Origin of the sequence: Alkalilacustris brevis, assembly GCF_003350345.1 — a bacterium.
Lineage (GTDB): Bacteria > Pseudomonadota > Alphaproteobacteria > Rhodobacterales > Rhodobacteraceae > Alkalilacustris > Alkalilacustris brevis.
Map to the genome: position 1 here is coordinate 1 of NZ_QNVJ01000008.1, position 46308 is coordinate 46308.

Here is a 46308-nt window from a genome sequence, read left to right on the forward strand (position 1 = left end):
CGGTGAAGCGGTATCTACGACCACCAATCAAAACACGCAAGACCCAGAACTAAAGAAAATTCAAAAAAGTTCCCGGGGCGCGGGTGCCCTCGCGTCACCCCTGCCCCAGGCCACAAGAAGATTGACTCTTACGGGAGACCTGTTTTGCTTCTTCACAGGCGCTTTTGGCAGGTTCTGCTGAGGGCGCGCACCAAGAGAACGAGAAATCACGAAACAGGAGGATATTCCCATGAACACAAGGATCTTGAGCACCGTGGCCGTGCTTGGTCTTGTCGCGGGAGGCGCGGCTTTCGCCCAGCAGCAGACATTCATCTCGATCGGCACCGGGGGCGTGACCGGCGTCTACTACCCCGCCGGCGGCGCAATCTGCCGTCTGGTCAATGCCGGGCGTTCCGAACACGGGATTCGCTGCGGCGTCGAATCGACCGCAGGGTCGGTTTTCAACCTCAACTCGATTCGCGCCCAGGAGCTTGAATTCGGCGTGGCCCAGTCCGACTGGCAGTTCCACATGTATAACGGCTCGTCGCAGTTCGAGGCCGATGGCGCCTATGAGGATCTGCGCGCCGTCTTCTCGCTGCACCCCGAGCCGTTCACCGTGGTTGCCCGCGCCGATGCCGGGATCAGCAGCTTCGAGGATCTGGAAGGCAAGCGCGTGAATATCGGCAACCCCGGCTCCGGGCAGCGTGGCACCATGGAAGTGGTGATGGACGCCATGGGCTGGGACATGAGCACCTTCTCGGTGGTGTCCGAGCTGCAGGCCGGTGAACAGGCCCAGGCGCTGTGCGACAACAACATCGATGCGATGGTCTACACTGTCGGCCACCCCTCGGGCGCGATTCAGGAGGCGACCACCGCCTGCGACACCGTGCTGGTGAACGTGGACAACGATGTGATCCGCGCCCTGGTGGATGATCGCGACTACTATCGCATGGCCACCATCCCCGGCGGCATGTATCGCGGCACCGACGCGGACGTCACCACCTTCGGTGTGGGCGCGACCTTTGTCAGCGCGGCCTGGGTTGACGATGATGTCGTCTATGAACTGACCAAGGCTATCTTCGAGGGGCTGGACACCTTCAAGGGCCTGCACCCGGCATTCGAGATCCTGAACGCCGAGGAAATGGTCAGCGACGGCCTTTCCGCCCCGCTGCACGCCGGCGCCGAGCGCTACTATCGCGAGGCCGGGCTGATCGACTGATCGCCAAACCACGCAACGGTGCGGGCCGGGCCATCGGCCCGCACCACCTGGCAGGGCGGCAGGCCGACAGGCGAATCGGCGACCGTCACTGCATTCCACGGGATTTAAGAACTCAAACTTCACGGAAATCCGGGGGCGGTCGATGGCTGAGAAAAAGCGCAGTTTCAGCGACGAGGAACTTCAGGACCTGGTTTCAAGCACCGATTCGGGCGCCCGGGCGCCCCGGAACCGGTATGTCGCCCTTCTGATTTCGGGCATTGCACTGCTGTGGTCGCTTTTTCAGCTCTGGATCGCCGAGCCGCAGTTCTGGTTCGCCGGCACCGCCGATTTCATGCGCATCATCGGGTCGGACCAGACCCGGCCGATGCACCTGACATTCGCGTTGCTGCTCGCGTTTCTTGCCTATCCGGCGTTCAAGTCATCGCCCCGCCACTATGTGCCCGTGTTCGACTGGATCCTGGCGATCACCGCCGCGGCCAGCGCCTTTTATGTCTTCTGGTTCGCGCGCGAGATTTCCAACACCGCCCGCCGGGCGCGGCTTATCCAGTGGGAGGTGGACTGGAACATCCTCGGCTGGCAGATCGACACGATCTATCCGCAGGTCATCGTCGGCTGCGTGGGGCTTGTGCTGCTGCTCGAGGCCTCGCGCCGCGCATTGGGCCCGGCGCTGACCATCGTCGGCGGGGCCTTTCTGGCCTACAGCTATTTCGGCACCGGCTGGCTGATCCCCGAGTTGATCGAGCATTCGGGCCGGTCATTCAGCGGCATCATCAACACGCAGTGGTACGATACCAATGTGGGTGTCTTCGGCATCCCGCTGGGGGTTTCGACGGCCTTCGTGTTCCTGTTCGTGCTGTTCGGCTCGCTGCTCGACAAGGCGGGGGCGGGCAACTATTTCATCAAGCTTGCATTCGCGGGGCTGGGGCATCTGCGTGGCGGCCCGGCCAAGGCGGCGGTTGTCGGCTCGGGCATGACGGGGCTGATCTCGGGCTCGTCGATCGCCAATGTCGTCACCACCGGCACCTTCACCATCCCGCTGATGAAGCGCGTCGGCTTCACATCCGAAAAGGCCGGCGCGGTCGAGGTGGCAAGCTCGGTGAACGGGCAGATCATGCCGCCGGTGATGGGGGCCGCGGCCTTCCTGATGGTGGAGTTCGTGGGGATCTCGTATCTCGAGGTCATCAAGCACGCCTTCATCCCGGCGGTGATCTCCTACATCGCGCTGATCTACATTGTGCATCTCGAAGCACTCAAGAACGACATGCCCGCGCTTGGCGCCTCGCGCAGCCTGCTGCAGATGTTCCTCAAGATCTTTGCGGGCTTCGCGGTTGCCGGCGTTGTCTTCTGGGGCGTCATCGCGGGCGTCGGCCTGCTGCGCGATGTGGCGCCCGCAATCTCGGAGCCGGTGCTGCTGGTGGTGGTGCTGGCCCTCTACCTGGCCGCGATCTGGGTTTCCGCCGGGCGGGACGACCTGGAAATGGACGACCCCAAGAGCAAGGACATCAAGCTGCCGGTGATGAACGAGGTTTTCCCGACCGGCCTGCATTTTCTGCTGCCGATCCTCATCCTGGTGTGGTTCCTGATGGTCGAGCGGCAATCGCCGGCGAAATCGGCCTTCTATGCGGTCTCCATGATGCTGTTCATCATCGTGACCCAGCGCCCGCTCAAGGCGATGTTCCGCCAGGGCGGCGCCATTCTCGACGAGACCAAGGCAGGTTTCCGCGACCTGATCGAGGGGTTGATCGCCGGGGCGCGCAACATGATCGGCATCGGCGTGGCCACGGCCGCCGCCGGGATCATCGTGGGCACCGTCACCCGCACCCCCATCGGCACCGAACTGGCCGGCCTGGTCGAACAGCTTTCGTTCGGCCACCTGTTCCTGATGCTGGTGTTGGTGGGCGTGTTTTCGCTGATCCTGGGGCTGGGGCTGCCGACCACGGCGAATTATATCGTGGTGTCGTCGCTGATGGCCTCGGTAGTGGTCAGCCTGGGCGCGCAGGAGGGGCTGATCGTGCCGCTGATCGCTGCACACCTGTTCGTCTTCTACTTCGGGATCATGGCCGATGTGACGCCGCCTGTGGGGCTTGCCAGTTTCGCCGCAGCGGCCGTGTCGGGGGGCGACCCCATCCGAACCGGTTTCACCGCCTTTTTCTACAGCCTGCGAACGGTCGCCCTGCCCTTCCTGTTCATCTACAACCCCGCGCTGATCCTCTACGGGATCGACCTGGGCACGACCGAAGGGTTGTTACAGGCGGGCTTTGTCTTCGTCACGGCGACATTTGCGATGCTACTGTTCGCGGCGGCCACGCAGGGCTATTTCCTGGCGCCCTCCTATCGGCTGGAATCGGCGGCGCTGCTGCTGGTGGCCTTCACCTTCTTCGTGCCGAACTTCTGGCTCGACCGGGTGCAGCCCGCTTTCGAAAGCCACCCGCCGACCAGTTTCGAGCAGGTGCTGGAGCGCGCCGATCCGGGCGATGAGATCCGCCTCGTGCTGCGCGGTCCCGATTTCACCACCGGCGCGGAACGATCGCTGCACATCGCCCATATCATCGAAGGTGACGGAACCGGCGCCGAACGGCTCGAGGCCACCGGGCTGCTGCTGATCCCCGAGGGCGACCGGATGCTGATGGAAGAGCCGATGTTCGGCAGCCCCTTCGATTCAGAAATGCAGGGCTTCGACTTCTACGATTTCGACACCCCGGTGGAGCTTGTCTCGGTCCAGTCCGAGGCCGACCGCCTGCCCGCACAGCTCTTCTATATCCCGGCGCTGCTGCTTCTGGCCCTGGTGGTGGTGCTGCAACGTCGCCGGCAAACCAAGCCCGCCTTCTGAGAGGGGGAAAGACAATGGTGAAAAGCATTCTGCTACCCATCGACATGTCGGATGAAAACAGCTGGCGAAAGGCGCTCGATGTCGCGCTTGAACAGGTGCGCCTGCACAAGGCCGCGCTTCATGTGGTCAGCGTGCTGCCCGATTTCGGCATGTCCATGGTCGGCGGCTATTTCAAGGCCGGGTTCGAGCGCGACGCGCTCAAGGCCTTCGGCAAGGCGCTGACCGACTGGGTTGATGAACATGTCCCCGACGATGTCGACGTGCATCCGCATGTGCTGCATGGCTCGATCTATGACGAGATCCTGCGCGCGGCACAGAATGTCGATGCCGACCTGATCGTCATCGGCTCGCACCGCCCCAAGTTCAAGGACTACCTCCTTGGCCCTAACGCCGCCCGGGTGGTGCGCCATGCGCGCCAGTCGGTCTATGTCGTTCGCAACTGAACCGGAACATCATGCCTGATCATATCTTCGGCCGCTCCACCCGCAGCCATCCGCCCATCGCCGCCCGTGGCGAGGGCTGCTACATCATCGACAGCAACGGCAAACGATACCTCGATGGCTCGGGCGGCGCGGCCGTCTCGTGCCTGGGCCATTCGGACCCGGAGGTCATCGCCGCGATCAAGGACCAGCTCGACAAGCTGGCCTTTGCGCATACAGGCTTCTTCTCGTCCGAGCCGGCCGAGGCGCTGGCCGATGAACTGATCGCCCATGCGCCCAAGGGGATAGAGCGTGTCTACCTCGTCTCGGGCGGGTCCGAGGCGGTGGAAGCCGCGCTCAAGCTCGCGCGGCAGTATTACATGGAGAACGGCCAGCCAAAGCGTCACCGCGTGATCGCCCGGCGGCAGAGCTATCACGGCAACACCCTGGGCGCGCTGGCGGCAGGCGGCAATGAATGGCGGCGGGCGCAGTTTTCGCCGCTGCTGGTCGAAACCTCGCATATCGCGCCCTGCTACGAATACCGCGACCGTCACGCCGGCGAGAGCCTCGAGGATTACGGCCGTCGTGTCGCCGACGAGCTGGAGGCCGAAATTCAACGCCTCGGCCCCGAAACCGTGATGGCCTTCATCGCCGAGCCGGTGGTGGGCGCCACGGCGGGCGCGGTGCCCTCAGTGCCCGGCTATTACAAGCGCATCCGCGAGATCTGCGACCGCCACGGCGTGCTGCTGATCCTCGACGAGGTGATGTGCGGCATGGGGCGCACCGGCACCCTGTTCGCCTGCGAACAAGACGGCATCAGCCCCGACATCCTGACCATCGCCAAGGGGCTGGGCGCGGGTTATCAGCCGATCGGGGCGATGCTGTGCTCGGGCGCGATCTATGCCGCGATCGACAGGGGCACCGGGTTCTTCCAGCACGGCCACACCTATATGGGCCACCCTGTCGCGACCGCCGGCGCGCGGGCGGTGCTGGGCGCGATCACCGGGCGCGGCCTGCTGGGGCGGGTGCGCGAACAGGGCGACAAGCTGGAGGCGATGCTGCATGACCGCTTCGGGCAGCATCCGCATATCGGCGACATTCGCGGGCGCGGGCTGTTCCGGGGGCTGGAACTGGTGGCCGACCGCTACAGCAAGGCGCCCTTCGACCCATCCGAGAAGCGCCATGCCCGCGTCAAGGCGGCCGCCTTTGAGGCCGGGCTGGTCTGCTATCCGATGGGGGGCACCATCGACGGGGTGCGCGGCGATCACGTGCTGCTCGCGCCGCCCTTCATCATAAGCGACGACCAGTTGCACGAGCTTGTCGACAAGCTTTCGGGCGCGATCGAGGCGGCAACCGCCTGAGATTGGCGCAGATCGCGCTTGATCAGTTTGCCTTCACACACCGGGGCCGTCCGCGGCCCGGGCATGCGCCCTCCCCGTCCCACCGGAGGCGTGCGGCACGAAGGCGGGCGCATCCGCGCGCGCCTTCGGACAGGCGCATGCGCTGCTGTTCGGAATTGGATGAAACCGATCAAACCGGATACGCCGTGACCCCTGCCCCGCCTCAGGCGTCGGGCGGGCCGCGGCGGATGTCGCCCACATCGAGCACCGGCGAGGCATCGATTTCGCTGGCATCCATCATGTCGGCCACGCGCTCCAGCGCGGCGACGATCATCGCCTGCTCCCAGTCGGCCAGGGCCTCGAATCGGGTGACGAACTGTTCCTGAAGCGGGTCGGGCGCGTCGTCGATCGCGGACACCCCCTGCTGACTGAGCGTGATGTTGGTCTGGCGCCTGTCCTGGGCGGAGCGTTCGCGCAGAATCATCCGCTTGGTCTCCAGCCGGTCGAGCAGCGCCGTCACCGTCGCCTGTGACACCCGCAATTGCGAGGCCAGCGTCTTGGGCGTACTCCGCCCGTCGGCCTGCAACAGCTTGAGCACCCGCATCTGCACTGGCGTCAGCCCCGAGGCCGCGGCCAGCGCACGGCCGTGCTGTTCGGTCGCGCGCAGGATGCGCCGCAACGCGATCAGGCTGATTTCCGAGCGTTTCATCGTGTGCATCCTACTCTCGCCCCCGGCGAACACAGGCAGCCGTCGAATTAGCCAATAGCGCTACATATGAGCAAAGGAAATAGGCAGTCTCTGCCCCGGATTCGCTGTAAACCATTTGTCTTTCTAACCTTTTCTGTCAAGAGGAAACCGCTAAACCGCAGTATTACCTCAATTTTTTCCGCGCGCACCTTGATAAAGATGCTTTGTTAGGCTATCTAAACGCCCTGAACGAGGAATGAGGCCTGAAGAATGACCCGGAACACTACCAATGTCGCCCAGATGACCAAGCCGAAGCCGGTGCTGCGCAAGCCGACACCGGAAGATGGCGCGGCTGTCTGGGAGCTGATCTCAGCCTGCAAGCCGCTCGACGAGAACTCCATGTACTTCAACCTGATCCAGTGCGATCATTTTGCCGATACCTGCGTTCTGGCCGAACTGGATGGCAAGGTGCTGGGCTGGGTTTCGGGCCATGTGCCCCCCTCCGACCCGACGACCATCTTCGTCTGGCAGGTCGCCGTCTCGAAAGAGGCGCGCGGCATGGGCCTTGGCTTCAAGATGCTCAACGAACTCATCGCGCGCGAGGAGTGCGCCGAAGTGACCGACCTGCAGACCACCATCACCAGCGACAATGACGCCTCCTGGGCGCTGTTTCGCAAGTTTGCCCGCCGCATGGGTGCGCCGCTGTCTTCGGCGCCGCACTTCAAGGAAGAAGAGCACTTCAACGGGGCGCACGCTACCGAATACATGGTGACGATCCGCATGGTCGAGCAAATGCGCAAGGCGGCCTGACCGCCGCGCGGGCTCCCGCGCGCCGAATTTCCCGATACATCGAGGTATCCCCATGTCTGCTGAGAAAACAGCCGAAACCAACATCTTTGCCCGCCGCGAATCGGTGGTGCGCAGCTATTGCCGCTCGTTCGATGCGGTCTTCAAAAGCGCGAAGGGCAGCATCCTGACCGATCAGGACGGCCGCGACTACATCGACTTCCTGGCCGGGTGCTCTTCGCTCAACTACGGGCACAACGACCCCGACATGCAGAAGGCGCTGGTCGATCATATCATGGCCGACGGCATCACCCATGGCCTGGACATGTACACCACCACCAAGGCCGAGTTCCTTGAAGCGTTCGAGCGCATCATCCTGCGCCCGCGCGGCATGGACCACAAGGTGATGATGACCGGCCCGACCGGCACCAACGCGGTCGAGGCCGCGATGAAGTTGGCGCGCAAGGTCACGGGCCGCGAAACCGTCATCGCCTTCACCAATGGCTTTCACGGCATGACCATGGGCGCGCTGGCCGCGACCGGCAATGCCGGCAAGCGTGGCGGCGGCGGCATGGCGCTGCATGGCGTGGCGCGTATGCCCTACGAGGGCGCCTTCGGCCCCGATGTCGATACGCTGGCCCAGATCGAGGCCATGCTCGACAACCCGTCGAGCGGGATCGACGCACCCGCCGCCTTCCTGGTGGAGCCGGTGCAGGGCGAGGGCGGGCTGAACGCCGCCTCGGCCGACTGGCTGCGCGGCATCGCGCGGATCGCCAAGAAGCACGGCGCGCTGCTGATCCTGGATGACATCCAGGCGGGTATCGGCCGCACCGGCACCTTCTTCAGCTACGAGGCAATGGGCATCGAGCCCGACCTTGTGCCGATGGCCAAATCGCTTTCGGGCATGGGCCTGCCCTTTGCCATGCTGCTGGTGAAGCCCGAGCATGACATCTGGAAGCCCGCCGAGCATAACGGCACCTTCCGCGGCAACACCCATGCCTTTGTCACCGCGCGCGTGGCGCTTGAAAAATTCTGGGCCGATGACACGTTCCAGAAAGAGGTGCAGGCCAAGGGCGCCCTGCTGGGCGAACGGCTGCGCGGCATCGCCAAGGCCGTCGATCTTGACCCGGCAACCGCGCTCAAGGGCCGCGGAATGATGCAGGGCATTGATGTCGGCACGGGTGAGCTTGCCAGCGCGATCTGCGCCGAGGCCTACCGCAACGGGCTGATCATCGAAACGTCCGGCGCCCATGACGAGGTGGTGAAGGTGCTCGCACCACTCACCACGCCGACCGAGGTGCTTGAACAGGGGCTCGACATTCTGGCCGCCGCCGTGGCCAAATGCGGCCGCAACAACAACATTGCAGCGGAGTAACCAGTATGATCGTACGCGATTTTCACGACCTCAAGAACAGCCCCCGCGCGGTATCGGATGCGCGCTGGACCAGCGTGCGGATGCTGCTGGCCGACGACAAGATGGGGTTTTCGTTCCACATCACCACGCTCGAAGCGGGATCGGAACATACGTTCCACTACAAGAACCACTTCGAAAGCGTCTATTGCATCTCGGGTGAGGGATCGATTACAGATCTGGCTACCGGCGAGACGCACGAGATCCGCCCCGGCGTGATGTATGCGCTCGACAAGCACGACAAGCATACCGTTCGCGCCGGCAAGGAAGATCTCGTGTTGGCCTGTTGCTTCAACCCGCCGGTTACGGGAACCGAAGTGCATCAGGCCGACGGCTCTTATGCTGCGCCGGAAACGGCCGCCTGAGGCCTGCGCGAACAGGCCTCTCGCGCGTGCCATCTTCACACGTTTCGTCAGAAAAACGAGGAGGATAAGCACATGACGATTCATTTGGAGCAGACCGATCTCGATACGCGCGACGCATACCCGACGCGGTTTGCCGACGGTGAAAGGGTGATCGAACGCAGCGATCCGGTGCTGTGGAGCAGCTGGAGCGAAGACGCGCCGATCACCCGCGAGCAGGCAGAGGCCTATGATCGCGATGGCTATCTGGTGATGAAGAACGTCTTCAGCGCCAACGAGGTCCGCGCGCTGATCGACGCCTCGGCCGAATTGCGCCGCTCGGGCGAAGAGCTGCGCCGCGAAGATGTCGTGACCGAGCCGGGTTCGGACGCCGTGCGCACCATCTTCCGGCTAGACGAGCACTCGGAAATGTTCCGCCGGCTGGCCCATGACACGCGGCTTGCCGGTGTCGCGCGCTTCCTGCTGGGCGATGAGGTCTACATCCACCAGTCGCGGCTGAACTACAAGCCGGGCTTCACCGGGAAGGAGTTCTACTGGCACTCCGATTTCGAGACCTGGCATGCCGAAGACGGAATGCCGCGGATGCGCGCCGTGTCGGCCTCGGTACTGCTGACGGATAACGATGCGCTGAACGGGCCGCTGATGCTGATGCCCGGCTCGCAACGCACGTTCATCGGCTGCCGCGGCAAGACGCCCGAGCACAACCACGAAACCTCGCTGCGCAAGCAGGAGATCGGCGTGCCCTCGCATGATGCGCTGTTCACCCTGGCCGAGCGCCACGGGATCGACCATGCCAGCGGCCCGGCCGGCACGCTGATCTTCTTCGACAGCAACACCATGCACGGCTCGAACGGGAACATCACGCCCTTCCCGCGCTCGAACGCGTTCTTCGTGTTCAATGCCATATCCAACCGGCTGGAGGCGCCCTTTGCCGCGCCCGCGCCGCGCCCGGCCTTCCTGGCCAATCGCGGCACGCCGCAGCCGATCACGCCCGTCGAGGGCTCTCTCGCTTAAGGGGCGCGGGCCCGGCCGCCGCCGGGCCCCACCCGACCGCAATCACGAAAGGTGATCAAAGTGACCCACCAGCCAGACCGAAGCACCCATACCGTCGAAAAAATCGGCGGTACATCCATGAGCCGCTCGCGCGAGTTGCGCGACACGATCTTCATCGGGGACCGCGAGAACGGGGCCATCTACGGCCGAATCTTTGTCGTTTCGGCCTATGGCGGCATTACCGACCTGCTGCTGGAGCACAAGAAATCCGGAACCCCCGGCGTTTACGGCCTGTTCAACAACGCCGATAACGACCAGGGCTGGTCGGACGCGCTGACCAAGGTGGCCGAAGCCATGTGCGAACGCCACGCCGAGGTGCTGGACGATGCCGGCGACCGCGAGGCCGCCGACCAGTTCGTGCGCGAGCGCATCGCCGGCGCGCGTTCCTGCCTGATCGACCTTCAGCGGCTGTGCTCCTACGGGCATTTCCGGCTCGACCAGCACATGATGACCATTCGCGAGCTGCTTTCGGGGCTGGGCGAGGCGCATTCGGCCTTCGTCACGGTGCTGATGCTGCAACGCGCCGGGGTCAACGCCCGCTTCGTCGACCTCAGCGGCTGGCGCGACGAGGAAACCTACAAGCTCGATGACCGCATCGCCAAGGCTTTCGAGGGCGTCGATCTGACCAGCGAACTGCCGATCGTCACCGGCTACGCGCAATGCGAGGAAGGCCTCATGCGGGCCTTTGATCGCGGCTACTCCGAGGTGACATTCTCGCGCATCGCGGTGATTACCGGCGCGGCCGAGGCGATCATCCACAAGGAATTCCACCTCTCCAGCGCCGACCCCAAGGTGGTCGGGCTGGACGCGGTGCAAAAGATCGGACGCACCAATTACGACGTGGCAGACCAGCTTTCCAACATGGGGATGGAGGCGATCCATCCCAAGGCCGCGAAGCACCTGCGTCAGGCCGGCATCCCGCTGCGCGTGACGAACGCCTTCGAGCCGCACGACCCCGGCACGCTGATCGACGACGAGAAGGCCGAGGAACCGCGGGTCGAGATCGTCACCGGCCTCGGGGTCTATGCGCTCGAACTCTTTGAACAGGACATGGTCGGGGTGAAAGGCTATGACAGCGCGGTGCTCGATGTGCTGACCCGCCACAAGGTGCGCATCGTCTCCAAGACATCGAACGCCAACACCATCACGCATTATCTGGATGCGCCGCTGAAATCGGTGCGCCGGGTCGAGCGCGACCTCGAAAAGCTCTACCCCTCGGCGTCGCTCTCGGCGCGCAATCTGGCGGTGGTTTCGGTCATCGGGCGCAGCCTGGCAGGGCTGGGCGTGCTTTCGCGCGGGCTGGCCGCCCTGGAAGGCGCAGGGATCGAACCCGTCGGCCTGCAGAAGACGACGCGCGACGTGGATGTGCAGTTCATCGTCCCGCGCGACCGCATGAACGACACCATCAAGGCCCTGCACGAATCGCTGGTTGCCGCAAAGGGCGGCGATAGCAAACCTTCGGCGGCGCTCGTGGCTTGAGCCGGGCGCCGCCGGCTGCTCCCCCCCCCCCGCACCGGCAGAACAACGGCACGCGGTGCGCAACTTGCGCCCGCGACATGCCCCGAAATCGCCGCAATGGATTAAGCCTGCCTTCAAACCCTTTGCCTACACCGGATGACGGGTGAATGAAGGGTGATGGGATGAACCGGCAGGCCAATGCTGCGCCGACTATCATCAGACGGAAGAAACGAAAGACCGGCGGCGCGCCCCATCATGGCGGCGCCTGGAAGGTCGCCTATGCCGATTTCGTGACGGCCATGATGGCCTTCTTCCTGATGATGTGGCTGATCAACGCGACGACAGAGGCCCAGCGCAAGGGCCTCGCCGATTACTTCAGCCCCTCGATTCCGATCAGCCGGGTTTCGGGCGGGGGTGACGGCGCCTTTGGCGGACAGAACCTTTTTGCTGACGAGGATTTCGCCAGCGGCACATCGGGCATCGACGAGGCCCGCCTGCTCGAAGACCTGGAAGACGCCCTGCAGCTTGCCGGCGGCGAAAGCCTGGTCGCCGAACAGGCCATGCGCCACGTCATCACCCGGCTGACCGACCGGGGGCTGATCGTCGAGATATTCGATCTGCCCGATGCCTCGCTGTTCGACGCGGACAGCGACAGGCCGATGCCGGTGCTCGCCGTGCTTGCCGAATTGCTGGCTGAGGTTTTCGCCCTTGCGCAGAACGGCATCGCGATCGACGGCCACACCCGCACCTACCCTGTCGTACGGGTCGAAAACCCGGTCTGGGAGCTTTCCGCCGCGCGCGCCCAGCGGATGCGCCACATTCTGCAAGAGGCCGGGCTTGCCCCCGAAAGGATGCGCCGCGTCACCGGCCATGCCGACAACGCCCCCGCCACCGATCAGAACCACGCGCCGCGCAACAACCGGCTCGAGATCATCCTGCTGCGCGGGGCGGACTGAACGCCAGGCGCTCGGGCCGGGCCGGGCCGGTCAGGACAGGGTGCGCGAAGAGGAAATCAGGTGAATTTTACAGGTTAGCACCATCTTAAGGCCGCGCCCGCATGATCGCGACAAGGAGCAATGCTGCAGAAAGGCGCACCATGACACTCTCCTCCTCATTCGGCGCAGGCGTCGCGGGCCTCAACACCAATGCCACGCGCCTTGCCACCATTTCCGACAATATCGCCAACTCGTCGACCTTCGGCTACAAGCGTGCGCAGGCCGATTTCCGCACGATGGTCATCAACAGCGGTGAAGGCACCTATTCCGCCGGCGGCGTCAAGGCGCAGACGATGCGCCTGGTCGATGAACGCGGCCCGCTCATCAGCACCGCCAACCCGACCGATCTTGCCGTGAACGGGCGTGGGATGCTGCCCGTCGCCTCGGGCGTTGCCGTCGATAACGGGGCGCTAAATCCTCCGGCCATGCTGACAACCACCGGTTCGTTCCGGCCGGACGCCAACGGCTACCTGCGCAGCGAGGCCAATCAGGTTCTCATGGGCATCCCGGCCAATGCCGATGGCTCGATTCCGGCCTTCGCACGCGATTCCACAGCCTCGCTGCGCCCGGTGAATGTCAATCTCAACCAGTTTGTCGGCAACCCCACGACCCGGATGCTGATGGAGCTGAACCTGCCCGCGACCGATACGCGCGCAGGCGCCACGGGAGAGCCCTATGACTTCACGGTCGAGTATTTCAACAACCTGGGCATGGCGCAGGATCTCTCGATCTCCTTCACGCCGACAGTGCCCGCCACCGGCGAAAGCAACGAATGGGCACTCACGGTGACCGACCCCGAAAATGGCGGCGCGACGCTTGCCAGCTTCACCCTGCAATTCGCCGATGGCCCGACCGATGGCGGCACCCTGCAGGGCGTGCTGCCCGCCGGCAGTTTCGATCCGGCCACGGGGGCCGTGCAACTGCCCGTGGATGGCAAACTGATCGACCTGGTCATTGGCGGCGCGGGCGGGCGCAGCGGCATCACCCAGCTTTCCGACAGGTTCACGCTCGTCTCGACCGAACGCAACGGATCGGCGGCGGGCAATCTCGTCTCGGTCGAGGTCGATGCCCAAGGCATGGTCAACGCGCTTTACGACAACGCCCAGATCCGCACAATCTATCAGATTCCGGTGATCGACGTGCCCAATCCGAATGGCCTGACCGCGCTGGATGACCAGGCCTTCCGGGTGTCGGGCGACAGCGGCCCGATGTTCCTGTGGGATGCCGGCACTGGGCCGACCGGCTCGATCGCAGGCTATGCGCGCGAGGAATCCACCACCGACGTCGCCGCCGAACTGACGCAAATGATCCAGACCCAGCGCGCCTATTCCACCAATGCCAAGGTCATTCAGGCGGTGGACGAAATGGTGCAGGAAACCACCAACATCAAGCGCTGATACCCGCGCGCCGGCGGCAGAACGCCGCCACACCCCTTGACGCTGCCGCAACGAAGGAGGTTGCATGAGTCTCGGCACATCGCTCAGCGCGGCGCTTTCAGGCCTGGCAGCCGCATCGAAAACCACCGAGGTGATCTCCTCCAACATCGCCAACGCGGCCACCGGGGGCTATGCACCGCGCCAGATCTCGCTTGCCGCGCGGGGCAACGGCATGTCCGGGGTCAGCGTGGACGGCGTGCAACGCCTGGTCGATCTGGCCGTTCTGAGCGAGGCGCGGATCGCCAATGCCGGGCGCGATGACACCGGCACCCGTGCCGAGGCGCTGCAACGGCTCGACGCGGCCTTCGGTATGCCGGGGGAAGGCCAGTCGCTCACCGGGCTGATCGACCGCCTCGAGGCCAGCCTGATCGAGGCCGCCAGCCGCCCCGATTCCGAAACCAGGCTCGACGCTGCCCTGTTTGCCGCACGGGAGCTCGCCAGCGGTGTGAACCGCATCGCCGGCGAGGTGCAGACCCTGCGCAGCGAAGCCGAGCAGCAGATCGCCGCCGACGCAGAGCACCTGAACACGACACTTGCGCGAATCCACGATCTCAACCAGCAGATCGCCCGCCATGCCATGCCGGGAAATGCCCCCAACACCCTGCTCGACCAGCGAAGCGCCCTGATCGACTCGATCTCGGGCCTCGTGCCCCTGCGCCAGGTCGCGCGCCCACATGGCGGTGTCGCGCTCGTCACCCAGGGGGGCGCCGTGCTGCTCGATCACAAGCCTGCCGAGATCGGCTTTGCCGCGGTCCCGGCCATCACGCCCGAGATGAGCCTCGGCAATGGCGCGCTTTCGGCGCTCACACTCAATGGCCGCCCCGTCAGCACCGACACCGGCGGCCAGATGGGCGGCGGGCGGATCGAGGCGCTCTTTGCCGTGCGCGATGAAATCGCCCCGGGCGCGCAGCAGGGACTCGACGCACTGGCCCGCGACCTCGTCGCCCGTTTCGAGGCCGCCGATGCGGCCTCGCCCGCGCCGCTGGGGCTGGGGCTCTTTACCGATGCCGGTGCCGCGCTCGACCCCGCGCAGGAACCGGGGCTGGCCCAGCGCCTGGCCCTCAACCCGGTCACGAATGATGCCGCCTGGCGGCTTCGCTCGGGCCTTGGCGCCGCCCTGCCCGGCCCGGCTGGCGACACCGCCACGCTCTCGCTTCTGGCGCAGGCGCTTTCCGGCCCGCCCGTGCCCGCCTCGGGCGGCGCGTTTGCGGGCAATGGCGGCGTCTCGGCCGCAGCCGGCCAAGTACACAGCCAGATCGGCACCGCCCGGCAAGCCGCCGATGAGCGCGCCGCCTTCTCCGCCGCGCGGGCCGACAGCCTGCACGAGATGCAACTCGAGAAAAGTGTCGATACCGACGCCGAGCTACAGAAACTGCTGATCGTCGAACGCAGCTATGCCGCCAATGCCCGCGTGCTGCGGGCAGTCGACGAAATGCTGCAAACCCTTGTGAAGATCTGACCATGAGCTTCCTGTCCATCGGCGACCTCGCCCAAAGTTTCCAGACCCGCCGCCAGGCCGCCCAGCTCAAGGCGCAGATGGCCCGGCTCGACAAGGAGCTGACCAGCGGCCGCGTAGCCGACCCGGCGCGCAGCCTGGCCGGCGATTACACTGCGCTCGCCGGCATCGAGCGCGGCCTCACACGGCTTGACGCGTTCAGCACCGCCACCCGCGAGGCCGCGCTGCACACCGCAGGGATGCAGGCACGCCTGGACGCCCTGCTTGACGACGGCACCCGCATGGCCGAGCAACTCAACACCGTCTCGGGCGGAAGCCGCGCGGGGCTGTCGGGCGCGATCGCCGCCTCCGCGCGCGACAGCTTCAACGCGGCCGTCTCGGCGCTCAACGCCCAGGTGGGCGGGCGCACACTTTTCGCGGGAACCGCCGGCGACATGCCCGCACTGGCCCCGGCCGGGGATATCCTTGCGCAGCTTGTCGCCGACACCGCCGGCATCGCCGACCCCGCCGTGCTTGAGGCGGCCATGGCCGACTGGTTCGAAACCCCTGGTGCGGGGTTCGACCAGCACGCCTATCTTGGGCTGGGCACGGGGTTGCCTGCGCTGCAGATCGGCCCCGACGACGAAATCGCCGTTCCCGGCGGCGCGGCAAGCCCGGAAATCCGCGCGCATCTCGCCGGGCTCGCCCTTGCCGCGCTGGTCGATACGGGGGCCCCTGCAGGCAATGATGACGCCAGGCGCGCCGAGACCCTGCGCCGTGCCGGCAACCGCATCGCCGAGGCCCGGCCCGGCCTCGTCGGCCTCGCCGCCCGCATCGGCGCCGTCGAGGCACGCATCGACCGGGCCGCCACACGCAACACCGCCGAGATTGCCGGGCTGGAGTTCGCCCGGCAGGACCTGATCGCAGCCGACCCGTATGAAGCCGCCATCCGGCTCGAGGAAACCCGCGCCCGGCTCGAAACCTTCTTCGCGGTCACCGCGCGGCTTTCCCGGCTCAGCCTGACGGAGTTTCTCAGATGATCCGCTGCCGCCTTGCCCTTGCCGCCGTGCTGGCCCTGCTGCTGCCCGCGCTGGCAGCCGCCGCGCCCATCCGCATCAAGGACCTGGTCGAGTTCGACGGCGTGCGCGGCAACGATCTGGTCGGCTATGGCCTTGTCGTCGGTCTGAACGGCAGCGGCGACGGGCTGCGCAACGCGCCCTTCACCGAGGATATCATGGCCAGCATCCTCGAACGTCTCGGGGTCAACGTCACCGGCGAACAATTCCGCCCGCGCAACGTGGCGGCGGTGCTGGTGACGGCGACGCTACCGCCCTTCGCGCGCGCCGGCGGGCAGGTGGATGTTACGGTCTCGGCCATCGGCGATGCGCGCAGCCTGCTGGGCGGCACCCTGATCATGACGCCGCTCAATGGCGCCGATGGCCAGATCTATGCCGTGGCGCAAGGCTCGGTGATCGCCGGCGGCTTCGTCGCCGAGGGCGAGGCCGCCTCGGTCGTGCAGGGCGTGCCCACGGCCGGCGCCATCCCCGCCGGCGCGCGCATCGAACGCGAGGTGGAGTTCGATTTCTCACGCCTCGATACCCTGCGGCTTGCGCTGCGCCGCCCCGATTTCACCACCGCCAGCCGTATCGAGGCCGCCATAAACGGCAATTTCGGGCGCAGTGTCGCACGGATGCTCGATGCCGGCACGGTGATCCTGGACATCGGGGCAACCGGCATGGCGTCGCCCGCCCATGCGCTGGGGCGGATCGAGAATATCGGCGTCACCCCCGCCGCGCGCGCGCGGGTCGTCGTCGATCACCGCTCGGGCACCATCGTCATGGGCGACGAGGTGCGCATCAGCCGGGTTGCCGTGGCGCAAGGCAGCCTGACCCTGCGGATCGAGGAAGCGCCCCTTGTCAGCCAGCCTAACCCCTTTGCCGAGGGCGAGACAGTCATGGTGCCCCGCACCAGCGTCGGCGCCGAAGAAGAGACCCGCACCGGCCTTGCCGAACTTTCCGGCGGCACCTCGCTTTCCGAAGTGGTGGCGGGGCTTAACGCCCTGGGGGTCTCCCCGCGCGAGATGATCGACATACTGACCAGCATCAGCGCCGCCGGGGCATTGCATGCCGAGCTTCTTGTGCGCTGACCTCGAGCACCGCGGGCGTGGCGCCGCCTGAAACCGGGTATGGATATTTATGGCCAAGAAGAAGGAACAAGCGCACGCGGGAAAGCCCGCGGCCCGCCTGTTGCCGGCGTCAGCCCCTTCACTGTGAGAAAAATATCCTCGCCGAAGGCATCCGGCGTGGGCAACTGGCCCCGCCCCTTCGCCTGCGGGTGCAAAAGCGGCAAATGCCGCGCGCTCGGCAAACGCGCCGAGCCTCACCCCTCGGGTTCGAGCGCCAGCTCGCCCGGCGGCGATTTCAGGTCGGCAACCGAGAGCGGCCCCTGCGGCCGCGCCAGCCGGTAACGCGTGACCCAGAACAGCCGCTTTTCCGCCCGGGTGATCGCGACATAGGCCAGCCGCTTCCACAAGGGCACGCCCGCCTCGATCCGGCCCGAGCGCGCGGCGGCCCAGAGATCGGGCGCGAACACTTGCACATCGGGCCATTGCGACCCTTGCGCCTTGTGGATCGTCACCGCGGCGCCATGCAGGAAGGCCGCGCCCATCCGTGCCGCCGAGGGGATGAAAGGCTCGGCCTCCTGATCGAGCTGTTCGATCTTGATGATCGAGGCGGCGGAAAGCTGCGGCTCTTCAGCGCCAATCACGTGAAGCCGCGCGAAACCCGGCTTGCGCCCTGGCCCCAGATAGATCGCCTGCGCGCCCTTGATCAGCCCGCGCGCCTCGAGGTCGATACGCCGCTTGCGATGCTTCAGCGGCAGTTCCAGCCCGTCGCAGATCAGCGGCTCGCCGGGCAGCAGGTCGTCGGCGGGCGCCTCGAACGCCGCGCGGAAGGCATGGATCAGCCGGATGCGTGTGGCATTGCGCCAGACCAGAACCGGCGAGCGCGCCATCAGGTCCGCCTCGACACGGCGCGCGAGCACCACCCTGTCATCCTCGCGCGCGGCGGCCTCGACCATCCGCTCGAAAGCGTCAAAAGTCAGCGCCGGATCGGCCAGCGCGTGGGCCAGATCGAGGATCGGGTTGCCCTCGGCCTGCCGGTGAATGCGTTGCAGCTCCAGCTTCTGCGCCGGCGCCAGGGTGTCGAACACCATCTCGCCCGATTGCCCCACGGGCGCGAGCTGCGCCGGGTCGCCGAACAGGACGAGGCTGGGAAAGATGTCCTGCAGGTCGGCGAACTGCCTTTCATCGAGCATCGAGGCCTCATCAATCAGCCCGATGTCGAGCGGGTCGTCGCGCCGTTTCCAGCCCCGGATGAAATCGGACCCCCGCAGCCCGGCCGCAGCCAGGGCACCAGGGATGGATTTGACGCTATCGTAGAAGGCGCGGGCGCGGTCGAGCGCGCTGTCGCCCAGCCCCTCGATCTCGGGCCTGGTGCCGTTTCCGGCCAGCCATTCGGCGATGCGCTCGTATTCCGGGTCATAGACCGGCGTATAGAGGATGCGGTGAATGGTCGTCGCCGGCACCCCGCGGTTGCGCAGCACGCTGGCGGCCTTGTTGGTGGGCGCGAGAATCGCCACCGTGCGCCGGTCGCGGCGGCGGCGGCCCTCGTAATCGGCCGACACGATCTCGACCCCGGCATCGACAAGCGCCTGGGTCAGCGCCGCCAGCAGCATCGTCTTGCCCGACCCGGCGCGCCCGAGCACCGCCAGCACCTGGCTGCCCGGCTCCGCCCCGCCGGGCGGGGCAAGCGCGCCCGCCTCGATATCCACGCCGGCCTGCCGCAGCATCTCGGCAAGGCGGTCATGCGCCTCGGCCTGGTCTTCGGAAAACTGTGGTGCAGGGGTCACTTGCATGGCGCCACCATAGCGGCAGGCCAGACAGGCCACCAGTGTCGATCACGGCGCAGCTGACCGGCGGGCGGCGATGATGCCGCTCAGTTCCGGCGCGAAGGTTCGCCACGCGCCCCCGGGCGGCCGGGCTGGTCGTCGGTGCCGGTTTCGCCGTCGTCGCCCTGCTCGGCCGCGATCTCGGCCCGCGCGACGGCGAGCGCCTCCTCCGCCTTTGCCGCCAGCGCGACAAGCCCGTGCCTGTCGGCATAGGCTTTCACGTCTGAAAGCACCTCGAAAATCCAGTCATGGCCCATGCGACAGCCCCGGCCTGCCAGCGTCACCCTGTCATTGGTAACACGGAGTCTGCCGCGCGATTACCCCTGCTTGGGGGGACAATCCGTATCAATACGAAAAACAACCATAGCGCGAATACGTGGCCACGTTCAGCCGCCGCGAGCCGCCTCCAGCGTGTCCTCGAAGGTGCGCAGCCCGCTGCGCGGCGCCTGCACCAGCACCGCCATGTTGCCCGGTTTGTGTTCATTGCGGCGCATCTTCATGTGTGCCGCCGGGATCTCGGCCCAGGGGAACACTTCCGACATGCAGGGGTCGAGCCGGCGCTCGATCATCAGCTGGTTGGCCGCGGCGGCCTGCGCGAGATGCGCGAAATGGCTGCCCTGCAGGCGCTTCTGGTGCATCCACATGTAGCGCACATCGAAGGTGCAGTTATAGCCCGTGGTGCCCGCGCAGATCACGACCATCCCGCCCTTCTTGCACACCAGCGCCGAGACGGGGAATGTCGCCTCGCCGGGGTGTTCGAAGACGATGTCGGGGCTGACGCCCTTGCCGGTAATCTCCCAGATCGCCTTGCCGAAGCGCCGCGCCTCTTTCAGCCAGTCGTTGTATTCGGGGGTGTTGACCGTGGGCAACTGGCCCCAGCAGTTGAATTCCTTGCGGTTGATCACCCCCTTGGCGCCCAGCGACATGACGAAATCGCGCTTGTCCTCTTCCGAGATCACGCCGATCGCATTGCCGCCTGCGGTGTTGATCAACTGGATGGCATAAGATCCCAGCCCCCCCGACGCGCCCCAGACCAGCACGTTCTGCCCCGGCTTGAGGTCATGCGGTTCGTGCCCGAACAGCATCCGGTAAGCCGTGGCAAGGGTCAGCGTGTAGCAGGCCGATTCTTCCCAGCTCAGGTGCCGGGGCCGGTGCATGAGCTGCTGCGCCTGCACGTTGGTGAACTGCGCGAAACTGCCGTCGGGCGTCTCGTAACCCCAGATGCGCTGACTGGGCGAATACATCGGATCGCCGCCGTTGCAGTGTTCATCGTCGCCGTCATCCTGGTTGCAGTGGATCACGACCTCGTCGCCGACCTTCCAGCGCCGAACCTTGTCGCCCACCGCCCAGACAATGCCCGAGGCATCCGATCCGGCAATGTGAAACGGCGCCTTGTGCACGTCGAAGGGCGAGATCGGCACGCCCAGCGCAGCCCAGACCCCGTTGTAATTGACCCCCGCGGCCATGACGAGCACCAGCACCTCGTGGCTGTTGAGCTTCGGCACATCGACGGTTTCGATCTGCATGGCGGTGTCGGGTTCGCCATGGCGCTCGCGGCGGATGGTCCAGGCATACATCTGCCGGGGCACATGGCCGAGCGGGGGCATCTCGCCCAGTTCGTAGAGGTCTTTCTGCGGTGCGTCATACGCGGGGATTGCGGGGTAGGTGTCCAGCGCCATGGGAGCCTCTTCGCTGCAAGTGCCATGCCGCGACGCAGAATCGCGGCCCTCCCATATCGGGATACTCACCGAAGGGTAACTTTTCAACCCATAATGACCATGACACGAAACTTTATGTCTCGACGCCTTCACCCGGACGGCGCAAACGGGCCGGAGTTGCCGGAATCGCCTCGCTTGCGGCACTTCTTCTTTCTGCATCTGCATCAAGGATGTGCATGATCGAGTTGGCATAGAAGGCCAGCGCGGCCTCCTGCCCCTCGCCCGCGCGCAAGCGCCCCTCCTCAGCCACGAGGATGCCGCGCAGCGTCAGCGCGGCAATGCCTTCCCCCACCGCGCGGCCGGCATCGCCGCCGGGCATGTGAACATGGTAGCCATGCGCGCGCAGGCTATCGACCCAGGGCGTGGCGCGCTCCATAATCTCGGATTCGCTCAAGGGGGTATCGGCCCGCAGCAGCACCGCGGCCACCAGCGGCACGGGCAGCACAGGCACGGCCTCGCGGATACGGGCCATCAGAACGTCGGCCAGGGCATCAATCCCGGCCTCGGGGTTCTGTGTCCGGAATTCGGTCAGCGACAGCGGCGCGCCAAAACTGACCGCGGCATAGCCAAAACGGCGGTACCGCCCCCGCAGCCGCTGCCAGACATGCCGCAAAACAAAGCCCGCAAGCGTCGAGAACCGCACCCGGAACCGGCGCTGCCCGCTCTCGCCCGCGGCAAGCAGCACACGGTCTTCAAGCACGCGGTCATAGTTCAGCGCGACCGGCAGGAACACCACATCGCGCCCTTTTTCGGGATCAATCTCGCCCACGATGTAATGCAGCAGCCCCATCTTGGCCGGACCGACGCGGCCATCCAGGCTGAGCCGGCCTTCGGGAAACAGCGCCTGCGTCACCCCTTCCTGCGTGGCCATCTGCACATAGCGCGCCAGCACCCGACGATAGAGCGGGTTGAGATACCGGCGACGGATGAAATAGGCGCCCATGGCACGGATCAGCCCCTGCAGCGGCCAGACGCGCCCCCATTCGCCCACCGCGTAGGACAGCGCCGAGCGTTCGGCCGCCAGCCATGTCACAAGCACGTAATCCATGTTGGAGCGGTGATTCATCACGAAGACGATGGTCGCCTTGCGGTCGATCGCGCGGATCGCCGCCGCGTCATACTGGCCCAGCCGCACCATGTAGAGCGCGCGCGACAGCGCCCGCGCTATCCTGATGGCGAAGCCGAAATAGGTACTGGCCGAAAAACTTGGGACAATCTCGCGCGCGTAGGAACGCGCCTGCTGGAATGCCACGCTTTCGGGCACGCCCTCTTCATGGGCGTAATCGACCACCGCCTCCATCACATGCGGGTCGTAGATCAGGCGCACGATCATGTCCTGCCGGCGCATCAGCTTGAAGGGCTGGATCGGGCGTTCGAGCCGCTTGTTCAGCTCAGCCACCGCGCGCTCCATGCGGCGGCGGAAGAACCAGCGCACCGAGGGCACCAATACCCGGTCAAGCGCGGCGATGGCGGCAAAGCCAAGCACCAGAACCAGCACCCAGAGGGGGATTTCCACTGTCGAATTCATCAGCGCAGGCTTACAGCAAGCACCGGCTCTGGCAATTGCTTTTCGCGCGCCGCCCTCCACCACGATGCCGCAGCCACATTGCCGCAACGCAGCGAATTGACAGGGACATATTATTTCGCGTAACTGGCAGGCGAAGTGCCATTTATGACCCATTGATCCGGGGCCACGCCATGACCGATACAAACCGCGACAAGCCCTGGCTGTTTCGCACCTATGCGGGCCATTCGACCGCCGCCGCCTCGAACGCCCTTTACCGGGGCAACCTGGCCAAGGGGCAGACCGGGCTTTCGGTGGCGTTCGATCTGCCCACCCAGACCGGCTATGACAGCGATCATGAACTCGCGCGTGGCGAGGTCGGCAAGGTCGGCGTGCCGGTGGCGCATCTGGGCGACATGCGCGCGCTGTTCGATGGCATCCCGCTGGCCGAGATGAACACCTCGATGACCATCAACGCCACCGCGCCCTGGCTGCTGGCGCTCTATGTCGCGCTGGCCGAGGAACAGGGCACCGATGTCGCCGCGCTGCAGGGCACGGTGCAAAACGACATCATCAAGGAATACCTCAGCCGCGGCACCTATATCTGCCCGCCCGCGCCCAGCCTGCGGATGATCACCGATGTCGCCGCCTGGACGCGCACCCACCTGCCCAGATGGAACCCGATGAATGTCTGTTCCTACCACCTGCAGGAGGCTGGCGCGACACCGGCGCAGGAACTGGCCTATGCCCTGGCCACCGCAACCGCGGTGCTCGACGATCTGCGCACCAAGGTGCCCGAGGCCGATTTCCCCGCGATGGTGGGGCGGATCAGCTTTTTCGTGAATGCCGGCATCCGCTTTGTGACCGAGCTGTGCAAGATGCGCGCCTTCACCGAGCTTTGGGACGAAATCAGCCTTGCGCGCTACGGCGTGACCGAGCCGAAATTCCGCCGCTTCCGCTATGGCGTGCAGGTCAACAGCCTCGGGCTGACCGAACAGCAGCCCGAAAACAACGTCTACCGCATTCTGATCGAGATGCTGGCGGTCACACTCAGCAAGAACGCGCGCGCGCGCGCCGTGCAACTGCCCGCCTGGAACGAGGCCCTTGGCCTGCCCCGCCCCTGGGATCAGCAATGGTCGCTCAGGATGCAGCAGATCATGGCCTATGAGACCGACCTGCTGGAATATGGCGACCTGTTCGACGGCAACCCGGCGGTGGCGGCCAAGGTGGCCGCGCTCAAGGACGAGGCGCGCGCCGAACTGGCGCAGATCGATTCGATGGGCGGCGCGGTCGGCGCCATCGAGCACATGAAGGCCCGCCTCGTCGAGGCCAATGCCGACCGCATCGCCCGCATCGAATCGGCGGAAACCGTGGTGGTGGGCGTGAACCGCTTCACCGCGACCGAGCCTTCGCCGCTGACCACCGGCGAAGGCGCCATCATGCAATCCGACCCCGGCGCCGAGGCAGACCAGATCGTCCGCCTGCACGCCTGGCGCGCGGCGCGCGACGAAGCGGCCGTGCAGGCCGCGCTTGTGGCGCTGCGCGAGGCCGCGCGCAGCGGCGCCAACATCATGCCGCCTTCTATCGCGGCGGCGAAGGCCGGGGCGACGACCGGCGAATGGGGCGCGACGATTCGCGCCGCCTTTGGCGAATACCGCGCGCCCACGGGGGTCTCGGCCGCCCCCTCCAACCGCACTGAGGGTCTGGAAGAAATTCGCGCCGCCGTAGACGTAGCCTCGCGCCAACTGGGGCGGCGGCTCAAGTTCGTGGTCGGCAAGCCGGGGCTGGACGGGCACTCGAACGGCGCCGAGCAGATCGCCGCGCGGGCGCGCGATTGCGGCATGGACATCCATTACGAAGGCATCCGCCTGACCCCGGCCGAGATCGTCGCCGCCACGCGGCGCGAGGGCGCGCATGTGGTGGGGCTGTCGATCCTGTCGGGTTCGCACATGGCGCTGATCGCCGAATTGATGGAACTGATGCGCGCCGAGGGGCTGGAGGATGTGCCGGTGATCGTGGGCGGCATCATCCCCGAGGCCGACGCCGCGCGGCTGCGCGCCATGGGGGTTGCCGCCGTCTACACGCCCAAGGATTTCGCACTCAACCGGATCATGATGGATATCGTACATCTGGTGGGGCGCGCGCCGGTGGCGGCAGAGTAGCACGCCGCCCGCTTCCAACCGGCGGGCGCAATGCGCTAGGCTGGCGGTGCATTGCATCAGGGGGCCGGATCACATGACCATCCATATCGGGGCCAGCCCGGGCGACATTGCCGAAACCGTGCTGATGCCCGGCGACCCGCTGCGCGCCCGATGGGCAGCCGAGACATTCCTTGAAGCGCCCCGGCAGATCAACGCCTTGCGCGGGATGTTGGGCTATACCGGGCACTGGCGCGGGCATAGAGTGACGATCCATGGCTCGGGCATGGGCATGCCGTCGCTGTCGATCTACGCGCATGAGCTGATCCGTGATTTCGGCGCGCGCAGCCTGATCCGCATCGGATCGGCCGGGTCGCTGCAGGATCATGTGCATCTGCGCGACCTGGTGCTGGCGATGAGTTGCAGCGCGCGCGCCACGCCTTCGGCGGGGCTGTTTCCGGACTTCTCCTTCGCGCCTTGTGCCGATTTCGGGCTGCTGGCCGCCGCACACGGGGCCGCGCAGCGGCGCGGATACCCGGTGCATGTGGGGGGCATTCATTCCTCGGATGCCTTCTATGACGAGCGCCCCGAACTGGATGCGCAGTTGCGCCGCCACGGCGTGCTGGCCGTCGAGATGGAAGCCGCCGAGCTTTACACCGTGGCCGCGCGGCTGGGCGCACGGGCGCTGGCGGTGCTGACGATCTCGGACCACCTGCCCAGCCGCGAATCGCTGACACCCGAAGAGCGCGAGAGCGGCTTTCATGCGATGGTCGAAGTGGCGCTAGAGGCAGCATTCGCCGAGGGCTGAAGCCCGGCTCAGGCCCCGTGGCTGCGGTCATACGCCGAGGGCGCGGGCGGATGCCAACCCTCCAGCGCGCCGGGACGTGGGCGCAACACCTCGACCCGCAGCGGAAAGCAGGCCGACGCGTCGCTGGAATGCTCGGCCCCGCAATCGCCGCCCGGACAAGCCGAGAGCACGCCCAGCAGGTCTATCTCGGCCAGGAACTCCAGGTAATCGCCGGGGCGCACCGGGCTGGCCTTCATGAAATACTGCCCGGTGTCGGCGGTGAACCCGGTGCACATGAAGACATTGAGCACGTCATGCACATGCGCCTCGGCCTGCGTCAGCGGCAGACCCGTCTCGGCGGCAAGCGCGCGGGTCAGGTTGGAGTGGCAGCAATGGTGATAATCGGTGCCTGAAAGCAACCGGTTGGTATAGGGATCGCAGCGCGTGCCGATCACGTCATGCACCCGGGCGCCGTAAGGGTCGGTGCCATACCAGGCCAGGCTGTCATGGGAGATCGTGGCCATGGGGCGCAGATGGGGAAAGCACGACCACATCCTGTGGCCTTCGCCCAGATGCGTGCCGTGCAGCGCCCGCGCCTTGCCGGAAAAGAATCGCTCCGACAGGTCATCGGCGTTGAAAAGGTTCAGATCGCCCACCTGCGGCCCCTCGACCGAATGGATACGGAAGAAATGCCCTTTCGGCACGCGGAACGCCCGCGCATCGCGCGGCGGGACCAGCGTTTCGGCGACGGCCTCGGCGCCCTCGCGCGCGGCACGGTAAAGCGCCATGTCGGGCTGCGGCAGCGCCGCGACCGGGTAGCAGATAACCGGGGCGATGGCGCGGCGGGCATCTGAATCGGCGGGGGGCTGGTGGGTCATTTCCGGCGCTCCCCGGCAAGACAGGATGGCGGTTTGCGCCCCGGCGGCAGCGCCTGTTCGGCCCCGCAGGCGACACAGCGATGCAACACGCGCCCGTCAACCAGCGCGCGCCGATCCTCGCGCCAACGGCACTGACGCCGGTTCCACGGGCGCAGCACCAGTATCACAAGCACCGCGATGATCAGGCCCAGCAGGATATACATGGCCCATGGATGGCCGAAACGGCGGCAGGATGCAATCGGGTGTGCGAGGCACAGGCGCAGCACCATATGATCCGCGCAGGTTGAGCGAGAGCTGCCCTCCAACTGAAGTTTTCGGCTTCGAGCGAAGGGCCGCGCCCGGCCCTGGGTGGGCGCTTCGCGACGCTTGTGCGGGGCGCTTAATCTCACAAGCCCGAATGACTCACCCGATGGGCGCGACGCCGCAAATGCGCCCTCCCGTGGGAAGGTTCGGGCGCGGCACGGGCTGGTCGCCCGTGCCAAACTTGGGGCCAATGTGCCAATCAGGCTGCGGCTGCAGTGTGCGTGGCAAGCCACTTCAACCAACTGTTCAGAAACCACAATTCGCCGCCCAGGGCACCCCTATGCCAGCAGCGCGCCCGCCCGGTCAGATCACCCGCTCGACCATCATCTTCTTGATCTCGGCGATCGCGCGCGCCGGGTTCAGCCCCTTGGGGCAGGTCCGCGTGCAGTTCATGATGGTGTGGCAACGATAGAGCTTGAACGGATCGTGCAGATCGTCCAGCCGCTCGCCCGTGGCCTCGTCGCGGCTGTCGATGATCCAGCGATAGGCATGCAGCAGCGCCGCCGGCCCCAGGTAGCGGTCGCCGTTCCACCAGTAACTGGGGCAGGAGGTCGAGCAGCAGGCGCACATCACGCATTCATAAAGCCCGTCGAGCTTCTCGCGATCCTCGATCGACTGCTTCCATTCCTTCGCCGGGGTGTTCGACTTGGTTTCCAGCCAGGGCTGGATCGCGGCGTGCTGCGCGTAGAAATGCGTCAGGTCCGGCACCAGATCCTTGACCACCGGCATATGCGGCAGCGGGTAGACCTTCACGTCGCCCTTGACCTCGTCCATGCCGAAGATGCAGGCCAGCGTGTTCTGCCCGTCGATATTCATGGCGCAAGAGCCGCAGATCCCCTCGCGGCACGAGCGGCGAAAGGTCAGCGTCGGGTCGATCTTGTTCTTGATGTAGATCAGCGCATCCAGAACCATCGGCCCGCAATCGTCGAGATCGACGAAATAGGTATCGACCCGCGGGTTCTCGCCATCATCGGGGTTCCAGCGATAGATGCGGAAGCTGCGCAGGTTTTTCGCACCATCGGGCTTGGGCCAGGTCTTGCCGGTGCGGATCCGGCTGTTCTTGGGAAGGGTCAGTTGCACCATCTTGCGTCTTCTCCATCAATGCTGGACGGGTGCTGCCGGATGTCCGGGTGCAGCGCCGCGGGCAGGAACGCCCGGCGCCGGGTTGCCACCCGCCATCAATACACCCGCGCCTTGGGCGCGATGCGCTTGGGGTCGATCCCGCCTTCGTCCTTCGTGGTCAGCGGCTCGGTGTGCACGGGGCGGTAATCCAGCCGCACCTTGGCGCCATCGACCCAGGCCAGCGAATGCTTGCGCCAGGTCTTGTCGTCGCGGTCGGGGTAATCCTCGTGCGCATGGGCGCCGCGGCTTTCCTTGCGCGCCTCGGCCGAAACGATGGTGGCCATCGCGTTGGGCATGAGGTTGTCAAGCTCGAGCGTCTCCATCAGGTCGGAGTTCCAGATCAGCGACCGGTCGGACACCTTGATGTCGGCCATGCGGCCGGCCACGGCCTCCATCTTCTGGCAGCCCTCGGCCAGGGTCTTGTCGGTGCGGAACACTGCCGCGTCGGCCTGCATGGTGGTCTGCATCTCAAGGCGCAGATCGGCCGTCGGCACCGCGCCGGCGGCATTGCGGAACTGGTCGAACCGCTCCACCGCCTTGTCGAGCGAGGCCTGGTTGAGCACCGGGTTCGGCGCTTCGGGGTCCACCACCTGCCCGGCACGGATCGCCGCGGCACGGCCGAACACCACCAGGTCGATCAGGCTGTTGGAGCCCAGCCGGTTGGCGCCATGCACGCTGGCGCAGGCGGCCTCGCCCACGGCCATCAGCCCCGGCGCGATGCGATCGGGGTTCTCGGCATCGGCATCGAGCACCTCGCCCCAGTAATTCGTGGGGATGCCGCCCATGTTGTAATGCACCGTGGGCAGAACCGGGATCGGCTCTTTGGTGACATCGACACCGGCGAAGATCTTGGCCGATTCGGAGATGCCCGGCAGGCGCAGGTTCAACGTCTCGGGCGGCAGGTGATTGAGGTGCAGGTGGATGTGATCCTTGTTCGCCCCCACGCCGCGGCCCTCGCGGATTTCCATGGTCATGCAGCGGCTGACCACATCGCGCGACGCCAGGTCCTTGTAGGTCGGCGCATAGCGTTCCATGAAACGCTCGCCTTCCGAGTTGGTCAGATAGCCCCCCTCGCCACGCGCGCCCTCGGTAATCAGGCAGCCCGCGCCATAGATGCCGGTGGGGTGGAACTGCACGAATTCCATGTCCTGCAGCGGCAGGCCCGCGCGCGCCACCATGCCGTTGCCGTCGCCGGTGCAGGTATGGGCGCTGGTCGCGCTGAAATAGGCGCGGCCATAGCCGCCGGTGGCCAGCACGACCATCTTGGCGTTGAAGGCGTGCAGCGTGCCGTCATCAAGTTTCCAGGCCAGCACGCCCTGGCACTGCCCGTCTTCCGACATGATCAGGTCGGTGGCGAAATACTCGATGTAGAACTGCGCCTTCTGCTTGAGCGACTGGCCATAGAGCGTGTGCAGCATGGCGTGGCCGGTGCGGTCGGCGGCAGCACAGGTGCGCTGCACGGGCGGGCCTTCGCCGAACTCGGTGGTGTGGCCGCCGAAGGGGCGCTGGTAGATCTTGCCTTCCTCGGTGCGCGAAAACGGCACGCCGTAATGTTCCAGCTCGTAGACGGCCTTGGGCGCCTCGCGCGCCAGATACTCCATCGCGTCGGTGTCGCCCAGCCAGTCAGAGCCCTTCACCGTGTCGTACATGTGCCATTGCCAGTGGTCCGGCCCCATGTTCGACAGCGAGGCGGCAATGCCCCCCTGCGCGGCCACCGTGTGCGACCGGGTCGGGAAAACCTTGGTCACGCAGGCGGTCTTGAGCCCCTGCTCGGCCATGCCGAGCGTCGCGCGCAGGCCCGAGCCGCCGGCGCCCACGACCACGACGTCATAGGTGTGATGCTCGATCTCGTATGCGGGCATGTCTTTCTCCTGCTCAGGCGCCGAGCGCGATCACGATGATGGCAAAAGCGCCGATCAGCGCGAACAGCGCACAGATCAGGCGCACGGCGATCAGCAGCACGGTTTCAACGGCCTTGCTGCCGGCGTAATCCTCGATCACCACCTGCAACCCCTGATGGATGTGCAGGAACACCGCAAGGATGAAGGCGATCGCGACGATGGCGTGGAAAGGGTGGGAATAGGTTTCAAGCACGGCCTCGTGCCCGGCGCCCAGGTTCATGGCGAACGGAAAAAGGAAGGCCGGGGTGAGAAAGATCAGCGCGATGGCGCTGAGGCGCTGCTCGACCCAGTGGGTCACGCCATGCCCGGCGCTGCCCAGGCCCGAAACACGTTGCCGGTCGGTGCGGTAGCTCATGCTTCCCTCCCTCAGGCCAGAATGATGGTTGCGATGGTCAGGATGACCGCGATGACAATTGCCGCCTGGCCGGAAACGGTCACACGGTGATTGCCGAACCAGCTGCCGGTGTCCCAGATCAGGTGCCGGATGCCGTTGCAGAAATGCAGCCACAGACCGAAGGCGCTGACCACCATGATCAGCGTGCCCAGCCACGAGGTCAGAAACCAGTCGGCTGTCGCGAAATACCCCGGCGAGATGGCCGCGGCCAGAAACCACCACACGACCAGAAGCGCGGTGATCGAAAGCCCGACACCGGTGATCCTGTGCGCAATCGACAGGATCGCGTTCAGCGGAAAGCGATAGATCGACACATGCGGTGAAAGCGGGCGGTTTCCCCTGTTGACGTCAGCCATGACCGGATCCCTCCATGGTGGCTCGTGCCCCGGGGCGGCTGGCCCCAAGGCTGGCTTTGCGACATCCATAACGTAAATTCCGCCGGTGTCACGCGTCCAGACATACCTGAACGCCGCTTTTTTTGCCGATTTTCACAGAAATGCACGTTTGTGATCACGGAAAAAATTAGCGTGATCACAAATACGGGTAACATGGCACCCCATGCCTTGCGGCCACGCGATGCGCTTCACCGCGGGACCAGCGCCCAGTAGTCCAGATCGAGCAACACCTCGGGCAGGTATTTTCCGGCCTCGTCGCGCAAGGCGAAGGCCCCACCGCCCGCCTTTACCGCCACCAGCCGCAGGCGCAGGGCGCCGACACCGGGCGCGGCGGTTTCGGCCTTGTCCAGCACCTCGGACCAGGCGCGCACGGTATCGCCGGAAAAACAGGGGTTCGCATGTGCCCCGGCATTGATCGCCGCGATCATCTGCGCATTGGCCAGCCCGTTGAAGCCGAGCGCGCGTGCAAGGCTGATGACATGCCCGCCATAGATCAGCCGCCGCCCGTCCTCGCGGTGGGTGGCGTCGAAATGCACCTTCGCGGTGTTCTGCCACAGCCGCGTGGCCAGCATGTGCTCGGCCTCTTCAATGGTGACGCCATCCACATGGTCGATCCGTTCGCCCACGGCATAATCGCCCCAGCGGTGCGGTTCGCCGGCAAGCGCGAAGTCGTAGCCGGTAAAATCCAGCCCGTCGGGCACGCACAGGTCGGCGGCGGAAACCGCTGCCGCCAGATCGGGCACCACCGTATCGGGCGCGGGCGACGCCGCGTCGCGCTTGCGCACCATCACCCAGCGCACATATTCCAGCACCGGCGCGCCGTGCTGGTTCAGGCCCCGCGTGCGCACCCACAGCACACCGGCCTTGCCGTTCGAGGTTTCGCGCAGGCCGATCACCTCGCTTTCGGCGCGCAGCGTATCGCCGGGCCAGACCGGGCGCAGAAAGCGCCCCTCGGCATAGCCCAGATTGGCCACGGCATTGAGGCTGATGTCAGGCACCGTCTTGCCGAACACCGTGTGAAACACGATCAGGTCGTCAAGCGGGCTGGCCGGCAGGCCGCAGGCGCGGGCAAAGGTGTCCGACGAATGCAGCGCCCCGCGCGCCGGGTAAAGCGCATGGTAAAGCGCCCGCTCGCCGCCCGAAAGGGTGCGCGGCACCGCGTGGACGATCACCTCGCCCAGGCGGTAATCCTCGAAAAAGCGGCCGGCGCTGGTCTTGCTCATCACAGACCGCCCAGTTTCATGTCCGGGTCATAATTGGCGCCGGGCACATCCTTCACCACGGCCTGCGCACAACGCATGATGCCATTGGCCTGATCGAACCCGTAGGCGGGCGCGCCATGAAGCTCCCAACCCTCATTCAGGGCCTTCGTCACCTTGTGGCAAAAGGCGGGGGTGTCCTCGCCAGTCAGCAATCGGTAGGCTTTCATCTCACATCGCTCCGAAAGGGTTGACGCCCAGCCAGGCATGAACGCGCCCGGCGATCCAGAAAACCAGCAGCACGATGGGCAGCGCGACCAGATCGCGCAGCCAGCCCCCCTTGGGCGGCTTCGGGCGCCAGGCGGGTTCCTGGATGTTGATCATCGCCATGGCCACCACCGCCCACAGACCAAGCCCGCCGAACAGGATCAACCCCGCCAGATGCCCCATGAGCATCAGATGCGCCAGCGCCCAGATCAGCGTGCCGGTCAGCATCGGGTGACGGAATTTCTGCGAAAGCTCCCCGCGCGCCATGCCGATGCCAAAGATATAGAAGGCGATCAGCACAAGCAGGTTGTTCAGGTGATACATCCAGGGCTGCGGCAGCCACAGCCAGTGGTATTCGGCCTCGCGGTAACCGACCGACATGAAAACGATGGCCAGCAGCAGGAGCGCGGCGAAAATGCCCCGGCTGCCTTCACCGGTGCGCGCGGTGATCGCCGCCCGCAGCCTCGGCATCAGCCGCTTGAACAGATGCGCCACCCACCACAGCGCCACACCGATGATCAGTATCGGGTATCCCATGTCATTCTCCCCGCTGCATTGCCTCGATCGCCTCGGCGCGCGCCAGGATGCGCCGGGCCATCTCAATATGCAGATTCTCGACGATCCTGCCATCGACAACCGCGACCCCCTCGCCCCGGCCTTCGGCCTCGGCCCAGGCCTCGATCTGGCGGCGGGCCAGCGCAATTTCTTCGGGCTCGGGCGAGAACACCTCGTTGGCGATGGCCAGTTGCGCCGGGTGGATCAAGGTCTTGCCGTCGAATCCCATGTCGCGGCCCTGTTCGCACTCGGCCCGCAGCCCCGCCTCGTCGCGAAAGGCGTTATACACCCCGTCCAGCGCCACGATCCCTGCGGCACGCGCGGCCAGCAGGCAGGTTTGCAACGCCGTGAGCAGCGGCAGCCTGTCAGCGGTGAAACGGCACTGCATCTCGCGCGCCAGATCGTTGGTGCCCAGCACGAATCCCGCCATGCGCGGCGCGGTGGCGATGGACTGGGCGTTCAGCACGCCCGCGCAGCTTTCCATCATCGCCCAGATCCGGGTGTCGGCGGTTTCGGCGCGGTCATCGAGCCGCCGGGCCAGCGCCTCGATATCGGCGGCGGCATTGACCTTGGGCAGCAGGATCGCCTCGGGGCGGGCGTCGGCCAGCGCATCGAGATCGGCCTCGGCCCAGCCGCTATCAAAGGCATTGATCCGCACCAGCCGCGCGCGTGAACCATAATCGGCAGTGGCGAGCGCCTCGGCCAGAAGGGCGCGCGCATTGGCCTTTTCGGCGACGGCGACGGCATCCTCCAGGTCGAAGATGATCGCATCGCAGAACAGGCCTTGCGCCTTTTCCAGCGCGCGGGGGTTCGAGCCCGGAATATACAGGGCCGACCGGAACGGGCGCGTTTCCATGATTCCCTCCTCGCAATATTGTTGCGCGAAGGTCGCTGAAAGCGGAAGCTGTGGCAAGCCGAATTTGCTGCGATGCAGCGGGAGCCTGTCCTGGCGCCGCCGTCGGCCGCGTTAACCAAATCTTTGCCACCCCGCGGCACCTTTAACGGGGCGCGCCCGCATCGCGGCGCGCCAGTGCTTGAGCGGAGGGGGAATGATGCAAAAGGTCCTTGGCGCGTTGATGGCCGTCGCGTGGGCGTTGCCGGCCCCTGCCCCCGCGGCCATGGCCCCGGCCACGGGCGTGGAAGGCCCCTGCGGCACGCGCGCCCATGTCCTGCAGATGCTGGCCGAGCGTTATGGCGAAACCCGGCGGCAGACCGGCTGGATCTCGGGCGAGGGCATTGTGGAGCTGTATGTCTCGGACAGCAGCGGAAGCTGGACGCTCACGCTGACCGTTCCTTTGGGCAAGACATGCCTTGTCGCCTCGGGCCACGGCGCGCTGACGCAACCGGTGCGGCCCGCGGTGGCCGAACAGGCCGCGTGATCTTTGCAAAAGGCCACCGCATGACGCGGGCTGAGAAGTGACCCGAAGGCAGCGCCGGGTGGGCCGTTTGGCGAGGGTGCTGTGTCCTGCAGAGGTCTTGTCCCAAAATCGCTCCCCGCGGTCAGGCCCCGGCCCCGCCGGTCAGCCCAGCGCAACCCAGATCAGGCGCACACCGATCAGCATTAGCAGCACATAGGCAAAACCGAAGAATACCGCCTCGGACACCAGCCGGTGCAAAAGCACGCCCAGCCAGACCCCGAGCATCGCCACCGGCGCCAGGATCAGGTTGGCCGCCAATGTCTCGACCGTGAAGAAACCCAGCACCGCATAGGGCACCGCCTTCATGAAGTTGATCGCCCAGAACACCACCGAACAGGTCGCCTGATAGGCCGCTTTCGACAGCCGAAGGGGCAGAAGAAACATCGCCATCGGCGGATCGCCCGCATGGCTGACGAAACTGGCAAAACCCGCCAGCAGCCCCGCGACACTGCCCTTGATCGGCGAGAACAACGCCGGCGAAAGTTTGAGCAACCCCGTCTGGCGGGCAACCTGGTAAAACACGAACCCGATCGACATCACCCCGATGAACAGGCGGAAGATGTCGGGGTCCGTCACCCGGTAAAGCGCCGCGCCCAGCAACACGCCGGGAATGGACGCCGCGACCAGCACGATCACGCTGGGCCGGTGCCATTGCCCCCACCAGGCGCGCACCGTGCCCACATCCATCAGCATCAAGAGCGGCAGCATCAGCCCCAGCGCCAGCGCCGGATCGATGACCAGCGCCAGAATCGGCGTCGCCACGAAAGCCGCATGTCCGGCAAAACCGCCCTTGGAAATCCCGGCGAACAGAACCGCGGGAATTGCCGCGCTCAGGAACAACAGGTCGATCACTTTTCATTCCTCCACGCGGTTTTTCCCGCTTTTCCGCCCGCTTACCTCTTTCGCGGGCGGGCGGAAACCCCGGCCGCGCCGCCTTGCGCCTGCGCATTGAACCGCCGCGCTCTTGCGCGAGGCGGCCAGAGCGACTAGGCCTCGCCGCGTCAAGCAACTGACCGGAGAAACTTCAAATGGCCAGACCCAGGATCGCGCTTATCGGCGCAGGACAGATCGGCGGCACGCTCGCCCATCTTGCCGCGATCAAGGAACTCGGTGACATCATCCTGTTCGACATCGCCGAGGGCATCCCGCAGGGCAAGGCGCTGGACATCGCCGAAAGCGGCCCGTCCGAAGGCTTTGATGCCACGCTCAAGGGCACCAACGATTATGCCGACATTGCCGGCGCCGATGTCTGCATCGTCACCGCCGGCGTCCCGCGCAAGCCGGGGATGAGCCGCGACGATCTGCTCGGCATCAACCTCAAGGTCATGAAGGCCGTGGGCGAAGGCATCAGGGCCCACGCACCCGATGCGTTCGTGATCTGCATCACCAACCCGCTCGATGCGATGGTCTGGGCGCTGCGCGAATATTCGGGCCTGCCGCACGAAAAGGTGGTCGGCATGGCCGGCGTGCTGGATTCGGCGCGGTTCCGCCATTTCCTCAGCCTGGAATTCGGCGTCTCGATGCGCGACGTCACGGCCTTCGTGCTGGGCGGGCATGGCGACACCATGGTGCCGCTGACGCGCTATTCCACTGTCGCAGGCGTGCCGCTGCCCGACCTCGTGAAGATGGGGTGGACCAGCCAGGAGCGGCTCGATTCGATCGTGCAGCGCACCCGTGACGGCGGCGCCGAGATCGTCGGCCTGCTGAAGACCGGCTCGGCCTTCTATGCGCCGGCGACCTCGGCCATCGAAATGGCTGAAGCCTATCTGAAAGACCAGAAGCGCGTGCTTCCCTGCGCGGCCTGGTGCGATGGCGTCTTTGGCCTCAAGGGCCTCTATGTCGGCGTGCCGACGGTGATCGGCGCCGGCGGGATCGAGCGGATCGTCGATATCCAGCTCACTAAGGACGAGCAGGGCATGTTCGACGCCTCGGTCGAGGCGGTGCGCGGGCTGGTTTCGGCCTGCCGGGGAATCGACAGCAACCTCGGCTGATCCATTTTTGAAAATTGTGATCACACCTTTTCCGGGTGTGATCACAAATCGGCATTTCTTTGCCTGAAACCGCCCCTGCAGGCGAAAATTCGTTTTGTCCGGCTTCGCGCTGTGCCATGACAGCCGCAAAGTAAGCAGGAGTGGGACAAAACCGTGAACATTCATGAGTATCAGGCCAAGGCGCTGCTTCGCAGCTATGGCGCCCCCGTGTCCGACGGGCGCGTCGTCTTCAAGGCCGACGAGGCCAAGACCGCCGCGGGCGAAATGGACGGGCCGCTCTGGGTCGTGAAGGCCCAGATCCACGCGGGCGGCCGCGGCAAGGGCAAGTTCAAGGAAGCCTCGGCTGGCGAAAAAGGCGGCGTCCGCCTGGCCAAGTCGGTCGAAGAGGCCGCGCAGGAAGCCGCGGCGATGCTGGGGCGCACCCTGGTCACGCACCAGACCGGCCCGGCGGGCAAGCAGGTGGGCCGCATCTATATCGAGGATGGCTCGGATATCGAGCGCGAGCTTTACCTCGCGCTTCTGGTTGACCGCGTGACCAGCCGCATCTCCTTTGTCGTCTCGACCGAGGGCGGCATGGATATCGAGGAGGTCGCCGCCTCCACCCCCGAAAAGATCCTGACCTTCAGCGTTGATCCGGCCACCGGCATCCAGGGCTTTCATGGCCGCCGCGTCGCTTTCGCGCTGGGGCTCGAGGGCAAGCAGGTCAAGCAATGCGTCGATCTGGTGAGCAAGCTCTACAAGCTGTTCGTCGAGAAAGACGCCGAGATGCTCGAGATCAACCCGCTGATCGTCACCGACGGCGGCGACCTCAAGTGCCTCGACGCCAAGATGGGTTTTGACTCGAACGCGCTCTATCGCCAGGCCGACATCCTGAGCCTGCGTGACGAGAGCGAGGAAGACCCCAAGGAACTCCAGGCCTCCAAGTATGACCTGAACTACATCGCGCTCGACGGCGAGATCGGCTGCATGGTCAACGGCGCTGGGCTGGCGATGGCCACCATGGACATCATCAAGCTTTACGGCGCCGAGCCTGCCAACTTCCTCGACGTGGGCGGCGGCGCCACAAAGGAGAAGGTGACCGAAGCCTTCAAGATCATCACCTCGGACCCGAACGTCAAAGGCATCCTCGTCAACATCTTCGGGGGCATCATGCGCTGCGACATCATCGCCGAGGGCGTGATCGCCGCGGTCAAGGAAGTGGGCCTCGAGGTCCCGCTTGTGGTGCGGCTGGAAGGCACCAATGTCGACAAGGGCAAGGCCATCATCAACGACTCCGGCCTGAACGTGATCGCCGCCGACAACCTCTCGGATGCGGCTGAGAAAATCGTCAAAGCGGTGAAGGGGTAATCGACATGGCAATCCTCGTAGACAAGAACACCAAGGTCATCTGCCAGGGCTTCACCGGCTCTCAGGGCACCTTCCATTCCGAGCAGGCGATTGCCTATGGCACGCAGATGGTCGGCGGCGTGACGCCGGGCAAGGGCGGGCAGGTGCATCTCGACCTGCCGGTCTTCAACTCGGTGCACGAGGCCAAGGCGAAGACCGAGGCCAATGCCAGCGTGATCTATGTGCCGCCGCCCTTTGCCGCCGACTCGATCCTGGAAGCGATCGACGCCGAGATGGAGCTGATCGTCTGCATCACCGAGGGCATTCCGGTGCTCGACATGATGAAGGTCAAGCGCGCGCTGGTGGACAGCAAGTCGATCCTGATCGGCCCGAACTGCCCCGGTGTCATTACCCCTGACGCCTGCAAGATCGGCATCATGCCCGGCCATATCCACAAGCGTGGCTCGGTCGGTGTAGTCAGCCGCTCGGGCACGCTGACCTATGAGGCCGTCAAGCAGACCACCGATGTGGGGCTGGGCCAGTCCACCTGCGTGGGTATCGGCGGCGACCCGATCAAGGGGACCGAGCATATCGACGTGCTGGAATGGCTGCTGGCCGATGACGAGACGACAAGCATCATCATGATCGGCGAGATCGGCGGCAGCGCCGAGGAAGAAGCCGCGCAGTTCCTGAAAGACGAGGCCAAGCGCGGGCGTTCCAAGCCCACTGCAGGCTTCATCGCCGGGCGCACCGCACCTCCGGGCCGCCGCATGGGCCACGCGGGCGCGATCGTCGCCGGTGGCAAGGGCGGCGCCGACGACAAGATCGAGGCTATGAAATCCGCCGGTATCGTGGTGGCCGACAGCCCCGCGACACTGGGCGAGGCCGTGCTCAAGGCCATCGGGTAAACACGCCATGGGCCCCGAGGCGCATCCAGACCCGCAGCACCAGGCAGAGACGCGGCAAGCGATCTGCCCGGCGGGGAGGATGCACGCTTCGGGGCCACGGCCCCGCCGCCCTCATACAGTTCGGTCCGTCGTTGCGGGCCGGGCAACGTTTTCTCAGCCCCTCCTGACGCCGCGCCCCCTGTCCGGGGGTGAGGCGCAGCGCCCCCGATCCGCAGCGATGCCAGCCCTGCCCGTCTCCACCATCCCGCCGTGCCCGACCGACCGCCATCGCGCCGGCAGGCCCGCACCCCAAGCCGGCGATTTTGCACGCCCCGGCGCTGGCAGCGGCCGCAGGGCCGACCATGTGCTTGTGTTGACGCCCTTGCCCGGCGCCGGGCAAGCTGGTTGCGGCCGGCGCCAAGGTTTTTCCGTTTCGGGCAATGTCCGCCCGTCATTTGCGAGGGACGCAATCGCATTCCCTGCTTCTGGAGTTCTGTCATGACTTCGCAATCCTCGAACGACCAGTTTCACGCCTCGTCCTTTTTGCAGGGGCACAACGCGGAGTATATCGACCAGCTTTACGCCCGCTTCGCCGAAAACCCGAATTCGGTCGATGAGGGCTGGGCGTCTTTTTTCCGCGCGCTCGACGATGACGCCGACCCGAAAAGCAGCGCCCAGGGGCCAAGCTGGGCACGCGCAGACTGGCCCCCTGCCCCGAATGACGATCTGACAGCCGCGCTGGACGGGCAATGGCCCGCCGTCCCGGCCAAAGAGGCCAAGGCCGCCGGCGAAAAGATCCGCGACAAGGCGCAGGCGCACGGTGTCGAAATCACCGACAGCCAGGTTCAGCGGGCGGTGCTCGATTCCATCCGCGCGCTGATGATCATCCGCGCCTACCGTATCCGCGGGCATCTGGTGGCCGAGCTCGACCCGCTGGGAATGCGCAACCCGACCCCGCACCCCGAGCTTGATCCGAAGTCCTATGGTTTCACCGACGCCGACATGGACCGCCCGATCTTCATCGACAAGGTGCTGGGCATGGAGGTCGCCTCGCTGCGGCAGATCATCGATGTGCTAAAGCGGACCTATTGCGGCACCTTCGCGCTGCAATTCATGCACATCTCGGACCCGGAACAATCGGCCTGGCTGAAGGAGCGGATCGAGGGCTACGGCAAGGAAATCAGCTTTACCAAGATGGGCCGCCGCGCCATTCTCAACAAGCTGGTCGAGGCTGAAGGCTTCGAAAAGTTTTTGCATGTCAAATACATGGGCACCAAACGCTTTGGCCTGGACGGGGGCGAGGCGCTGATCCCCGCGATGGAACAGATCATCAAGCGCGGCGGTGCGCTGGGTGTGAAGGAAATCGCCATCGGGATGCCGCATCGCGGCCGGCTGAGCGTGCTGGCCAATGTGATGGCCAAGCCCTATCGCGCGATCTTCAACGAATTCCAGGGCGGCAGCTTCAAGCCCGAGGACGTGGATGGCTCGGGCGATGTGAAATACCACCTGGGTGCGTCCAGCGACCGCGAATTCGACGGCAACAGCGTCCACCTGTCGCTCACCGCCAACCCCAGCCACCTGGAGGCGGTGAACCCGGTCGTTCTGGGCAAGGTGCGCGCCAAGCAGGACCAGCTGCACGACTCCGAGCGCCGCGCGGTGCTGCCGATCCTGCTGCATGGCGATGCCGCCTTCGCCGGTCAGGGCGTGGTGGCCGAGGGTTTCGGCCTGTCCGGGCTGAAAGGCCACCGCACCGGCGGCACGATTCATATCGTGGTGAACAATCAGATCGGCTTCACCACGGCGCCGCATTTCTCACGCTCGTCGCCCTACCCGACCGATATCGCGCTGATGGTCGAGGCGCCGATCTTTCACGTCAACGGCGACGACCCTGAGGCCGTGGTGCACGCCGCCAAGGTCGCCACCGAGTTCCGCCAGCAGTTCGGCAAGGACGTGGTGATCGACATGTTCTGCTACCGTCGCTTCGGCCATAACGAAGGCGACGAGCCGATGTTCACCAACCCGCAGATGTATAACCGAATCAAGCGGCACAAGACGACGCTGCAGCTCTATACGGACCGGCTGGTCGAGGACGGGCTGATCCCCGAGGGCGAGATCGAGGACATGAAGGCCGCCTTCCAGGCGCATCTGAACGAGGAGTTCGAGGCGGGCAAGACCTACAAGCCCAACAAGGCCGACTGGCTGGATGGCCGCTGGAAGCACATCGAACGCGAAAGTGCGGAGTATGAGCGCGGCCGCACCTGGATCACCCCCGAAACCCTGGCCGAGATCGGCAAGGCGCTGACCAGTGTTCCCGAAGGGTTCGACATCCACCGCACCGTGTCGCGTCAGCTCGAGGCCAAGGCCAAGATGTTCGAAACGGGTGCCGGCTTCGACTGGGCCACCGCCGAGGCGCTGGCCTTCGGCTCGCTCTTGGTCGAGGGCTACCCGGTGCGCCTTTCGGGGCAGGACAGCACGCGCGGCACTTTCAGCCAGCGGCATTCGGCCCTCGTCGACCAGACCAGCGAAGAGCGTTACTTCCCCGTGAACCATATCCGCGAGGGGCAGTCGCGCTATGAGGTGATCGACTCGATGCTCAGCGAATACGCGGTGCTCGGGTTCGAATACGGCTACAGCCTCGCCGAGCCCAACGCCCTGGTGATGTGGGAGGCGCAGTTCGGCGATTTTGCCAATGGCGCGCAGATCATGTTCGACCAGTTCATCAGCTCGGGCGAATCGAAGTGGCTGCGCATGTCGGGCCTCGTGATGCTGCTGCCGCACGGGTTCGAAGGCCAGGGGCCAGAGCATTCCTCGGCCCGGCTGGAGCGGTTTTTGCAGATGTGCGCGCAGGACAACTGGATCGTGGCCAACTGCACCACGCCGGCCAACTACTTCCACATCCTGCGCCGGCAGATGCACCGCAACTTCCGCAAGCCGCTGGTACTGATGACCCCGAAATCGCTGCTGCGCCACAAGCTGTGCGTCTCGAAGGCCGAGGATTTCACCGATGGCTCCAGCTTCCACCGCGTGCTTTGGGACGATGCCGAGAAGGGCAACAGCAGCACGAAGCTCAAGGCGGATGACAAGATCAGGCGCGTGGTGATCTCTTCGGGCAAGGTCTATTTCGACCTGCTGGAAGAGCGCGACGCGCGCGGGATCGACGATGTCTATCTGCTGCGGCTCGAACAGTTCTATCCCTTCCCCGCGATGAGCATCACGAAGGAGCTGGAACGCTTCAAGCACGCCGAGGTCATCTGGTGCCAGGAAGAGCCCAAGAACCAGGGCGCCTGGACCTTCATCGAGCCGAATCTGGAATGGGCGCTCAAACGGATCGGCGCGGCGCACGAGCGTCCGCGCTATGTCGGCCGCCCGGCCTCGGCCTCGCCGGCCACGGGCCTCGCAAGTCAGCACAAGGCACAGCAGGCAGCGCTCGTGAACGAAGCGCTCAGCATCGAAGGGTAAGAAGTCATGTCCACCGAAGTCCGCGTCCCCACCCTGGGTGAAAGCGTCACCGAAGCCACCGTCGCGACCTGGTTCAAGAAACCCGGCGATTCGGTGGCCGCCGATGAAATGCTCTGCGAGCTGGAAACCGACAAGGTCACGGTCGAGGTGCCCGCACCTACCGCGGGCGTGCTGGGCGAGATCGTCGCCGAGGAAGGCGCGACCGTGGGCGTCGATGCGCTGCTTGCGGTGATCGCCGAGGCCGGCAGCGCCGGGTCGGAACAGCCCGAGCCGCGCAAGGGCAAGCCCGCAGAGGCCGCCGCCGGGAAAGCCGCCAAGGAAGCCCCCGCAAAAGGCGGCGACACCATCGAGGTGATGGTGCCCACCCTGGGCGAAAGCGTGACCGAGGCCACCGTTTCGACCTGGTTCAAGAAGCCCGGCGACGCGGTCGAGGCCGACGAGATGCTGTGCGAGCTGGAGACCGACAAGGTCAGCGTGGAGGTGCCCGCGCCCGCCTCGGGCACGCTGGGCGAGATCCTCGCTGCCGAGGGCAGCACCGTCGAAGCCGGCGGCAAGCTGGCGCTGATGACCACCGGCGAGGGTGCGGCGAAACCCGCCAAGGCCGAAGCCGCCAGCGCCCCGGCCGAGACTGCGAGATCAGCCGGCAAGGATGTGGAAGACGCGCCCTCCGCCAAGAAACTGATGGCGGAAAAGGGCCTCTCGCCCGATCAGGTGCAGGGCAGCGGGCGCGACGGACGCATCATGAAGGAAGATGTGCAAAAAGCCATCGCCGCCACCAGCTCCCCTGCGCCGCAGGCCAGCGCCCCCGCCCAGACCCCGCGCGCCCCCGTCCCGGCCGAGGACGCCGCGCGCGAGGAACGCGTCAAGATGACCCGCCTGCGCCAGACCATCGCGCGCCGCCTGAAAGAGGCGCAGAACAACGCCGCCATGCTGACCACCTATAACGAGGTGGACATGGGCGCCGTGATGGACCTGCGCAAGGAATACAAGGACCTCTTCGAGAAGAAGCACGGCGTGAAGCTGGGCTTCATGTCGTTCTTCGTGAAGGCCTGCTGCCACGCGCTTTTCGAGGTGCCCGAGGTCAACGCCGAGATCGACGGCACCGAGGTCGTCTACAAGAACTATGTCAACATGGGCGTCGCGGTGGGCACGCCCTCGGGGCTGGTGGTGCCGGTGGTGCGCAACGCGCATGAGCTGGGCTTCGCCGCCATCGAGAAGCAGATCGCCGAGATGGGCCTGCGCGCCCGCGACGGCAAGCTTTCCATGGCCGAGATGCAGGGCGGCAGCTTCACCATCTCGAACGGCGGGGTCTATGGCTCGCTGATGTCCTCGCCGATCCTGAACCCGCCGCAATCGGGCATCCTGGGGATGCACAAGATCCAGGAGCGTCCGATGGTCGTGGGCGGGCAGATCGTGGCGCGGCCGATGATGTATCTGGCGCTGAGCTATGACCACCGCATCGTTGACGGCAAGGGCGCGGTGACGTTCCTGGTGCGCGTCAAGGAGGCGCTGGAAGACCCGCGCAGGTTGCTGATGGATTTGTGATGCGAAGCGCAGATGACGCCTGAAATACCAGAGGGCAGCGCCCGTCCCGAGGGTGGGCGCAAAGCGCCCGCCCTGTGGGGGCGGGGCGGGCGCTGCCCGGCGTGCCGCCGGGCAAGACAGGCTGAACATGCCTCCGCATTCCACGCTCTGCCCCGGCGAGGTTCATCACCATGACCACCGAACTCACTGTCCTCGGCCTTGCCGCGCTGCTTCAGGCGCTGCAGATGGGCGCCTTCTCGGTCGCGGCCAACCGTCAGGTCGGCGCCGACACCGCGCTTGGGCCCCGCGACGAGCCTGTGCGCCTGACCGGGATGGCCGGCCGGCTTCAGCGCGCCATGAACAACCATTTCGAGGCGCTGCTCCTGTTCGCCATCGCCGTGGTCGTGCTGAGCTTCTTCAAGATCACCACCCCCTTCACCGCCGCCTGCGCCTGGGCCTATCTGGGCGCGCGGGTGCTTTACGTGCCCGCCTATGCCTTCGGCTGGGTGCCGTGGCGGTCTGTCATCTGGGCGGTGGGGCTCCTGGCCACACTGGCGATCCTGCTTGCCGCGCTTTTCACATGATGCCGGTTGGCCTTGCCCCCGGCCCGTGCGATACCTGGTGCAAAGGCCCGTGCCCGGCGCGGGCGGCACCCGATAACCGGCCGAAAAGGAAGGATACACTTCATGGCTGATTTTGACCTGATCGTGATCGGCGCCGGCCCCGGCGGCTATGTCTGCGCCATCCGCGCGGCGCAACTGGGCCTCAAGGTGGCCTGTGTCGAGGGGCGCGAAAGCCTCGGCGGCACCTGCCTCAATGTGGGCTGCATCCCCTCCAAGGCGCTGTTGCACGCCACGCATCAGCTGCACGAGGCCGAGCATAATTTCGAAAAGATGGGCCTCATGGGCGGCAAGCCCAAGCCCGACTGGAAAAAGATGCTGGCCTACAAGGACGACGTGATCGGCCAGAACACCAAGGGCATCGAATTCCTGTTCAAGAAGAACAAGATCGAGTGGATCAAGGGCTGGGCCTCGATCCCCGAGGCGGGCAAGGTCAAGGTCGGCGACAAGACCTATGGCGCAAAGCACATCGTGGTCGCCACCGGCTCGCAAAGCGCCAGCCTCAAGGGCGTGAAGGTCGATGAGAAAACCGTTGTTACCTCCACCGGCGCGCTGGAGCTGGGCAAGATCCCGAAAAAGCTGGTGGTGATCGGCGCGGGTGTGATCGGGCTGGAAATGGGCTCGGTCTACGCGCGGCTGGGCTCCGAGGTCACGGTGGTCGAATACCTCGACCGGATCATCCCCGGCAACGATGGCGAGGTCGCCAAGGCGTTCCAGAAGCTGCTGACGAAGCAGGGCATGAAGTTCATCCTCGGCGCCGCGGTGCAGGGGGTCGAGGTGCTCAAGACCAAGGCCAAGGTCAACTATACCCTGCGCAAGGACGACAGCGAACACACGCTTGAAGCCGACACGGTGCTGCTGGCCACCGGGCGCGTCCCCTATACCGACGGGCTGGGGCTGGAGCCGCTGGGGGTCAAGCTGACCAAGCGCGGCCAGATCGAGACCGACGCGCATTACGCCACCGGCGTCAAGGGCATCTACGCCATCGGCGACGCCATCGAAGGCCCGATGCTGGCCCACAAGGCAATGGATGAGGGCCACGCCGTGGCCGAGGTCATCGCCGGCCAGGCGGGCCATGTGAATTACGGCGTGATCCCCGGCGTGATCTACACCTGGCCCGAGGTCGCCAGCGTCGGCGAGACCGAGGAAACCCTGAAAGAGGCCGGGCGCGCCTACAAGGTGGGCAAGGTCAGCTTCATGGCCAATGGGCGGGCGAAGGCCAATTTCGCCGGTGACGGCTTCGTCAAGTTCCTCGCCGACAAGGAAACCGACCGCATCCTGGGCGCGCATATCATCGGGCCATATGCGGGCGACCTGATCCACGAGATCTGCGTGGCGATGGAGTTCGGCGCAGCCGCCGAGGACATCGCGCGCACCTGCCACGCCCACCCGACCTATTCCGAAGCGGTGCGCGAGGCGGCCCTTGCCTGCGGCGACGGGGCAATCCACGCCTGAGGCGGGCAGCGCGCCACGGATTGAGGAACGGCCCCGGCGGAAACGCCGGGGTCTTTTGTCATGTGGCACGCGCCATCACATTCTCAGGCCAGCAGGTGCTTGAGCCCCTGCGTGACATCGGTGCGCAAGGCCAGCCGCAGCGCCGGCTCGTCGCCCGCGCGCAGCGCCGCGATGATCTGGCGGTGGTGGGGCGGCGCCGCCTCGCGCCGCAGCCGCCCGTAAAGCGCGCGCATGGTCGGCCCGAGTTGCAGCCAGACGGTCTCGACCATCGCGAGAATCGCCGGCGCCTGCGCGCGCAGGTAAAGCGTGCGGTGAAACTCCAGGTTGGTGCGGATATAGCCCACCGCGTCGCGCTTGGTCACGGCCTCGGCGTTGAGGCTGTTGATCGTCTGCAACCGGTCGATCAGCGCCAGATGTGCCCGCGGCAGGGCGCGGCTGGCAAGCTCGGGCTCCAGCAGCGCGCGAATCGATGCCAGTTCCTCGATACGCTCGTTGCTTAGTTCGGGCGTCGATATCCGGCCTGAGTTGGACAGCACAAGCGCCCCCTCGGCCGCCAGCCGCCGCACCGCCTCGCGCACCGGGGTCATGCTGACCTCATGCGCCCGCGCCAGCCCGCGCAGCGTGAGCGCCTGGCCGGGGGCAAGCTCTCCGTGCATGATCTGGCCGCGCAGGCCGCGATAGAGCCGCTCATGCGCGGCGACGCCGGCATCCGGCGCGCGCGGGGACAAGAGCATCCTGGGCTCGCTCACGCTCACTTTCTCACCCCTCGAACCGATAGCTTTGCAATTCGCCGCCATTCTCGCGCAGCCAGGCGCGCTGGTCGCGCCAGCCGGGCATCAGCCGCGTGACCTGCGCCCAGAAGGCCGGCGAATGATTCATCTCGGCCAGATGCGCGACCTCATGCGCTGCCACATAGGCCAACACCTCGGGAGGTGCCATCACCAACCGCCAGGAAAACATCAGGTTCCCCGCCGAACTGCACGACCCCCAGCGCGAGCGCACATCCCGCAGGCTGATCCGCCCGTATTGCCGCCCCAGGCGGTGGGCGAACCCCTCGCACAGCGGCACCAGCCGCGCCTCGGCCGCATCGCGCAGGCAGCGCGCGGCA

42 protein-coding genes are annotated in these 46308 nt (G+C 65.8%); 24 read left to right on the forward strand and 18 right to left on the reverse strand.

The annotated features are described in order from the left end of the window. Positions 1-229 precede the first annotated feature (229 nt). The 4 genes from DQ229_RS00660 (at position 230) to DQ229_RS00675 (ending at position 5808) form a co-directional block, all read left to right on the forward strand. Entirely contained in the window at positions 230-1198 is a 969-nt protein-coding gene (locus DQ229_RS00660; RefSeq protein ID WP_114964349.1) for a TAXI family TRAP transporter solute-binding subunit, read from the forward strand. 142 nt (positions 1199-1340) lie between these two features. Continuing rightward, positions 1341-4028, forward strand: a complete 2688-nt coding sequence (locus tag DQ229_RS00665) for a TRAP transporter permease (RefSeq protein WP_114964350.1) — start codon at positions 1341-1343, stop codon at positions 4026-4028. A 14-nt stretch (positions 4029-4042) separates the two neighbouring features. Then, complete coding sequence (locus tag DQ229_RS00670; protein WP_114964351.1) at positions 4043-4471, forward strand: universal stress protein; 429 nt, start codon at positions 4043-4045, stop codon at positions 4469-4471. 11 nt (positions 4472-4482) lie between these two features. Then, entirely contained in the window at positions 4483-5808 is a 1326-nt protein-coding gene (locus tag DQ229_RS00675) for an aspartate aminotransferase family protein (protein ID WP_114964352.1), read from the forward strand. A gap of 202 nt (positions 5809-6010) precedes the next feature. On the opposite strand, the gene DQ229_RS00680 is transcribed toward DQ229_RS00675, so the two are convergent. After that, on the reverse strand, positions 6011-6496 hold the full coding sequence (locus DQ229_RS00680; RefSeq protein ID WP_114964386.1) for a MarR family winged helix-turn-helix transcriptional regulator: 486 nt from the start codon (positions 6494-6496) through the stop codon (positions 6011-6013). A 249-nt stretch (positions 6497-6745) separates the two neighbouring features. Between DQ229_RS00680 and ectA the strand changes: the two genes are divergently transcribed. The 10 genes from ectA to DQ229_RS00730 all read left to right on the forward strand — a co-directional run bounded on the left by ectA (position 6746) and on the right by DQ229_RS00730 (position 17557). Beyond that, positions 6746-7285 carry a diaminobutyrate acetyltransferase gene (ectA, locus tag DQ229_RS00685; RefSeq protein WP_114964353.1) on the forward strand — a complete coding sequence of 180 codons (540 nt, stop codon included), beginning with the start codon at positions 6746-6748 and terminating at the stop codon, positions 7283-7285. A gap of 52 nt (positions 7286-7337) precedes the next feature. Beyond that, on the forward strand, positions 7338-8636 hold the full coding sequence (gene ectB / locus DQ229_RS00690) for a diaminobutyrate--2-oxoglutarate transaminase (protein ID WP_114964354.1): 1299 nt from the start codon (positions 7338-7340) through the stop codon (positions 8634-8636). A 5-nt stretch (positions 8637-8641) separates the two neighbouring features. Further along, a complete protein-coding gene (locus DQ229_RS00695) occupies positions 8642-9037 on the forward strand; it encodes an ectoine synthase (protein ID WP_114964355.1) in 396 nt (131 codons plus the stop codon). A gap of 72 nt (positions 9038-9109) precedes the next feature. After that, positions 9110-10048 (forward strand): ectoine hydroxylase, encoded by a 939-nt coding sequence (thpD, locus tag DQ229_RS00700; RefSeq protein WP_114964356.1) that lies wholly within the window; start codon positions 9110-9112, stop codon positions 10046-10048. Between the two features lie 60 nt (positions 10049-10108). Then, positions 10109-11566, forward strand: a complete 1458-nt coding sequence (locus DQ229_RS00705; RefSeq protein ID WP_274378812.1) for an aspartate kinase — start codon at positions 10109-10111, stop codon at positions 11564-11566. Between the two features lie 161 nt (positions 11567-11727). After that, positions 11728-12501, forward strand: coding sequence for an OmpA/MotB family protein (locus tag DQ229_RS00710; RefSeq protein WP_114964387.1), 774 nt, complete (start codon positions 11728-11730; stop codon positions 12499-12501). 140 nt (positions 12502-12641) lie between these two features. After that, a complete protein-coding gene (locus tag DQ229_RS00715) occupies positions 12642-13937 on the forward strand; it encodes a flagellar hook protein FlgE (RefSeq protein ID WP_114964388.1) in 1296 nt (431 codons plus the stop codon). A gap of 64 nt (positions 13938-14001) precedes the next feature. Then, positions 14002-15435 (forward strand): flagellar hook-associated protein FlgK, encoded by a 1434-nt coding sequence (gene flgK, locus DQ229_RS00720; protein ID WP_114964358.1) that lies wholly within the window; start codon positions 14002-14004, stop codon positions 15433-15435. A gap of 2 nt (positions 15436-15437) precedes the next feature. Then, positions 15438-16451, forward strand: a complete 1014-nt coding sequence (locus DQ229_RS00725) for a flagellin (protein ID WP_114964359.1) — start codon at positions 15438-15440, stop codon at positions 16449-16451. Further along, the gene (locus tag DQ229_RS00730; RefSeq protein WP_114964360.1) at positions 16448-17557 is read left to right on the forward strand and encodes a flagellar basal body P-ring protein FlgI; all 1110 of its coding nucleotides are present in this window, start codon (positions 16448-16450) and stop codon (positions 17555-17557) included. The genes DQ229_RS00725 and DQ229_RS00730 overlap by 4 nt, the downstream gene beginning before the upstream one ends. Before the next feature lie 233 nt (positions 17558-17790). Here the strand turns inward: DQ229_RS00730 and DQ229_RS00735 are convergent, their stop codons facing one another. The 4 genes from DQ229_RS00735 to DQ229_RS00750 all read right to left on the reverse strand — a co-directional run bounded on the left by DQ229_RS00735 (position 17791) and on the right by DQ229_RS00750 (position 22605). After that, entirely contained in the window at positions 17791-19326 is a 1536-nt protein-coding gene (locus tag DQ229_RS00735) for an ATP-dependent DNA helicase (protein ID WP_114964361.1), read from the reverse strand. A gap of 80 nt (positions 19327-19406) precedes the next feature. Next, positions 19407-19616, reverse strand: coding sequence for a hypothetical protein (locus DQ229_RS00740; protein WP_114964362.1), 210 nt, complete (start codon positions 19614-19616; stop codon positions 19407-19409). A gap of 129 nt (positions 19617-19745) precedes the next feature. Then, on the reverse strand, positions 19746-21038 hold the full coding sequence (ccrA, locus tag DQ229_RS00745) for a crotonyl-CoA carboxylase/reductase (RefSeq protein WP_114964363.1): 1293 nt from the start codon (positions 21036-21038) through the stop codon (positions 19746-19748). Positions 21039-21150: 112 nt separating this feature from the next. Continuing rightward, on the reverse strand, positions 21151-22605 hold the full coding sequence (locus DQ229_RS00750; RefSeq protein ID WP_114964364.1) for a 1-acyl-sn-glycerol-3-phosphate acyltransferase: 1455 nt from the start codon (positions 22603-22605) through the stop codon (positions 21151-21153). A gap of 155 nt (positions 22606-22760) precedes the next feature. Between DQ229_RS00750 and DQ229_RS00755 the strand changes: the two genes are divergently transcribed. Both DQ229_RS00755 and deoD read left to right on the forward strand, forming a co-directional pair. Beyond that, a complete protein-coding gene (locus DQ229_RS00755) occupies positions 22761-24743 on the forward strand; it encodes a protein meaA (RefSeq protein WP_274378813.1) in 1983 nt (660 codons plus the stop codon). A gap of 73 nt (positions 24744-24816) precedes the next feature. Next, positions 24817-25527 (forward strand): purine-nucleoside phosphorylase, encoded by a 711-nt coding sequence (gene deoD, locus DQ229_RS00760; protein WP_114964366.1) that lies wholly within the window; start codon positions 24817-24819, stop codon positions 25525-25527. An 8-nt stretch (positions 25528-25535) separates the two neighbouring features. Here the strand turns inward: deoD and DQ229_RS00765 are convergent, their stop codons facing one another. From DQ229_RS00765 to DQ229_RS00810, 10 genes are all read right to left on the reverse strand, one after another. Beyond that, the gene (locus DQ229_RS00765; RefSeq protein WP_114964367.1) at positions 25536-26384 is read right to left on the reverse strand and encodes an urea carboxylase-associated family protein; all 849 of its coding nucleotides are present in this window, start codon (positions 26382-26384) and stop codon (positions 25536-25538) included. Then, positions 26381-26587 (reverse strand): hypothetical protein, encoded by a 207-nt coding sequence (locus DQ229_RS00770; protein WP_114964368.1) that lies wholly within the window; start codon positions 26585-26587, stop codon positions 26381-26383. The genes DQ229_RS00765 and DQ229_RS00770 overlap by 4 nt, the downstream gene beginning before the upstream one ends. Positions 26588-26990: 403 nt before the next feature. Continuing rightward, the gene (locus tag DQ229_RS00775) at positions 26991-27770 is read right to left on the reverse strand and encodes a succinate dehydrogenase iron-sulfur subunit (RefSeq protein WP_114964369.1); all 780 of its coding nucleotides are present in this window, start codon (positions 27768-27770) and stop codon (positions 26991-26993) included. 95 nt (positions 27771-27865) lie between these two features. Continuing rightward, the gene (gene sdhA / locus DQ229_RS00780; RefSeq protein WP_114964370.1) at positions 27866-29671 is read right to left on the reverse strand and encodes a succinate dehydrogenase flavoprotein subunit; all 1806 of its coding nucleotides are present in this window, start codon (positions 29669-29671) and stop codon (positions 27866-27868) included. A gap of 13 nt (positions 29672-29684) precedes the next feature. Continuing rightward, positions 29685-30065, reverse strand: a complete 381-nt coding sequence (gene sdhD / locus DQ229_RS00785) for a succinate dehydrogenase, hydrophobic membrane anchor protein (RefSeq protein ID WP_114964371.1) — start codon at positions 30063-30065, stop codon at positions 29685-29687. 11 nt (positions 30066-30076) lie between these two features. Further along, positions 30077-30460 (reverse strand): succinate dehydrogenase, cytochrome b556 subunit, encoded by a 384-nt coding sequence (gene sdhC, locus DQ229_RS00790; RefSeq protein WP_114964372.1) that lies wholly within the window; start codon positions 30458-30460, stop codon positions 30077-30079. Between the two features lie 227 nt (positions 30461-30687). Beyond that, complete coding sequence (locus DQ229_RS00795; protein WP_114964373.1) at positions 30688-31722, reverse strand: MaoC family dehydratase; 1035 nt, start codon at positions 31720-31722, stop codon at positions 30688-30690. Next, the gene (locus DQ229_RS00800) at positions 31722-31928 is read right to left on the reverse strand and encodes a DUF1737 domain-containing protein (protein ID WP_114964374.1); all 207 of its coding nucleotides are present in this window, start codon (positions 31926-31928) and stop codon (positions 31722-31724) included. Before DQ229_RS00800 ends, DQ229_RS00795 begins: the two co-directional genes overlap by 1 nt. A gap of 1 nt (position 31929) precedes the next feature. Beyond that, complete coding sequence (locus DQ229_RS00805) at positions 31930-32502, reverse strand: NnrU family protein (RefSeq protein WP_114964375.1); 573 nt, start codon at positions 32500-32502, stop codon at positions 31930-31932. Position 32503: 1 nt separating this feature from the next. Continuing rightward, positions 32504-33376 (reverse strand): HpcH/HpaI aldolase/citrate lyase family protein, encoded by an 873-nt coding sequence (locus tag DQ229_RS00810; RefSeq protein WP_114964376.1) that lies wholly within the window; start codon positions 33374-33376, stop codon positions 32504-32506. Between the two features lie 193 nt (positions 33377-33569). Between DQ229_RS00810 and DQ229_RS00815 the strand changes: the two genes are divergently transcribed. Next, positions 33570-33899 carry a hypothetical protein gene (locus DQ229_RS00815; protein ID WP_114964377.1) on the forward strand — a complete coding sequence of 110 codons (330 nt, stop codon included), beginning with the start codon at positions 33570-33572 and terminating at the stop codon, positions 33897-33899. A 141-nt stretch (positions 33900-34040) separates the two neighbouring features. Here the strand turns inward: DQ229_RS00815 and DQ229_RS00820 are convergent, their stop codons facing one another. Continuing rightward, the gene (locus DQ229_RS00820; RefSeq protein WP_114964378.1) at positions 34041-34790 is read right to left on the reverse strand and encodes a sulfite exporter TauE/SafE family protein; all 750 of its coding nucleotides are present in this window, start codon (positions 34788-34790) and stop codon (positions 34041-34043) included. 176 nt (positions 34791-34966) lie between these two features. Between DQ229_RS00820 and mdh the strand changes: the two genes are divergently transcribed. The 7 genes from mdh to lpdA all read left to right on the forward strand — a co-directional run bounded on the left by mdh (position 34967) and on the right by lpdA (position 45200). Next, positions 34967-35929 (forward strand): malate dehydrogenase, encoded by a 963-nt coding sequence (mdh, locus tag DQ229_RS00825; RefSeq protein ID WP_114964379.1) that lies wholly within the window; start codon positions 34967-34969, stop codon positions 35927-35929. Between the two features lie 153 nt (positions 35930-36082). Continuing rightward, complete coding sequence (gene sucC / locus DQ229_RS00830; RefSeq protein ID WP_114964380.1) at positions 36083-37276, forward strand: ADP-forming succinate--CoA ligase subunit beta; 1194 nt, start codon at positions 36083-36085, stop codon at positions 37274-37276. 5 nt (positions 37277-37281) lie between these two features. Next, the gene (gene sucD, locus DQ229_RS00835; protein WP_114964381.1) at positions 37282-38163 is read left to right on the forward strand and encodes a succinate--CoA ligase subunit alpha; all 882 of its coding nucleotides are present in this window, start codon (positions 37282-37284) and stop codon (positions 38161-38163) included. Between the two features lie 477 nt (positions 38164-38640). Beyond that, the gene (locus DQ229_RS00840) at positions 38641-41601 is read left to right on the forward strand and encodes a 2-oxoglutarate dehydrogenase E1 component (RefSeq protein WP_114964382.1); all 2961 of its coding nucleotides are present in this window, start codon (positions 38641-38643) and stop codon (positions 41599-41601) included. Between the two features lie 6 nt (positions 41602-41607). Beyond that, complete coding sequence (gene odhB / locus DQ229_RS00845) at positions 41608-43146, forward strand: 2-oxoglutarate dehydrogenase complex dihydrolipoyllysine-residue succinyltransferase (protein WP_114964383.1); 1539 nt, start codon at positions 41608-41610, stop codon at positions 43144-43146. A 170-nt stretch (positions 43147-43316) separates the two neighbouring features. Next, positions 43317-43709, forward strand: coding sequence for an MAPEG family protein (locus tag DQ229_RS00850; RefSeq protein WP_114964384.1), 393 nt, complete (start codon positions 43317-43319; stop codon positions 43707-43709). A 102-nt stretch (positions 43710-43811) separates the two neighbouring features. Beyond that, positions 43812-45200 (forward strand): dihydrolipoyl dehydrogenase, encoded by a 1389-nt coding sequence (gene lpdA / locus DQ229_RS00855; RefSeq protein ID WP_114964385.1) that lies wholly within the window; start codon positions 43812-43814, stop codon positions 45198-45200. Between the two features lie 83 nt (positions 45201-45283). On the opposite strand, the gene DQ229_RS00860 is transcribed toward lpdA, so the two are convergent. Together DQ229_RS00860 and DQ229_RS00865 are read right to left on the reverse strand one after the other, a co-directional pair. Next, on the reverse strand, positions 45284-45934 hold the full coding sequence (locus DQ229_RS00860; protein WP_114964389.1) for a GntR family transcriptional regulator: 651 nt from the start codon (positions 45932-45934) through the stop codon (positions 45284-45286). Positions 45935-45959: 25 nt separating this feature from the next. Then, positions 45960-46308 (reverse strand): M48 family metallopeptidase (locus DQ229_RS00865; RefSeq protein ID WP_155326406.1); only part of this gene is annotated, 349 nt, incomplete at its 5' end.

Bases quoted from the DNA above. Each gene is read 5' to 3' on its own strand.
- DQ229_RS00660 (WP_114964349.1), top strand. From the start codon at position 230: ATGAACACAAGGATCTTGAGCACCGTGGCCGTGCTTGGTCTTGTCGCG.
- DQ229_RS00665 (WP_114964350.1), top strand. From the start codon at position 1,341: ATGGCTGAGAAAAAGCGCAGTTTCAGCGACGAGGAACTTCAGGACCTG.
- DQ229_RS00670 (WP_114964351.1), top strand. From the start codon at position 4,043: ATGGTGAAAAGCATTCTGCTACCCATCGACATGTCGGATGAAAACAGC.
- DQ229_RS00675 (WP_114964352.1), top strand. From the start codon at position 4,483: ATGCCTGATCATATCTTCGGCCGCTCCACCCGCAGCCATCCGCCCATC.
- DQ229_RS00680 (WP_114964386.1), bottom strand. From the start codon at position 6,496: ATGAAACGCTCGGAAATCAGCCTGATCGCGTTGCGGCGCATCCTGCGC.
- ectA (WP_114964353.1), top strand. From the start codon at position 6,746: ATGACCCGGAACACTACCAATGTCGCCCAGATGACCAAGCCGAAGCCG.
- ectB (WP_114964354.1), top strand. From the start codon at position 7,338: ATGTCTGCTGAGAAAACAGCCGAAACCAACATCTTTGCCCGCCGCGAA.
- DQ229_RS00695 (WP_114964355.1), top strand. From the start codon at position 8,642: ATGATCGTACGCGATTTTCACGACCTCAAGAACAGCCCCCGCGCGGTA.
- thpD (WP_114964356.1), top strand. From the start codon at position 9,110: ATGACGATTCATTTGGAGCAGACCGATCTCGATACGCGCGACGCATAC.
- DQ229_RS00710 (WP_114964387.1), top strand. From the start codon at position 11,728: ATGAACCGGCAGGCCAATGCTGCGCCGACTATCATCAGACGGAAGAAA.
- DQ229_RS00715 (WP_114964388.1), top strand. From the start codon at position 12,642: ATGACACTCTCCTCCTCATTCGGCGCAGGCGTCGCGGGCCTCAACACC.
- flgK (WP_114964358.1), top strand. From the start codon at position 14,002: ATGAGTCTCGGCACATCGCTCAGCGCGGCGCTTTCAGGCCTGGCAGCC.
- DQ229_RS00725 (WP_114964359.1), top strand. From the start codon at position 15,438: ATGAGCTTCCTGTCCATCGGCGACCTCGCCCAAAGTTTCCAGACCCGC.
- DQ229_RS00730 (WP_114964360.1), top strand. From the start codon at position 16,448: ATGATCCGCTGCCGCCTTGCCCTTGCCGCCGTGCTGGCCCTGCTGCTG.
- DQ229_RS00735 (WP_114964361.1), bottom strand. From the start codon at position 19,326: ATGCAAGTGACCCCTGCACCACAGTTTTCCGAAGACCAGGCCGAGGCG.
- DQ229_RS00740 (WP_114964362.1), bottom strand. From the start codon at position 19,616: ATGGGCCATGACTGGATTTTCGAGGTGCTTTCAGACGTGAAAGCCTAT.
- ccrA (WP_114964363.1), bottom strand. From the start codon at position 21,038: ATGGCGCTGGACACCTACCCCGCAATCCCCGCGTATGACGCACCGCAG.
- DQ229_RS00750 (WP_114964364.1), bottom strand. From the start codon at position 22,605: ATGAATTCGACAGTGGAAATCCCCCTCTGGGTGCTGGTTCTGGTGCTT.
- deoD (WP_114964366.1), top strand. From the start codon at position 24,817: ATGACCATCCATATCGGGGCCAGCCCGGGCGACATTGCCGAAACCGTG.
- DQ229_RS00765 (WP_114964367.1), bottom strand. From the start codon at position 26,384: ATGACCCACCAGCCCCCCGCCGATTCAGATGCCCGCCGCGCCATCGCC.
- DQ229_RS00770 (WP_114964368.1), bottom strand. From the start codon at position 26,587: ATGTATATCCTGCTGGGCCTGATCATCGCGGTGCTTGTGATACTGGTG.
- DQ229_RS00775 (WP_114964369.1), bottom strand. From the start codon at position 27,770: ATGGTGCAACTGACCCTTCCCAAGAACAGCCGGATCCGCACCGGCAAG.
- sdhA (WP_114964370.1), bottom strand. From the start codon at position 29,671: ATGCCCGCATACGAGATCGAGCATCACACCTATGACGTCGTGGTCGTG.
- sdhD (WP_114964371.1), bottom strand. From the start codon at position 30,065: ATGAGCTACCGCACCGACCGGCAACGTGTTTCGGGCCTGGGCAGCGCC.
- sdhC (WP_114964372.1), bottom strand. From the start codon at position 30,460: ATGGCTGACGTCAACAGGGGAAACCGCCCGCTTTCACCGCATGTGTCG.
- DQ229_RS00795 (WP_114964373.1), bottom strand. From the start codon at position 31,722: ATGAGCAAGACCAGCGCCGGCCGCTTTTTCGAGGATTACCGCCTGGGC.
- DQ229_RS00800 (WP_114964374.1), bottom strand. From the start codon at position 31,928: ATGAAAGCCTACCGATTGCTGACTGGCGAGGACACCCCCGCCTTTTGC.
- DQ229_RS00805 (WP_114964375.1), bottom strand. From the start codon at position 32,502: ATGGGATACCCGATACTGATCATCGGTGTGGCGCTGTGGTGGGTGGCG.
- DQ229_RS00810 (WP_114964376.1), bottom strand. From the start codon at position 33,376: ATGGAAACGCGCCCGTTCCGGTCGGCCCTGTATATTCCGGGCTCGAAC.
- DQ229_RS00815 (WP_114964377.1), top strand. From the start codon at position 33,570: ATGATGCAAAAGGTCCTTGGCGCGTTGATGGCCGTCGCGTGGGCGTTG.
- mdh (WP_114964379.1), top strand. From the start codon at position 34,967: ATGGCCAGACCCAGGATCGCGCTTATCGGCGCAGGACAGATCGGCGGC.
- sucD (WP_114964381.1), top strand. From the start codon at position 37,282: ATGGCAATCCTCGTAGACAAGAACACCAAGGTCATCTGCCAGGGCTTC.
- DQ229_RS00840 (WP_114964382.1), top strand. From the start codon at position 38,641: ATGACTTCGCAATCCTCGAACGACCAGTTTCACGCCTCGTCCTTTTTG.
- odhB (WP_114964383.1), top strand. From the start codon at position 41,608: ATGTCCACCGAAGTCCGCGTCCCCACCCTGGGTGAAAGCGTCACCGAA.
- DQ229_RS00850 (WP_114964384.1), top strand. From the start codon at position 43,317: ATGACCACCGAACTCACTGTCCTCGGCCTTGCCGCGCTGCTTCAGGCG.
- lpdA (WP_114964385.1), top strand. From the start codon at position 43,812: ATGGCTGATTTTGACCTGATCGTGATCGGCGCCGGCCCCGGCGGCTAT.
- DQ229_RS00860 (WP_114964389.1), bottom strand. From the start codon at position 45,934: ATGCTCTTGTCCCCGCGCGCGCCGGATGCCGGCGTCGCCGCGCATGAG.